Below are 57,671 nucleotides of genomic sequence, written 5' to 3' on the forward strand. Positions count from 1 at the left end.
GATTTCAGCAGGATGTGCCATTGGCCTTGGAAATGTCTGGCGTTTTCCTTATATTGTGGGCCAGTATGGAGGAGCAGCTTTTGTTTTGATTTACGCGGTGTTCCTGCTTATTTTGGGGCTGCCTATTGTGGTAATGGAATTTGCCGTGGGGCGTGCCAGCCAGAAGAGCATTGCATTGTCCTATGATGTACTGGAGCCTGAAGGAAGCAAATGGCATTATGCCAAATACCTGGGAATGGCGGGAAATTACATTTTAATGATGTTTTATACCACGGTTTCCGGCTGGATGGTCTTATATTTTTTAAAGATGGCAAAGGGAGATTTTGTGGGCCTTGATGCGGAAGGGGTAGCCGCAGAGTTTGGGAACATGCTGGCAAATCCTGTTCTCATGGGAATATTTATGATCATCATGGTCGTTGGCGGCTTTTCTATCTGTGCCAGAGGGCTCCAGGGAGGCGTAGAAAAGATCACAAAATTAATGATGGTATGTCTTTTGGTCTTAATGGCCATACTTGCTGTTCATTCAGTGTTCATGGAAAACAGCAGGGCAGGACTGGAATTTTATTTAAAGCCTGATTTCGGCAAGATCAGGGAAGCAGGGATAGGCGAAGTCATATTCGCTGCTATGGGACAGGCCTTCTTTACCTTAAGTATTGGAATCGGAGCTCTTGCCATCTTTGGAAGCTACATCGGCAAGGATCACAGGCTGACCGGAGAAGCCATCAGTGTGGCGGTTCTGGATACCTTTGTGGCCTTTATGGCGGGACTTATTATTTTCCCTGCCTGCTTTGCATTTCAGATTGAACCGGGCCAGGGGCCAAAGCTGGTTTTTGTGACTTTGCCCAACGTATTTAATAACATGGCAGGCGGAAGGCTGTTGGGAAGCCTGTTCTTCCTTTTTATGTCATTTGCTGCTATTTCCACGGTAATTGCGGTTTTCCAGAATATTGTTTCTTTTGCCACAGATTTGACCGGCTGCACCATAAAAAAGGCGGTATGGCTGAATGCGGCAGCTATTATTATATTATCCCTGCCCTGTGTGCTGGGATTTAATGTGTGGAGCGGTTTTATGCCTTTTGGCGAAGGAAGCAATGTTCTGGATCTGGAAGATTTTATTATCAGTAACAACCTGCTTCCTCTGGGAAGTCTGGTCTATCTTGCTTTCTGCACCAGCAGATACGGCTGGGGATTTGAGAATTTCATGAAAGAAGCCAATGAAGGAAAAGGAATCCGTTTTCCGAGATGGGCAAGGGCTTATATAACATTGGTTCTGCCGGTCATTGTTCTGGTGATCTTTATTCAGGGCTATGTGGCTAAATTCTTTTAAAGACTGATGAGATAGCTGCCTTGCAGCAGAATTATGTATCGTTAAGAAAAGAGGCCTGCAGGTCTGAACCTGCGGGCCTCTGTGTTGCTGTTTGCCTTTCTTATCCGGCTTTCCTATGCCTTGCAACCGTACCTGGCTGTAGGGAGCTGCTTTGCTTCAAGGGATCATTTCCGCTTATATAAAATGGCAGAACGGGAGAAATGGACTTGCAAAAACAGATAAGCTATATGTATGAAAACGAAAAGATGTTTTCATAATCGGCTGGACGGGGCGCAGAACGCCCCTTCTATCTTCACTTGTGTTGCAAGTGAAGATAAGCTATATTATGTTATATAATATAATATTTTCAAGTAAGAATGAAAGTTAAAAGATCGTTCGATAAATGGAATGATTGGAGGACAAGATCGATGGATAAGCAGGATTTAAATTATAACGAGTATGTAGAAATTGCTGAAAGAGTCTACTGGGTAGGATTTTTTTGACGAAAATGCAGGCCTCCACTGCAATCCCTATTTAATTGTAGATGGTGATGAGGCAGTGCTTATCGACAGCGGCAGCCGGGAGGATTTCAGCACGGTCATGCTGAAAGTCATGCGGACGGGGGTCAGCCCAGGCAGGATCAGCCGCCTGATATACCAGCATTATGATCCGGATCTATGCGGCAATATTCCCCATATAGAAACTCTCATTAACAGCAAAGATCTAAAAATCATTTCCCATCATGAAAATAATATTTTCATCAATTATTATTCTGTGAGTACGCCAAAACAGTGCATTGAACAATTGGGATTTCATTTTGAATTTGCAAGCGGCAGGCGCCTGGAATTTATCAGGACGCCTTATTCTCACTCACCGGGCAGCTTCGTCACTTATGATGTGAAGACAAAAATATTATTCAGCAGCGATATTTTCGGAAGCTATGATCACAACTGGAGCTTATATACGCTGATCGGTCATGAATGCCGGGACTGCACGCCCCGGAAAATCTGCCCAATCACCCAAAAGGTATGCCAGATAAAGGTATAATAAATTTTCATCAACGAAATATGCCATCAAAAAAAGCACTTGAGTATGCCCTAGAAAGGATAGAGAAGCTGGATATTTCCCTGATTGCACCTCAGCATGGAAGTATCCTGGATACTTTTGAGGCACAGGAAATCGTAATAAAACGGCTGAAGGAATTGACTAAGGTCGGGATCGATTATTTCCTGGAGGAGGAAGAACATTGAGGCGGACAGAAACGATCCTGATGGGAAAAAAAATCATTTTGGAAGGATCGGGCTCGGATGAATATGTGAAGGCAATGCTTGAGCATTTTGCAAAGCAGGTGGATAACCAGATTCATACCGAATTGGTCTCGGAGATCATGGAACGTTATGTAGTCGTGTCAAAACAGCTGGAAATAAAGAGCAGGGAATTGGAAAAAAAGCGATGCTTCCCGCCGGGAAGCCCAGGAAATCGCGCTGATCAGCAACTGGGAGCTGAATCTCTCCACAAAGCAGCTATGGTGGTCGGACACCATGAACAGGATATTGGAAACAGACCAGTCCGTTGAACCGGATCTGAAGTTTTATTTTCAAAAGGTTTATCCTGAAGATAAAGCACTGGTGAGCCAGATTTTTCATGATATGCAAAACGGCATGGTGCCTGCCGAATACCGGTACAGGCTGCTGATGGAAGGAAACCGGATCAAGTGGGTACATATCCGGTTTGTGGCATCAAAGGATTCAAGTGGAAGGCCCTCCAAAATCCATGGAACGATCCAGGACATCACCGGCATTAAGGTTGTTGAGGAGAAGCTGGAAGGATATAATCATCATCTGGAAGAACTGGTCAGGAAAAAGGTGGCGGAGGTATCTGCTTCCCAAATGGCTACCATCCATGCATTAGTGAAGCTTTCAGAGTCCAGGGATGATGAGACAGGAGAGCATATTGTCAGAACATCAAAGTATTGCCGCCTCTTGGCGGAAAAGCTGTGGGAGATGGGAGTGCATCGGAGAGAACTAGACCATGCATTTATTGACAGCATCACCCAGGCAAGCCCTTTGCACGACATTGGCAAGGTTGGGATTCCCGATGGAGTTCTCCTAAAGCCTGGCAAACTGACGCCGGAGGAATTTGAAATCATGAAAACCCATACAACCATTGGATATCAGACCCTGGCCAGCATCGAAAAAAAAGGATACTGGAAGCGCATTTGTCAAGGTTGGTATGGAAATTACCCTTTGCCATCATGAAAAATGGGATGGAAGCGGATACCAAAGGGACTGAAAGGGGAAGAGATTCCAATATCAGCGAGAATCATGGCTTTGGCAGATGTGTATGATGCGCTGCGGTCAAAGCGTGTGTATAAAGAGGGGTATACCCATGAGAAGAGTTTAGGGATAATCACCCAGGGAAGAGGCAGCCATTTTGATCCTCTTCTGGCAGATGTTTTCCTGGAAAACGATTCCGCTTTCCGGGATATATTTGATGGGGCTTCAAACGGAAAGGCATAATCAGTTTTAAAAAGTTCGTGTTTCTCCTTGACTTGGGAGCACACGAACTTTTTTGCACCATTGTTTAGATTTCGTAATAGCCTGCCTGGCCATCCAGCCTTTTTTTTGTTCTTCCACCAGATCTGCCAGAGTAATGTTGTCTACCACATCAGAGATTGCATGATCCAGTTTTTTTCCATACCATGAGAGTGGCACAATTCTGGGAACGGCTGCAGGGATTGATTTCATCCTCCAGACATGTTACAGGAACCAGACTTCCCTCTGCAAGGCGCAGAATCATGCCAACGGTATATTCCGAAGGTCCTTTGTCAGATAATAACCGCCCTGGGCGCCTCTTCTGCTTTTCACATACCCGGCCCTGCTTAAGATGGTAACAATCTGCTCTAAGTATTTATCGGATATTTCCTGGCGTTCCGCCACCTGATTGATCTTTGTGCATTCTCCCGGATGAAGCGCAAATTCAAGCATCATACGAAGGGCATAACGTCCCTTGGTAGAGAATTTCATGGTTAAAAATCTCCTTCCTAATTATTCTTATCTGTTTAGTAGGATATAAAAATATTGTACACGAAACCACTTGAAAAGTAAACCTTAAATTATCCTGCTTCCCAATTTATGGAAATGGATGTATACTAATACTCATTGGGGAATTGGAAATAGAAGCACAGTACAAACCTGATCATTGAACCTGTTCTTTCTGCGTATGATCTATATTAATCTGCCGGTGCCATTTTTCCCCAGTTTTGGAGCAGTCTTGTGGTGTTATCCTATAATATAGGTTATCAGAAAACGCTTTTCAGATTTCTGATAAAAGGCAGCGTCCTTTGCTTCCAATAATATGGATAACAACCATGACAATGGACTGCATTTACAGCTTAAAGGCAAAGTGGATACCAGAGGGTACCAATGAATCGATAGGAGATAAAAGAGATGAAACATGGATATATCCGGGTTGCCGCGGCAACCCCTGATGTAAAGGTAGCAGACCCGGAATTTAACAGAGAACGGATTTGTGAGCTGATTAAAGAGGGAATTGAAAGGCATGCAAAGCTCATGGTGTTTCCGGAGCTCTGCCTTACGGCTTATACCTGCGGCGATTTATTCGGGCAGGACGCCCTGTTAAAAAAAGGCCGGGCAGGAGCTTAAGGAGATTTTAAAGGCAACAGAAGGCCACGATCTTTTGTGCTTTATAGGTATGCCCTGGGAATGGGGCGGAAAGCTTTATAATACGGCTGTTGCCGTTCAAAACGGAAGGATTCTAGGAATCGTTCCCAAGACGAATTTGCCCAATTATTCAGAGTTTTATGAGCTGCGTTATTTCCAGCCGGGAAACGAAGTACCGGTGATGGTTAAATGGGAGGATGAGCTGATTCCCATGGGCACTAATATTCTTTTTGCATGTGAGGACATTCCCCAGCTTGTGGTGGCAGCAGAGATCTGTGAGGATGCATGGGTTCCCAATCCCCCATCCATCCGCCATGCCATGGCCGGAGCAACGGTGATTGTAAACTGTTCCGCCAGCGACGAGACAACGGGAAAGGATATTTACCGGAGAAGCCTTATCACGGGACATTCCGCCAGCCTGGTATGCGGCTTCATCTATGCCAATGCAGGAGAGGGAGAATCCACTCAGGATCTGGTGTTCGGCGGTCAGAACCTGATTGCGGAAGACGGATCTCTCCTTGCAGAATCCAAACGTTTTGGAAATGAGACCATATACGGGGATATGGACTTAGACAGACTGATTCATGAAAGACGCCGCATGACCACGTTTCCCCAGGCAGATCAGAAGGATTATACCCTGGTTCCCTTCAAAATGAAGCAGGAGGAACTGGACTTAAAGAGATTTATTGATCCAAGGCCCTTTGTCCCGGACAATGAGGAGGAGAGGAACAGAAGATGTGAGGAGATTCTTTCCATACAGGCCATGGGCTTAAAAAAAGAGGCTTGCCCACACCGGATGCAGGCATGGGGTTATAGGGATTTCTGGAGGCTTGGATTCGACCCTGGCCCTTCTTGTGACAGTCCGCGCCTTTGACATGCTGGAAATCCCCAGAAATCAGATCCATGCAGTGACCATGCCCTGCTTCGGAACAACGGACCGGACGTATCACAACGCCTGCACGCTGACCAATACCCTTGGAGCGGAGCTTACAGAGATAAACATCAGGGAAGCAGTAAGCCTTCATTTCCGGGATATTGGACAGAGGGAAGATGTCCACGATATAACCTATGAAAATTCCCAGGCAAGGGAGAGAACCCAGGTTCTGATGGATATGGCAAATAAATTAAACGGTATGGTCATTGGAACTGGGGACATGTCTGAACTGGCTCTTGGCTGGGCGACCTATAACGGCGACCATATGTCCATGTATGGGGTCAACGCTTCGGTGCCAAAGACCCTGGTACGCCATCTGGTCCGCTACTATGCGGACACCTGCGGGGAAGAGGCTTTAAGCGGTGTGCTTCTGGATGTTCTGGACACGCCTGTAAGCCCGGAGCTCCTTCCTCCCCAGAATGGGGAAATTGCCCAGAAAACAGAAGACCTGGTAGGCCCCTATGAGCTTCATGATTTCTTCCTGTACCAGATCTTAAGGTTTGGATGCCGGCCGGAGAAGGTCTACCGCATGGCGGTTTATGCGTTTTCAGGGCAATATGAGAAGGAAGTTATTTTAAAATGGTTGAAGGTATTTTACCGCAGATTTTTCAGTCAGCAGTTTAAGCGCTCCTGCATGCCTGACGGACCCAAGGTAGGGTCAGTAGCAGTATCCCCAAGAGGAGATTTGCGCATGCCAAGCGATGCCGTAAGCCGCCTGTGGCTGGATGAACTAGAAAATTTATAAAAGAGAGGTACATTATGATAACCAGCAGCGCCAATGCAAGGGTGAAACAGGTGATGAACCTATCAAAGAAGGCAAAAGCCAGAAATGCAAGCGGCCTCTTTGTAGCGGAAGGCCTTCGCATGTTTAAGGAAATTCCGGCGGACAGGATTGACAGCGTCTTTGTGTCAGAGAGCTTTTTAAAGTCTGAAGCCCATAAAAAGCTTTTGTCGGAAAAGAAATACGAGGTTGTTTCGGATGATGTGTTTAAGGCCATGTCAGATACCCAGACTCCTCAGGGGGTTTTAGCCCTTGCAAAGCAGTATGCCTATAGGGAAGCAGACTTGTTAGCTGCACCTGGCCCTTCCTTTCTGATGGTTCTGGAAAACATCCAGGACCCGGGGAATTTAGGAACCATTCTCAGGGCCGGAGAGGGAGCAGGCATCACCGGCGTGCTTATGAGCGATACCACGGCGGATATTTACAATCCAAAAGTAATCCGTTCTACCATGGGTCCATTTTTCGTGTTCCGTTTGTGTATACAGAAGACTTAACCGCCTCTTTAAAGGCTTTAAAAGCCGGCGGGGTCAGGCTTTATGCAGCACATTTAGATGGCAGGAATAATTATGAAAAAGAGGATTATACTGTTGATACAGGGTTTTTAGTGGGAAATGAAGCAAACGGCCTGACGGACGAAACTGCAGCGCTGGCAGATGCCTATGTAAAGATCCCCATGAAAGGAGAGGTGGAATCCTTAAACGCGGCGGTTGCGGCCTCTGTATTGATGTTTGAGGCGGCAAGGCAGCGTCGGATGTAGCCGTCAGAAAATCGTAAGGCTTTTTACAGGCAGAAATATTGAGAAATACTGGAATATATAGTATGATAGTTATAGTTCGTCATGCATATACATGTGCCTTTCAGAAATATGCTTTATATGCCGGATTATGAATGAAGTGGCCGAACTATATCGTATGTTAACAGATAGATTTGCCGGGCAGCTTTGCCTACAATGGCAGGGAAGGGGAATGATAAGATGGCAGCAGTCTATTGGCTTATTGCATTTGTAGTGCTTCTTGGAATTGAAGCAGTGACCATGGCCTTAACGACCGTGTGGTTTGCGGGAGGAGCATTGGTTGCATTTGTGCTGGCGTTGTTTGGAATTAATATCCAGGTGCAGCTGGCGCTGTTTGTAATTGTGTCTTTTATTCTTTTATTCTTTACAAGGCCTTTTGCCTTAAAATATGTAAACCGGAAAACGGTAAAGACCAATTTGGAAAGCCTCATTGGAAAAAGTGCCAGGGTTACGGTCACAATCAACAACACAGAGGGAAAAGGTGCGGCGATCCTAAACGGTCAGGAATGGACTGCAAGGGCACTGGAGGAAAACAGAATATACCCGGTAGGCGCTATGGTGGAAGTAAAAGAAATAAGAGGCGTAAAATTAATTGTGAGTATGAATCAGGAGGAATCATAGTATGGGAGTTGTTGGATTTACAGCAGTTATTATTATATTGATTGTTATTCTGGCGTTATTGTCATCCTGTATCAGGATCGTTCCCCAGGCACAGGCTCTGGTTGTAGAGCGCTTGGGAGCTTTCCTTGAGACATGGTCTGTAGGCGTTCATATTAAGATGCCTATTCTTGACCGGGTGGCTAAAAGGGTCAATTTAAAAGAGCAGGTGGCGGATTTCCCGCCTCAGCCGGTTATTACCAAGGATAACGTTACCATGAGGATTGATACGGTGGTATTTTTCCAGATCACAGACCCAAAGCTTTATGCTTACGGCGTTGAGAATCCAATCATGGCCATTGAGAATCTGACGGCTACGACTCTTCGTAACATCATCGGTGACTTGGAGCTGGATCAGACTCTTACCTCAAGAGAAACGATCAATGCAAAGATGAGGGAAACCCTTGATATTGCCACTGATCCATGGGGAATCAAGGTAAACCGTGTGGAGCTTAAGAATATTATGCCTCCGGCAGCGATTCAGGATGCCATGGAGAAGCAGATGAAGGCAGAGCGGGAACGCCGTGAGGCCATCTTAAGGGCAGAAGGAGAGAAGAAATCCACTGTTCTTGTAGCGGAAGGAAAGAAGGAATCTGCTATTCTTGATGCGGAAGCTGAGAAGCAGGCTGCAATCCTTCGTGCAGAAGCAGAAAAGGAAAAACGGATCCGTGAGGCGGAAGGCCAGGCGGAAGCCATCTTAAAGATCCAGCAGGCAAATGCCGATGGAATTCGTATGGTCAAGGACGCAGGTGCAGATCAGGCGGTCTTAGTTCTTAAGAGCCTGGAGGCATTTAAGGCTGCTGCAGACGGCAAGGCGACCAAAATCATTATTCCTTCTGAGATTCAGGGCCTGGCTGGGCTGGTTTCTTCCATTACGGAGATCCCTAAGAGTCTGGAGGAATGATTGAAACCTGAATTCAGGAAATCAGCAGTTTGGTGAGCCGGAGGTTCAGCCGGACTTCCATTTAAACATACCGCAGCAGGGGGCAGATGCCCTCTTGCTGCGTTTTTGGCATAATTTCTCTGATTCTTGCCCACGCTTTTTGGGCATAAAGGTATACCCCCAGGGTATTTCCTTAGATAGTCTTAAAGGAGGGCTTATGGAACTGAAACTGGATTTAAGCAGGGAGTATGGACTGGTGCTTGAAGCGGAGGGGCCAAGGGAGCTTACCAGATCGGTGCGTGGAAGGCTCTGCGGGAAGCCGGAGTAAAGATCAAGGGAGTCGCAGGTGTTTCTGTGGGCTCCTTAAACGGCGCTCTCATTTGCATGGATGATCTGGAACGTGCGGAAGAGATATGGAAGAACATTGAATACTCCCATGTCATGTCGGTAAACAATGATAACATAAAGGCCTTAAAGGAAAAGGATTTTAGGTCCTTAAATTTCCAGGAGCTGATAAGCAGCGGACTGCAGATCGTAAAGGACGGGGGATTTGATATCACTCCCCTGAAAAATCTCATTGAAGAAGTGGTGGGAGATGAGGAAAAGCTCAGAAACTCAGGCAAGGAGCTTTTTACCGTGACTTATTCGGTTTCGGACAGGAAGGAAGTGGCCGCAGATATCGTAAAAGGTGATGCAGGATCCATCAAGGATATGCTGTTAGCCAGCGCCTACTTCCTGGCTTTTAAAAATGAAAAGCTGGGCGGAAAAAGGTATATGGATGGCGGAGGAGTCAACAATGTCCCCATTAATGTCCTTCTTGATCACGGGTATGAAGATATCATTGTGATCCGCATCTATGGCCTGGGGTTTGACAAGGAACGGGTCACTGAGATCCCGGAGGAATCCGTGTGTACCACATTGCGCCCAGGCAGGATCTTGGGGGAATCCTGGAGTTTGATAAAAAACACACCAGAAAAAATATGACTTTGGGATATTTTGATGCAAAAAGGTTCTTATATGGCCTTTGCGGGCGTATTTATTATATTGATGCACCAAATACGGAACCTTATTATTTTGATAAGATGATGTCTGAAGTGGAATTATTTAAAATGTATATGCAGGATACCCTTAATGAAGAGGGAATGGCGGCCCTGACGGGATACCGTGCATTTACTGAAAGATTATTCCCTAAGCTGGCTGAGGAGTTTAAGCTGAAAGAGGACTGGGATTACAAGGATATGTACCTGGGCCTGCTGGAAGACCTGGCGAAACGCTTGAAAGTCAAACGGTTTCGGATCTACACAGTGGATCAGCTGATAGAGGAGATCAGAAAGAAGCTTCATATCCCATTAATGCATTAATATACAAAAATAAAAAAAGTATTGCATAACTATGCGTTCTACACTATAATGATGTATAAAAATACAAATAGAAAAGCGGAGGATGCAATATGAACTTAAAAGGAAGAAATTTTATCACATTAAAGGATTATTCACCGGAAGAGATTGGATACCTGCTGGACTTGGCCGCTGACTTAAAAGCCAGGAAAAAACAGGGGATCACGGGCAGCTCCTTAAAGGGAAAAAAACATTGCCCTTATTTTTGAAAAACCGTCAACCCGCACCAGATGCTCCTTTGTGGTAGCTGCGGTCGATGAAGGCGCACATCCGGAATATTTAGGGAAAGATGATATTCAGCTGGGACACAAGGAAAGTGTGGAAGATACGGCAAGAGTTTTGGGAAGGGTGTTTGACGGGATCGAATTCCGCGGATTTAAGCATAAGACCGTAGAAGATCTGGCAAAATATGCAGGCGTTCCGGTTTGGAACGGGCTGACCGATGACTATCATCCAACACAGATTCTGGCTGACCTTCTCACCATGAAAGAACATTTTGGATATCTGAAGGGCCTTCGTTTCGTATATGCGGGAGATGGGCGCAATAACATGGCTAACAGCCTGATGATCGGAATGAGCAAGATGGGCGTTCATTTTACCATCATGGCGCCAAAGAATCTTTGGCCGAAGGAGGAGCTGGTGGAATTATGCCAGGGCTATGCCAAGGAAAGCGGAAGTACCATCACTCTCACAGAGGACACAGCTGCGGTTAAAGATGCGGATACCATTTATACTGATGTGTGGTGTTCTATGGGAGAAGAGGACAAGGCTGCCCAGCGTATTGCACTTTTAAAGTCTTATCAGGTGAATAAGGAACTGATGGAGAAAACAGGGAAAGACACTACCATATTCATGCACTGCCTGCCGGCTGTCAAAGGAAATGAAGTGACAGAAGAGGTTTTTGAATCGGCTGCATCTGTGGTATTTGACGAAGCAGAAAATAGAATGCATACCATTAAGGCGGTAATGGTGGCAACATTAGGAGAGTAGAACATGTATATACAAGAACGAGGAAGAAGCTTGAGAAACGCTTCCATGATTGTGGATGTCCTTCATATTATAGTGGGAATTCTGATCGTAACATTGGCTGTCATATCGTTTTTAAATCCGGAAGATCATATGTTTTTGTTTCCGGTAATATTTTTTTCTGGCCGGCGCCTTAACCTGGTCAACGGGATTTATAAAATCAGACTTAGCGGCCGGGAGAAAAAGAAAAAAGCAGCAGGTATGGCTGTCCTTATGTTCGGAGTCCTTCTTATCGCTCTTACTGTGATCAGTGCGGTGAGCATCTGGTGGGGGTGATATCATTGAAAACAGAGATTCTTAAGCTGCTAAAGGAAAGTGACGGTTACTTATCCGGCCAAGAGCTGTGCGTCCGTTTTGGGGTTTCCAGGACGGCCATCTGGAAAGTCATCCGTCAGCTTGAAGAAGAAGGATATCAAATTGAGGCGGTTCGAAATAAAGGGTATCATTTCATCGGTTCTTGTGATATAATGACGAAAACGGAGATAAAAAGCTGCATCAAGGGGAATTTTGGCCGGGAGGTGGAATACCACGAGGTCATTGATTCTACCAATATAAGAGCCAGGCGTCTGGCAGAGGAAGGGGCCTCCTCCGGGACCTGGTTGTGTCCGACTGCCAGAGCGCAGGGCGGGGCAGAAGAGGGCGCGCCTGGGTGTCCCCTTCCGGGAAGAACATATTTATGAGCCTGATCTTAAGGCCGGATATTCTTCCTGCTTCCGCTTCCATGATAACGCTGGTGGCCGCCCTGGCGGTCTATGACGGGATAAAGAACGTAACAGGCCTTGCTGCCGGCATTAAGTGGCCAAATGATATTGTGGCAAATGGGAAAAAGCTGTGCGGCATTTTGACGGAAATGAGCGCCGAGCTGGAAGGAATCCATTATGTTGTTGTAGGGATCGGAATTAACGTCAATATGGAGGAATTTCCGGAAGAAGTAAGGCAGAGGGCAACCTCCCTGCTTCTGGAAACAGGAGAAAAAGTGAGAAGAAGCAGGCTGGTTGCCGCTATTATGGAGGCTTTTGAACAATATTATGAAGAATTTATCAGCCAGGGTGATTTATCCGGGCTGATAAGTGTCTATAATAAGCATATGGTCAATGCAGGAAAGGAAGTAAGAGTTCTGGACAGATCTGGTGATTATATTGGCAAGGCCCTGGGAATCAACGAAAAGGGCGAACTTCTTGTGGAAGTAAAACCAGGAGAGGTAAGACATGTGATTTCCGGAGAGGTATCTGTCCGGGGAATCTATGGATATGTGTAATGAAGAACCATTCGCTTTATGATAAATTACAGGTTTTAGAGCCTCAGGAAAAGGAACTGGACACAAGGGAGCGTTTAAAGGCTATGGAACGCCCGCTTTTGTCCTGGTACAGGGAACATGCCAGGGCCCTTCCATGGAGAGATAAGCCGGAGCCATACCGGGTATGGATATCGGAAATTATGCTTCAGCAGACCAGGGTGGAGGCAGTAAAGCCGTATTTTGAGCGCTTTATGGAGGCTTTGCCGGGAATCCATGATCTGGCGGCAGTGCCGGAAGACCGGTTGCTCAAACTCTGGGAAGGCCTTGGTTATTACAGCAGGGCAAAAAAATCTAAAGAAAACAGCAGAGCTTCTTGTAGAACAATACGACGGAGAGCTTCCGGCATCCTACGAGGAGCTTAAAAAGCTTCCGGGGATCGGGTCTTACACCGCAGGTGCTATTGCGTCCATAGCTTTTGGCATTCCGGTCCCGGCAGTTGACGGCAATGTTTTACGGGTGGTTTCCAGGGTAACAGGAAGCAGGGAAGATATTTTAAAGCAGTCAGTCAAACGCCATATGGAAGAGGAATTAAAGGCAGTAATGCCGGAACAGGCCTCCAGCTCTTATAATCAGGGACTCATTGAAATCGGTGCGATTGTCTGTGTGCCAAACGGTTCGCCCTTATGCGGCCAGTGTCCCCTGGCTTCAATCTGCGTTGCCAGGATCAAGGGCCTTACCGGTGAGATTCCGGTAAAAACGCCTAAAAAGGCCCGCAGGACGGAAGATAAGACGGTAATGCTTCTATGGCAGGATGGACGGGTTGCCATTCGTAAGCGGGAGGACACAGGGTTACTGGCTTCTCTTTACGAGTTCCCCAATGTGGAGGGACACTTGGAAGGGAAAGCCCTGCTTGACCAGCTGGGAGTGAAGGAGGCTGCAATTACTCCGCTTCCCCCTGCAAAGCATGTGTTCAGCCATGTGGAATGGCATATGATAGGATTTCGAATTGAACTTGGGGAACGGCCCGACGGAGATTTTTTGTGGGTCACTGCAGAAGACTTAAAAAAAACTTATTCTTTGCCAGGTGCATTTAAGACGTATACAAAGTTGATCAGGTGATATAATGAAAAAGATTCTTTTTATATTTAATCCGCGTTCCGGGAAAGCTCAGATCAGGAATAAGCTGATGGATATCCTGAATATTTTTACAAAAGCCGGTTATGAATTATTGGTTCATGTGACCCAGCGGAGCGGTGACGCAATGGAAGCTGCAGCAGCATACGGAGGCAGTGTTGACCTGGTTGTATGCAGCGGGGGAGACGGGACCTTGAATGAGACCATAAGCGGTCTTATGAAATTGGATGATTTTCCGGATCTGGGGTACATCCCTGCCGGTTCCACCAATGATTTCGCTACCAGCTTAAAGATTTCCAAAAATATGTTAAAAGCGGCTGAAGCGGCGGTTTTTGGGGAACCCTTTCCCATTGATATCGGCTGTTTCTGTGAGGACAGGCATTTTGTGTATATTGCGGCGTTTGGGGCATTTACTGAAGTGTCTTATCTGACTCCCCAGGATAAGAAGAATGTTCTGGGGCATCAGGCATATATGCTGGAAGGCGTGAAGAGCCTGGCTTCCATAAAGTCCTATAAGATGCGGATCGAGTGTGAGGAACGCTCCGGGGGCAGGAAAGAGGAAACGACTCTGGAAGGGGAGTTTATTTTCGGCATGATAACCAATACCATGAGCGTTGGGGGCTTTAAAGGGCTTGTGGCACAGGATGTAGCTCTTGACGACGGCGAGTTTGAAGTGCTGTTAATACGAACGCCCAAAACTGCTTTGGATTTGACCAATATCATTAATTACATGTTTCTGAAGGAAGAACCAAATGAATACGTCCACAAATTTCGGACAAGGTCTTTGAGAATTTTATCGGAAGAGCCTATTGACTGGGTGTTAGATGGGGAATTCGGCGGGACCAGGAGGGAAGTTAATATCATTAATTTAAGGAAGAGAATCCGAATTATGAGGAAATCGACGAAAAAGCAATAAAACTGCTTTTTTTAGCAGAAATATGTTGAAATATGGATTCCGGTAGTATATAATGAAAAGTTGTGTGGGCTTTATGTATACCTCTTAGCGAAAGGACGTTATTAAGTGGAAAAGGATAATTTTTTTAGATAAGCTTGGAAAACTTGTCGAACTTGCAAAAACGAAGCATAATGCGTTGGACGTAACAGAGATTAATAACTTCTTTATAGGGGAAGAACTGACAACAGAGCAGATGGATCAGATTTATACGTACCTGGAGAATCGCGGCGTAGACGTGATCCCGGTCATTGACGACTCCGTTTTAACTGATGATGTGCTCATGTCAGACGACCTGCTTATAGATGATGATCTTGACGACAGTTTTATAAAAGATATGGATGAGGAAGATATTGATCTTGACGCCATTGATTTACTGGATGGCATCGGAACAGAAGATCCTGTCCGCATGTACCTAAAGGAAATTGGCACGGTACCACTTTTGAATGCAGAGGAAGAACTGCGCCTTGCTAAGAGAAAAGCAGATGGCGATGATGATGCCAAAGAGCGTTTAATCGAGGCAAATCTGCGTCTTGTAGTCAGCATTGCAAAGCGTTATACAGGCCGGGGAATGAGCTTCCTTGATTTGGTTCAGGAAGGAAATTTAGGCCTTATTAAAGGCGTGGAAAAATTTGATTATACCAAAGGTTATAAATTAAGTACATATGCTACCTGGTGGATTCGGCAGTCTGTAACCAGAGCCCTTGCAGACCAGGCCAGAACGATCCGCGTACCTGTGCATATGGTAGAAACGATTAATAAAATGTCCAAGATGCAGAGAAAGCTGACTCTTGAACTTGGATATGAGCCGTCTGTGGCGGAGCTGGCAGAAGCCCTTGACATGTCAGAGGACAAGGTTATGGAGATCATGCAGATTGCCAGAGAGCCAGCATCCCTTGAAACACCCATTGGTGAGGAAGATGATTCCAATTTGGGGGATTTCGTGGCTGACAATAATGTTGTGACTCCGGAAGGCAACGTAGAATCCGTTATGCTGAGAGAGCACATTGATGCCCTTTTGGGAGATTTAAAGGAGAGGGAGCGCCAGGTGATCGTACTCAGATTTGGATTAGAGGATGGCCATCCCCGTACTTTGGAAGAAGTTGGAAAAGAATTTAATGTTACCAGGGAGCGCATCAGGCAGATAGAAGCAAAGGCCCTTAGAAAGCTTAGAAATCCTGTTCGAAGCAAACGGATCAGAGATTTCCTATAAGAAACAGGAGGCGTGGCAGGTTACTGCAGACGCCTTTTTGTGGTTTGGACGCAGCGGCCTGCGTTCATGTCCGGTGAAGCGGGGCATGCTGTGAGCAAGCAGGGCCGCGGATTACAAATGTCTACTTTTCAACAGCAGGGAAGGAGCTACCATGAACCAGAGGAATTATCAGAAGGAATTGGATCAGGTTATTGCAGGATTGGAGGAACAGGGAAAAGTCCCCAGGCTGCTTTTACACAGTTGCTGTGCGCCGTGCAGCAGCTATGTGCTGGAATATTTATCCCGCTATTTTGAAATAACTGTGTATTTCTATAATCCTAATATCTATCCACCGGAGGAATATGTAAGGCGGGTGAAAGAGCAGAAAAGGCTCATTGCCTCCATGAATTTTATTCATCCTGTGACTTTGGAAACAGGTGCTTATGAACCGGAAGAATTTTACCGGATTGTAAGAGGCCTTGAAAAGGAGCCGGAAGGCGGTGCCCGGTGCTTTAAATGCTATGAACTGCGCCTCCAGGAGGCGGCAAAGGTCGCGCAGGCAGGACGTTTTGATTATTTCACCACCACCTTGTCCATAAGCCCTTTAAAGAACGCGGAAAAGCTCAATGAAATTGGTGAGAAGCTGGCCAAGGAATACCGTGTCGCTTATCTGCCTCTGATTTCAAGAAAAAGAACGGATATAAGCGGTCCGTGGAGCTTTCTGGAGAATACGGTTTATACAGGCAGGACTACTGCGGCTGTATCTATTCCCAGAATGAAAGGCAGAAACTTTCTGAAATTTCTTAGACAGGAAATTGCTTTGTAAAATATGTAAAAGACATACTGGTTTGTCTTGACACAAATTGGATATTGTAATAGAATTAACTGCAAGGAGTATAAAAAAAATTGAGGATAAAGGAGAATATCTTATGTTATCAAAAACACTGACCGTAGTAAATCCATCCGGACTTCATTTAAGACCAGCAGGGGTTCTGTCTCAGACAGCTATGAAATTTAAATCTGATGTAATCATCGAATATGGAGAGAAGAGAATCGTTGCTAAAAGCGTGTTAAACGTTATGGCAGCCGGAATTAAGTGCGGAACAGAGATCAAATTGATCTGTGAAGGCGAAGATGAGGCAGCAGCAATGAAAACCATGACCGAAGCAATTGAAAGCGGCCTTGGAGAAATGTAATCCAGTTTTATTTTATGAAAAAAATATTGTATAAGCCCTGGGAAGATTCCCAGGGCTTTTTCTATGGAAAAAAAGGGTGGAATAAGGGAGTTAACAGCTAGGAAGCTTTAAAAATAAAAGGAAGACTTAACTATTGAAAGCCATAGCTTCAAGAAATTAGAAGTTTGTACCATAATCCTTAGAAAGGCACATAATTGTGCACTATAAGGTGAAAAAATGTTAATAATAAACATAATTATTAGATTATAATTTTTTAAAATATTAAAATGTCAAATTATCTGAAAATAACAAAATAAAATACGTTTACAAGAAGAAAAAAAATGTAGTATTATCAACTAAAAAATTTGTTGTTACATTTTCAGACCCAAAATCAGAGGAAAAGTCAGGAACGCTTCGGGCATACCATTATGTCCAGGAAACTGGGCTAGAAAGAAGAAAGGAAGAGATTATGGATAAAGGTTTACAATTCCCTAATAAAAAGACGTTGCCAGGCCTATATGATCCCCGATTTGAGCATGATAACTGCGGCATCGGAGCAGTTGCCAACATAAAGGGCATTAAGACTCACAAGACGGTGGATCAGGCTCTGCATATCGTAGAGAATCTGGAACACCGTGCAGGTAAGGATGCGGAAGGAAAGACAGGAGACGGAGTTGGAATCATGCTTCAGATTTCCCATAAGTTTTTCAAAAAGGTAACAAAGTCTTTAGGCATTGACCTTGGAGATGAAAGGGAATACGGAGTGGGAATGTTTTTCTTTCCCCAGGATGAGCTTGCCAGAAACCAGGCCAAAAAGATGTTTGAGATCATTGTAAAGAAAGAGGGGCTTGAATTTTCAGGCTGGAGGGATGTTCCCATTCATCCCGAGCTGATCGGTGCCAAGGCTGTGGACTGTATGCCCTGCATTGCCCAGGGTTTTGTAAAGAAACCGGCCGATACTGCCAAGGGGCTGGAATTTGACCGGAAGCTTTATGTATCAAGGCGGATTTTCGAACAGAGCAACGACAATACCTATGTGGTTTCCTTAAGCAGCAGAACCATTGTTTATAAGGGGATGTTCCTTGTGAAAGAACTGAGAAAGTTTTTTTACGGATCTTCAGGATAAGGATTATGAATCCGCCATCGCAGTGGTTCATTCCCGGTTCAGTACCAACACAAACCCCAGCTGGATGAGGGCTCATCCCAACCGGCTTATCGTACATAACGGCGAGATCAATACCATTCGCGGGAATGTGGATAAGATGATGGCAAGAGAAGAGAATATGGAGTCCGAGTATTTCCGGTATGACATGCATAAGGTCCTTCCTATTATTAATCAGGAAGGTTCTGACTCCGCCATGCTTGATAATGCCCTGGAATTTATGATGATGAGCGGAATGGATCTTCCGCTGTCTGTTATGGTGACCATTCCTGCACCGTGGGAGCATGACAAATCCATGCCTCAGGAAATTAAGGATTTTTACCGTTACTATGCGACCATGATGGAACCTGGGATGGCCCGGCTTCTATCGTGTTCAGTGACGGCGATCTGGTTGGAGCGGTTCTGGACCGCAATGGCCTTCGTCCATCCAGATACTACATTACTGATGATGATCAGATGATCCTGCTTCTGAGGTGGGGGCCATTGATATTGAACAGAGCCATGTGGTGAGAAAAGAACGCCTTCGTCCAGGAAAGATACTTCTCATTGATACGGTTAAAGGCTGTCTGGTCAGCGATGAAGAACTGAAAGAATATTATGCGGCCCGCCAGCCTTATGGGGAATGGTTGGATTCCAATCTGATTGAACTGAGAGAGCTGTCCATTCCCAATAAAGGGGTTCCTGCCATGAGCAGAGAGGAAAGGGCAAAGCTTCAGAAGACATATGGTTATACCTATGAGGAATATAAGACCATGCTTCTTCCCATGGCTTTAAACGGTTCGGAAGCAGTTTCCGCCATGGGCGCAGACAGTCCTCTGGCAGTACTGAGCAAAAACACCAGCCTCTTTTCAACTATTTCAAACAGCTCTTTGCCCAGGTCACCAACCCGCCCATTGACTCCATTCGTGAAGAAATCGTTACCTCTACCACGGTTTATGTGGGCGAGGAAGGGAACATCCTGGAGGAGACAGCAGAAAACTGTAAGATATTAAAAGTCAATAACCCCATCCTTACCTGCACGGACCTGTTGAAAATTAAAAATATGAAAAAGCCTGGCTTTAAGGTTGAAGTGATTCCCATTACCTACTATAAAAATACTTCCCTGGAAAAAGCGATTGACAGGCTGTTTCTGGAAGCAGACCGGGCGCACCGGGATGGGGCGAATATCATCATCTGTCTGACAGGGATATTGACGAAAATCATTTGCCTATTCCATCCCTGCTTGCCGTATCTGCCTTCAGCAGCATCTGGTCAAGACAAAGAAGAGGACTTCCGTGGCGCTTATACTGGAAAGCGGAGAGCCGAGAGAGGTACACCACTTTGCTACCCTGCTGGGATATGGAGCCTGTGCCATCAACCCCTATCTGGCCCAGGAATCCATCCGTTCTCTTATTGAAAACGGCATGCTGGACAAGGATTATTACGCAGCGGTGGAGGATTATAATGCAGCAGTTCTTCACGGCATCGTAAAGATCGCTTCCAAAATGGGAATTTCCACCATACAGTCCTACCAGGGAGCCCAGATTTTTGAGGCGATCGGCATTTCAAAGAACGTGATTGATAAATACTTCACGGATACAGTGAGCAGAGTGGGTGGGATCACCCTGGATGACATTGCAAATGATGTGGATGTCCTTCACTCAGCCGCTTTTGATCCCCTTGGCCTTGATGTGGATCTGACCCTGGACAGTGTGGGAAGCCATAAAGAGAGGGCAGGGCAGGAGGAACATTTATACAATCCTCTTACCATTCACCTTCTGCAGGAAGCGGCAAGAACAGGAAGCTATGAGGTTTTCAAAGAATATACCCATACCTTGACGGAAGAAGGGCAGACAGTTAATTTACGAAGCCTTTTGGACTTTGATTATTCCAAATCAAAGGAAATTCCTGTGGAAGAAGTGGAAAGTGAAGAATCCATTGTGAAACGGTTCAAAACGGGAGCCATGTCTTACGGCTCCATTTCCCAGGAGGCCCACGAAACCCTGGCGATTGCCATGAACCGGATTCGGGGCAAATCCAACAGTGGCGAAGGCGGTGAAAGCCTGGAGCGTCTGACCGTAGGGGCGGACGGTGTAAACCGCTGTTCAGCCATCAAGCAGGTGGCTTCCGGGCGTTTTGGAGTGACCTCAAGGTATCTGGTCAGTGCCAGGGAAATCCAGATTAAAATGGCCCAGGGTGCAAAGCCGGGAGAAGGAGGCCAGCTTCCGGGGAATAAGGTATATCCATGGGTTGCCAAAACCAGGCATTCAACCACCGGAGTAGGTCTTATTTCCCCGCCGCCTCACCATGATATTTATTCCATTGAGGATCTGGCCCAGCTGATTTATGATTTGAAAAATTCCAATACCGATGCCAGAATTTCTGTTAAACTGGTTTCTGAGGCAGGTGTTGGCACGGTAGCAGCAGGCGTTGCAAAGCCGGCGCCCAGGTAATCCTCATTTCCTCCTTTGATGGCGGGACCGGTGCAGCTCCGAGAAATTCCATTTATAATGCAGGGCTTCCCTGGGAGCTTGGCGTGGCGGAAGCCCATCAGACCCTGATCATGAATGGGCTGAGAGATAAGGTGATTCTGGAGACAGACGGTAAGCTGATGACGGGACGGGATGTTGCAATTGCCTGTGCCCTGGGAGCGGAAGAGTTCGGCTTTGCCACGGCTCCGCTTGTGACCATGGGCTGCGTCATAATGAGGGTCTGTAATCTGGATACATGTCCGGTGGGAATTGCTACCCAAAATCCGGAGCTTCGGAAGCGCTTTAAAGGAAAGCCGGAATATGTGATTAACTTCATGTATTTTATTGCCAAAGAATTACGGGAATATATGGCAAAACTTGGTATTCGCAGTGTGGATGAGCTGGTAGGAAGGACTGATCTGTTAAAGAAAAAGGATAATATTCCTTCTGAAAGAGCCGGAAAGGTTGATTTTTCCGCTATTCTTGGAAATTCATATACAGGTCAGAAGCTTGCTGGCTATGGTCAAAAGCAGGTTTACGATTTTGAGCTGGAGAAGACCATGGATGAAAAGATCCTCCTTAAAAAATTAAAGGAAGCTCTCCGGGCGGGCCAGAAAAAGAGCCTTCATATTGATGTTTCCAATACGGACCGGGCACTGGGAACCATATTTGGTTCGGAAATAACCAGGCTGTATCCGGAGGGATTGGCTGAGGATACCTTTACCGTCAATTGTACAGGCAGCGGCGGCCAGAGCTTTGGAGCCTTTATTCCCAGGGGTCTTACCCTGGAGCTGGTGGGCGACAGCAACGATTATTTCGGAAAGGGGCTTTCCGGCGGCAAGCTGGTGGTTTATCCCCCTCAGGGCGTGAAGTTTAAGGCTGAAGATAACATTGTAATCGGGAATGTGGCCTTATACGGCGCTACCAGCGGAAAGGCATTTATCTGCGGGATTGCAGGCGAACGTTTCTGTGTCCGGAACTCTGGTGCAACCGCTGTTGTGGAAGGCGTAGGAGACCATGGCTGCGAATATATGACAGGTGGACGCGTGGTGGTACTGGGGCCTACCGGCAAAAATTTTGCGGCAGGAATGAGCGGCGGCATCGCTTATGTGCTGGATGAAAAAAGAGATTTATATAAGAGGCTCAATAAGGAGATGGTCTCCTTTGAAGAGGTTTCCAATAAATATGATGTTCTTGAATTAAAAGAAATGATTAAGGAGCATGTAGCTTATACCAATTCCGCAAAAGGAAAAGAGATCCTTGATAACTTTGGAGAGTATCTTCCTAAGTTTAAGAAAATCATGCCTCATGATTACAGACGCATGCTGAATACCATCGTTCAGATGGAGGAAAAAGGGTTAAGCAGCGAACAGGCACAGATTGAAGCATTTTATGCCAACACAAAGAAGTAAGGAGGAGCAGAAATGGGAAAACCAACAGGATTTTTAGAATATAGCAGAAAAACAGGAAAAACGGTAGATCCCAAGGCTCGTATTAAGAATTATAACGAGTTTCACCTGCCTCTTTCCGAAAAAGAACAAAAGTGTCAGGGTGCGCGCTGCATGGATTGCGGTGTCCCCTTCTGCCAGTCCGGCGTGATCTTAAAGGGCATGGTTTCCGGCTGCCCCTTAAATAACCTGATCCCGGAATGGAATGAGCTTGTATACACGGGCACATGGCAGCAGGCCTATAACAGGCTTAAAAAGACCAACAGCTTTCCGGAATTCACCGCCAGGGTGTGCCCGGCTCCCTGTGAAGCCGCATGCACCTGCGGATTAAACGGAGATCCGGTGAGCATTAAAGAAAATGAGCGTGCAATCATTGAACGCGCTTATGAAAGCGGCATAGCAGGCCCCGTACCACCGAAGATCCGCACCGGTAAAAAGGTAGCAGTCATCGGTTCCGGCCCTGCAGGTTTGTCTGCAGCGGACCAGTTGAATAAGCGGGGGCACAGCGTCACCGTATTGGAAAGAGAAGACCGTATAGGCGGCCTTCTCATGTATGGAATTCCCAATATGAAGCTGGAAAAGCATGTCATAGACCGGAAAGTAGAGATCATGAAGCAGGAAGGAGTGACGTTCCTGACAGGTGCTGACATAGGAAAAAACCAGAAGGCAAAAGATCTGTTAAAGGAATATGACCGCATCATCCTGGCCTGCGGTGCCTCCAATCCAAGAGATTTAAAGGTCCCGGGAAGAGATGCCGAGGGAATTTATTTTGCAGTGGATTTCTTAAAGTCCACTACAAAAAGTCTGCTGAATTCAAACTTACAGGATAATAACCATATTTCAACAAAAGGCAGGCATGTCATCGTTATTGGCGGCGGCGACACAGGAAACGACTGCGTGGGAACGGCCATACGCCAAGGCTGCGCTTCTGTCACTCAGCTTGAGATGATGCCAAAGCTCCCTGAAAAGAGAACCCCTGACAATAGCTGGCCTGAATGGCCGAAGGTATTGAAAACCGATTATGGCCAGGAAGAATCCATTGCCGTATTCGGCAAGGATCCCAGGGTATATCAGACTACGGTAAAGGAGTTTGTCAAGGATAAGTCCGGCAAGGTAGTGAAAGCAGTGCTCATGGGGCTGGAACCTAAAAAGGATGAAAAGACCGGCCGCATGAACATGGAACCAGTGGCCGGCAGTGAAAGAGAAGTTCCAGCCGATATGGTTTTAATCGCGGCAGGGTTTCTGGGGGCCCAGACTTATGTTGCTGACGCTTTTGGCGTGAAATTAAACGGCAGGACCAATGTAGAAACCGTAGATAGGAAATATAAGACAAACGTGGATAAGGTGTTTGCAGCCGGAGATATGCGCCGGGGGCAATCCCTGGTAGTTTGGGCGATCAGAGAAGGCCGGGAAGTGGCCAAAGAAGTAGATATCAGTTTAATGGGGTATTCCAACCTGGCATAGCTGGAAGGGACAGACGAATAAAGAATAATGAGGCTTTTGCATAATAGTTGAGGGATCAGCTATAGGCAAAAGCCTCTTATCCTTTATAGAAATTTCCATTAATATGATCTGATCATAAGATCTGGAAAAATTGCTATTGAGTATTCTATCCAGGATATGATGTACCATCAATGATAATTACAAGTTATAAAGAAATAGCGTTCCTTATTATAGTGTTAGTAGAAGATATTAATGGTTTTTTCTGAGTATACGGAAGGAATGAGGGAAATAAGTAATAAACAGGGTATCAGGCGGCTTTGTATTCGCAAGCTTTCTTGTATGGTTTATTCATTTGATATGTCTGAACACGATTCCAGCTTATGAAGTTCCAACAAATTATTATGATTTTTCAAAGAGATTAATTGCAGTTTTGCAAAATAGTAGATGTACAAAAAGTAAATCTCCCTTATAATAATAAGAAGATACTAAGTATTATTATTTGACAAAGGATAAAAATATTCATACTCAAATAATAAATAAAATTGTGCAGTTATAAAAATTATATTAAGTAGAAGTTGGATGATGAAGAAGGTGGGCTTATGCTGAAAATTGCAATTTGTGATGATGAGCAAATAGTTTGTGCAGATATAGAAAAAAATTATTTTAGATTTCCAAAAGGAATCTGGTATCCATTTAGAGGTTGAAGTTTTCTATTCCGGGATTGATTTATATAAATTTATAGAAAATGAATATGCATTTGATTTAATATTTTTAGACATAGAAATGAAGGGTTTAAATGGTATTCAAATTGGGAGTAAGATACGAAACGAGCTGGAAAATTACATTACAAAAATAGTGTACATATCATCAAAGGATAACTATGATCGGCAACTGTTTGAAGTGCAGCCCATGCACTTTTTGCCCAAACCAGTAGAGAAAGAAAAAGTAATTGTTGATATCAAATTAGCATTAAAAATTCTAGGGAAGCGCAGCAATGTATTTTCTTACAAAATAGGGCACAGCGTACATAAGGTTCCAATAAAGGATATATTGTATTTTGAAAGTTTGGACAGGGAAATAAAATTAGTTACAATAAAAGGTACGGTTTGTTTTTATAGCACAATGGAAGCTGTTTTATCACAGGTTTCCAGCCATCAATTTATTCAAATTCATAGATCTTACATCATAAACTATGCTTATGTGTCTAAGTTTAGATATGAGGAAGTACTCATGCTGAATGGAGAACATTTACTCATCAGCCAACGCAGAAGGAGAGATGTCCGCGACTTGCTTATATCTTATGAGAAGGAGGAAGACTAGTGCAATTAAGCATGTATGATATTATTTATATTATCTCTAATCTTTTTCGAACATACATAATTTATAAATTTATGATGGTGTTATTTGACCGCAGCCAGTTGCAGGTAAAGGAAAAATGGGAGATCGCATCATATGCATCCTGCTTTGTATTCATTTCAGTTCTTTACTTATTGACAAAGATTCCTGTAGTAATGCTGATTTCCAATATCTGTTTCTTTTTTTCTCCTGACATTTAATTATAAAGGGGAATTTAGAAAACGGGTATTTTCAGTTATGGCAATTTATCTGACCCTTATGTGTACAGAGGTGTCGCTGATTCTTTTCATAGGGTATTTTAAGCTTCCTTTACTAAAACAAAATGATTTTGACTCCATTTTCGGCGTTGTTGCAATGCAGATTATTTCTTATGCAGTGGTTTTGATTTTATCTAAATGTAAGCATATTAAAAAGGGGATAAGTATCCCATCAACTTATTGGATTTGCATTTCAGTTGTTCCTTTCGCATCAATGTATTTAATGTTGTTGTTACTTTCACCTGACAATTTGAAGAATTCATATGTTGTTATTGGCATAATATTAATTCTGGTAACTAACTTTTCAGTATTTTATCTTTATGATAAGATATCTGAGATGTTTTTAGAACAAAGTCAAAAACTTTTATTTGCAGAGCAAAATAAATATTATGAAAAGCAATTGGATATTATGAAATCTTCTTTGGAAGCAACTCTGTCAATCAAACATGATATGAAAAACCATTTGTTAGCATTACAATCTCTCGCACAAAACCATTGCCATGATGAGCTGATGCAATGCTTAAATGACATTATTACTGCTTGTGAATATCAAACAGCATTTTCAAATTCAGGTAATGTTGTTGTAGACAGCATACTAAACTTTAAATTACAGGAAGCTTCCAAACTTAATGCAGAAATTTTCCTTGATATTAATTTGCCAAAGGATTTACAATTACCGGCTTTTGATATGGCAACGATCTTGGGAAATTTACTTGATAACGCCATTGATGCACTTATGACTATTGAAAATAGACGTATGATTTCAGTAAAAATCAAGTATGGCAAAGGGCAATTCATAATTAAAATTTCAAATACTTTTAATGGAATTGTTATAGAACGAACAAATACTTTATTTACAAAGAAGGATGGCGGCAATCATGGATTAGGCATCAAAAATATTAAAAGGATTCTGGAAAAATATGATGGTTCTATGGATATTGAATATGATGCTACAACGTTCACTTCTATTTTATTGATGTATGTTGATTAAGAGCAGGAGAATTTTTTTTCCTGCTCCTGCTCTTTCTTAATACATATATTCTTTCATTACAAAAACATATGTCGTTCACAGCAAAAACCCGCATAATAAAATATTAATGATATACTAAATGAAATACAAAGGAGGTAATGACTTATGAAGAAACTAATTATGAAATTTAGTGGTGTGATTGCCACCCTGGCTCTTATGGTGACAACTTTAAATGTAAACGCTGCTTGTACTTTTTACGCGTACCAACCCGAACTTCCGGATGGTGCTGAGAAGCTTCGTAAATTCTAACAATGACTGCTTTTACGGAACGAGTGGTTGCCATATTGCAGGGAAACGGAAGCATCAAAGAAGAGGATAGAGCGCTATATATTTATGGTTTGCAGCAAGGTTTATTCATCATATTGAACGTACTGACTACTGTAACCATTGGTATTATCTTTGACCAGATTTGGGAAAGCATTTTGTTTATGTTTGCCTATTTTCCTCTTAGGTCCTGTGCCGGAGGATACCATGCAAAGAGCCCCCTAAGATGTTACCTATTTTCAGTCATAATGATAATAGCAGTACTTGCATCAATGAGATTACCGGTATGGAATAATGTCAATAGTTCTATTTCGGTGATAGTATCCAGCATAGTAATTTTGTTTTTGGCACCCGTGGAAGATGGTAATAAACCATTGGATGCAAAGGAAATTATTGTTTTCAAAAAGCGAACAAAAGTCGTATTATGCGTTTTAGTTGGCATGGTGTTGATTTTTCAAATGGCAGGATTGATTGAAGCTTCACATTGTATAATGCTGGTATTAATTATGTTATCTATTATGCTTGTACTGGGTAAAATCAAAAATTTGAGTAATAGAAAGATACATGTTTAGAGTAATATTTAACAACAAAAGGTATATATACGAGACGGCATTAATTGATAATATGAGAAAGGAAAGTATAAGTATTTTTGGGGGGATATTATACAAGGAAATGAGTTATGTTCAATTATAAAAGGATCTTACCATTTATGATGGTAGCCACCATGGCAATGAGCATGAATGTAACAAATGCTTTTGCTGAAACAAATCTGGTAACAAAAGCGGCTTTTACTGAAAAGCTTAGCGGCGCTGATAATGCTGTACCCATAGCTAAGAATAAGCCTTACGATTATGGTGTGACCTGGGTCAATGGAAGCAAGGAACACCTCAATGGTGAGGGCGAATGGTTTCGATATACGGCTGATGGGGATACATATATTTTTGCTTCAGCAATACGTGTCAGTGATTTGATAATTACTGTATATGATGCGAATACAGGATTAGACGTTGGCAAAACGGATGCAGGTGATATAGAAATTGACAAAGTATCATCAACATTATATATTGGAAATGTGCAGAAGCTATTTAAATTACAACCAGGACACGATTATTTGATTCAGGTTAAGGCTGCTTCTTATGTTTCTGCTAATCCTGGTGATACTTATAATATCTCAGTTGGTTTACCTTCTGTTAGTAGCGGACAAGTAAATTATGTTTCAGGCAGTAGTTATTCAATACCTGCAAATATATCAAAAACATTTACGTTCAAGATTAGTGGTCAGCCAAATTCAACGCGTCTTGCCCAAAGTGGTTGGATGAGTTCAGGCCTTCAAGTGTACTGACAAAATATCCATCACATCTTGCCAGATAGTAGCACCAAATGGTAAGATTCTCAATGCTACGTATGGCGAATATGACAATAATCAACCCGTTAACTTCGAAAACTACTTAACCAGTTTTAGCAATATACCGATAAACGGCACCTGGAAAGTAACCATCAGGTCCTCTAAGGCCCTCAGTGGATTGAAATTTAAAATTTCTGGCAATACTCATCATATTGTAGGAAAAGATGGCAATTAAGATGGAATGATTTGAAGCTTAAGTTAATGGACACCACCAGGGCACAATTGATAGGTTTATGTAGTAAAAGTACAAAAGGGTGTAATGTAACAAATCAAACGAATAAGCCTGATGGTGCACAAATTCATTAAGTTTATGCGTTATTGATATGTTGTCTGATTAGATGTTTTTAATGAGATTATGACAATTATTATAATTCGCCCTTTGACAATAGCTGGGGTGGGATTCGTCTGAATCCCACCCCATTCTTGTATTTTGAACTGTTTTTGGGCATACAAAATAATCTTTCGCATCACCAGCCATTTTTCTCTAAGACTGGAATGCTCTGGCGTATTTCTCGAATTCTGTGATACCGCAATCCCTGACATCAACAATCCAATTATCAAATGGCTGCTAAAAAGGCACTAAACTTATACTGGAAATTTCGAATTAATAAATCAGGTTTCATTTCGCTCCAATCGTTATTACAAGAGTTTTCTTCGAAAAATTACATATAAACCGTTAATAATTACATGATAGTGGGACCTTTTCGAAAAGTATAGTATATTAAAAAAAGTAAGGGGAGGCAGCCGGAACTCTATGTAGATCATTATGATTTACAGGCAAGCTTAGAAAATGTCCGTGCATATGTCTTTATGCATCAGGAATTCAATCTACCTGCTGTAAATGATTTTTCAAGAGGCTTAAATATCCAAAGCAGAAAAGAAGAAATTATGCGGGATACTGTAAAGCAATATGCTGCCGTTTGTATTACAAATGAAGGGTATTTCAAAAATTCCACTTTATTGGAAGATGAAGATATTTCTGATGAAAATATTTCTTCAAAACTAAAAGAACTGTTGAAACAACTGGATTTGAGTTCCATGAAAATCCTGGGGTATATCCCCTCTGAGGCACTCTCAGAGGAATATGGTTCCAATGGCAGACTGGATATCAAAGCCCAGCAGGCCAAGGTATGCAGTGCAGACAACATGGAAAGCTGCGTTGCCATCTTTGAATTAGAGGGGAATAAGTATTGTTTCTGTTTTGATGCAGTACAATACAAGGACAAATGGTATATCAGGCAGCTTGGCGGCAGCATTTCCACATTGTTGGATATACCCTGCAATTTTGCAGGAATCACGCCGATTAATGCATTGGAAAAGCCTGAGGCTGAGAAATTGATTATCCCTATTACGTGATGGAAAATCATATGGGAACATAGGACTATATCATTTTTAAAGAAAATTTAAATAATGGGTCGGTAGATTTTTAATCCGATGAAACTGCAAATAAAATTTAAGAATTTATTATCAAAAAAATTATCATGATATTAAACTTTCTGGGCTGTCGGAAGACAGCTCTTTTTGACATACCGGAATCTGCTGCATAATGCAAGTAAAGGGTGATGACCGAAAGACGATCTCACCCATGGAAACTAATTGCATATCTTATGCCAGTTTTTGGCGTTTACAAAGTCTTTGATGCAGTTTCATTAAGCAGTATCATCTGCAGATCAAATCGCTGGCGTGTCGTTGCCCGGTAATCATTTCTTCATGGATCCAAGTCTTCGATCAGAAAAAATCACATTTGGAGGCTATATAACGAAAATATGGTGTACCATTAACGATAATTACAACCTATAAAAAGATAGCGTTCCTTATTATAGTATTGGTAGATGGTATCAAATGTTTTCTACTGAAAATGGGAGGGAATGAGAAAAATATGAGTAAAAAAACTTTTTGAAAGGTGTTACCGGAATTACGTTACCAGCTTCAGAATCAAAACAGCTCTTTTTATATCGGTTCTTATCGTATACATCATAGCCAGATTGCTTTAAATCAGGAACGCCAAAACTAAGGCGTGTGTTATAAAACACTGCTTGATGCAATAAGTAAGCGGGATATTTACAGGAATTACCTAATGCTGGAGGGAAGCTTCTTCGTTAAGATATTTTTTTGCTAGAGGAATGAGGCTTCCCCCTGCTAAATTTCCCGCAGAAATAACCAGGATATACAGAAATGCTTTTGCATTCCAGGCATTTCCCATGGTAAAATAAAACATATCTGCTATGCTGTGTTCATAACCGGAAAGGATAAATACCATGATCGGCATGATCAAAGATAAATATTTTCCAATACCGTCTTTGACGGTTTGATAGCCAATGACAGCGATGCACATCATAATACCGCACATAACAGCCATGATAAAAGTACTGAACAGAGTATCCGACAGTTTCATATTCACAAGTTCACTTGTATGATCCACTAGCCTTACCAGTTTGGTATGTCTGAATATAATCCCTGCCCCCACCGTTCCGGCAAAATTCCCTATGTATACAATAAGTATTGTTTTTAAATAAGAGGGTTTTTCGTTAACAATATAACATACCTTTCCTGTATACAGATTAAATCCAAAGGTATATATGGTAAATAATCCGATCGAAAATAAAAAAAGACCCGGCTATATGATTCTCAAGCGTTAAATAAATCACTCCGCCTATACTGATGGCAATTCCGGCTATAATCGCGTTAATAAATGTTTTCATTGGTAAATTACTCCCTTTTCTTTTTTTAACTTTTGCCTTGGCTGCAAAAAGGCTTTTTGCACGGCCACGTCATATTATAGCATAAGAAAAGGGGTTTACAAGATCAATTTCCTTATTGACACAATTTATCAGCCACCAATGCCCCTGGATTAACGGATAAGGGGGAAAGACATAAAAGAAGGCCAGTGCCTTCCGGCACTGACCAGTATGTTCCGGCCTTTCAATAAATGGCCGCGAGTCAAGTGGATATTTGCAATGACCAATGGGTCAGCCCCTTCGCGATCCTGCTTGATTCGGTTAAATCTTTCTATACATTAAAACGGAACAGGACCACATCGCCATCCTTCACCACGTATTCCTTGCCTTCCAGGCGAACCAAGCCTTTTTCCTTAGCTGCATTGTAGCTTTTGCAATCCAGAAGATCCTGGTAATTTACAACCTCTGCGCGGATAAAGCCCCGCTCAAAATCGGAATGGATCTTACCGGCAGCCTGTGGTGCCTTGGTACCTTCCTTAATGGTCCATGCTCTTGTTTCTGTAGGACCGGCAGTTAAGTAGCTGATGAGCCCCAGTAAATGATAGCTGGCTGCGATCAGTTTTTCCAGACCGGATTCTGTAAGCCCCAGATCTTCTAAGAACATCTTTTTTTTCATCTTCTTCCAGTTCTGCGATTTCCTGTTCGATCTGCGCACAGATCACAAAAACTTCACTGTTGTTTTCTTCTGCGAATTTACGTACCTTTCCCACATAATCATTGGAAGCTCCGTCATCAGCCAAATCGTCCTCGCAGACATTGGCAGCGAAGATCACAGGTTTAAAGGTGAGAAGATTAAGGGTGGAAATAAATTCTCTTTCATCCTCATCCTCAATTTCCATACTTCTTGCCAGATTTCCATCCTCTAAGTGGGCTTTGATCCTCTTTAAAATTCCCAGCTCCTTTGCAAGAGACTTATCATTCATGGCGCCCTTGGTGGACTTGGAGATACGGCGGTCTAAGATTTCCAAATCGGAAAAGATCAGTTCCAAATCTATTGTTTCAATATCACGCAGCGGATCCACGCTTCCATCCACATGGATTACATTGGGATCCTCAAAGCAGCGGACAACGTGTACGATGGAATCCACTTCACGGATGTTGGAAAGAAACTGGTTGCCCAGGCCTTCCCCCTTGGAAGCTCCTTTTACAAGTCCTGCAATATCGACAAATTCGATTACGGCAGGGGTGATTTTTGCGGAATCATAAAGGGCGGCCAGCTGGCCTAAGCGTGCATCCGGAACGGGAACAACTCCTACATTGGGATCAATGGTACAAAAAGGATAGTTCGCAGATTCCGCACCAGCCTTTGTAAGAGAATTGAACAGGGTACTTTTCCCTACGTTTGGCAATCCGACAATACCTAATTTCATAGCAATTACCTTCCTAATATTGTTTATATTCATGGTTGATTTTTATCTGCAACTAATATAGAATAGCATATTATCCGCAAAAATAAAAGAGAAAAACGCAAGAATCAAAGCTTTGTCGAATTATAGTCGAATATGTCGGGCGAATATGTTTGATTTTTGTGTTTTCACGGGGTAAAATAAAGAAAACATCGAAAGGAGAAGACGAATGGCAAATACGGCAGATATTAGTTTTGTTCATTTGGGTATTACAATCGACCATTTGCAAAACAGTATCTCAATATTTGGATTCCGCATTGCATTTTACGGGATTATCATAGGGGTTGGAATATTGGCAGGTCTCTGGGTTGCAACAAGGGATGCAAAACGCAGGGAGCAGGACCCGGATATTTATCTGGATTTTGTTCTGTATGCAATCATAATTTCTATTATGGGAGCCCGAATCTATTACGTAATATTTGATTGGGACAATTATAAAGATGATCTGCTTCAAATTTTAAATCTCAGGGCAGGAGGACTGGCCATCTATGGAGGTGTCATAGGGGCAGCCATAACTCTAATTGTTTATACCAGGGTGAAGAAACTTTCCTTCTTTTCCTTGGCCGACACTGGATGCCTAGGATTGATAACCGGGCAAATTATAGGAAGATGGGGAAACTTCTTTAATTGCGAGGCGTTTGGCGGATATACCGACAGCTGTTTGCTATGAGAATCAGAAGAGCGCTAGTTAACGAGAATATGATATCAAGGGAGCTTTTGAACCATTTGATCGTAAGAGACGGAGTGGAGTATATACAGGTGCATCCTACCTTCCTTTATGAGTCAGTCTGGAATCTCTGCGTACTGGCATTTATGCTTTGGTACAGAAAACGTAAGAGATTTGATGGGGAGATGCTTTTTATTTACCTGCTTGGCTATGGTTTGGGACGAGTGTGGATTGAAGGACTTCGCACGGACCAGCTAATATTCTTTAGTACTGGCATTCCGGTGTCTCAGGCACTGTCATTAATTTTGGTAGTGATATCTACTCTTGTGCTCTTCTGCAAACACAGACAGATACGAAAAAAGAGCAAAGGAGAAGTAATGAAATGATGATGTCAAAAGAAGAGTTAATACGAGATATTGAAGAAGCAAGGGAAAGATTAAATAAAAGCATTGAGCATGATGATGAAGATATTATTTATCACAGAAGTGTAGAACTGGATAAATTGATTGAACAATATATTGCCCGCAGGCTACTGATACCGTAAGCCTGTGATGCATTTTATGCAAGTTTAAGATAAACACGGAAGGAGATGGAGCTCTTTCCGTGTTTTTTTGTCCTTTTTTGCCGATATTATCATAATTAAAACACTATTATATGGCTATAAAAGAAGTGTGAGACACGATTGCGGCAAAAGCAATTTGACACAATTCACATAGGGATGTAATATTTATCTAGGAATTGTCGAAAACTGTTACAAAGATGGTAACATGTGTCCGGAGGTGGGAAAATGAAGCATTTGTCGTTCCGAATGAAATTGACTCTGGTGTTTATTATAGCAGCCATGATCGAAGGGGCTATTATAGGGAGTCTCTCCTTTTCCCATAGCAGGGCCATTGTCGTTAAAAATAAAAAGCAGGAAATGTCGGATACCATTAACCGCATTGATATCAATATCAATGTAAAGGTCCGTTATATCATGGAAATCCTTGACAATGCGGTTGCCAGCCAGCTTGTCCGTGATGCATGCACCCCCGGCTGGGATGATGGGGATAAAGTGGTCAGCCGTACCTATCTTGATGATTACTGCAGAAGCCTCATCAAATCGGTTGGGGAACAGATGGATATTTCCATCATCAATGCCTCCCAGGTGATGTATACAACGGTCAATACCAACGGGTTCGGCTCTGAGGATATTTCGGAAGAAATATTTAAAAGCTATGATGATGCCGTGGGCGGCAGGAATAATAAGGCTGTCTGGACAGGCATCATGCCAAAGCTTTTTTCTGATCCAGGGGAAGATCGTCAGGCAGTTACTGTGGTCAGGGCCATTCGGGACAGTGATGAAGAAAAGAATCTGGGGATCATGGTGATTGAGCTGGATCCGGACATGTTCAGCAATCTGCTTTTAGGAAATCAGGGGTTGTTTCAGTACCAGTACTTATTTATCTTAGACCAGAAGGGACAGGTGATCTGCAGCAATCCCAAGATAAACAACGGGTGGCAGGAAGAAATTAATGACCGGTTCGAGCGGGGGATCCGGCGCTCCACGCTGGTGTGGAACGGTAAGGAATATTATGTCTGCGGGCAATATAATGGGATCACGGGATGGAGATCCTATTCCGCCATACCCATTGAAGGGCTGTTTCCCCAGGCAGGGGATTTATACAAAGCCATTTGGCTGGTGGGAGTGGTAAGCACCCTTGGAATTGCGGGGGTCATTGTTCTTCTGGTTTATACCATGGCAAGGCCGATCAAGCGTCTTTCGATGGCAATGGGACAGGTGCAGAAAGGGGATTTTACTGTCCGGGTTCCGGGTAAGAGAAAGGATGAAATCGGTGAACTGACAGAATCCTTCAATTACATGCTGGAAGAGATCAACACCCTGATCAGGCAGGTCTATCAGGAGAAAATCGCCCAGAAGAATGCGGAGGTGCAGGCGCTCCAGGCACAGATCAATCCTCATTTTCTCTACAACACCCTGGATTCCATCAACTGGATGCTCATTGACCGGGGGGAATATGATATTAGCGATATCATCCTTTCCCTTGCAGGTCTTATGCGCTACAGCATAGAAGATGAAAATGCTTTTGTGCCCCTTGAAAAGGAAATCGGATATGTGCTGTGTTATTTAAAAATCCAAAAGAACCGTCTGGAAGAGCGGCTGGAATATTCTGTGGAAGCAGAGGAAAGCCTGGCGGCTGAGCAGGTTCCAAAGCTTATCCTGCAGCCCATTGTGGAAAATGCCATCACCCATGGAATTGAGCCGAGGAAAGGGAATGGGAATATCCGCATTATCATAAAAGACTTTGGAGATGAAATGCTTATTTCGGTTGAAGACAATGGAATCGGCATGACCCCTGAACAGCTTAACCACCTGACAGATAAAGTGCCTGTTATAGAAAAGGAAGGGCATACCGGAATCGGGGTCAGGAACGTGGACCGGCGTATCCGGCTCCATTACGGAGAATCCTATGGGATTTCCATAAAAAGCACCTATGGAAAAGGAACCATTGTAAGCCTTCGCATCCCAAAAGGCCATGTAACTCTGACGGAAGCCGGAGGAAAGAAAGGAGAAAGCGATGGACATGAAGCTGATCATCGTGGATGACGAACCTAAAATCAGAAAAGGGCTTTTTAAGCTGCTGGATGCCCAGGAAGGCTTTCAGGTAACAGGGGTATTTGAAGACGTCCGGACGGCTCTCAAGGCCCTGTATGAATTGGAAGCCGACGTGATTATTACGGATATAAAAATGCCGGAAGTATCAGGTCTTGAGCTGATCCGCCAGATACGGGAAAGAAATTTAAATATCCGCATCATCATTTTAAGCGGGTACAGCAATTTTTCCTATGCCCAGAAAGCCATTGAACTGGGAGTGACCAGGTATTTGTTAAAACCCACGGACCCGAGAGAGCTTCTTTCTGTGTTAAGAGAAGTAGAACGGGAGCTTTTTCCGGAAACTTCTGAAAAAGAAGGAGAGCAGGTCTGCCGGCAGGAGGGAGAAAATGAGGTTGGAAATTTATTGGTTTTAAAAGCCATCCAGTATATTGAGGTTCACTACGGAGGCAGAATTACGTTAAAAGATATGGCAGGGGAACTTCATCTGTCCCCCAATTACCTGTGTGAGCTTTTTAAGCGTCATACGGGAAAAAACCTCATGGAATACGTAACCGAATACCGGATGCAAAAGGCAAAGTCATACTTAAACCATGTGGAATATAAGGTGGCAGATGTGGCTGAAATGGTAGGCTACAAAGAGGCGAAATATTTTAGCAGTGCTTTTAAAAAAACATATGGGATCACACCGCTGGAGTACCGGAACAGGCGGCAGAACCATTTGATATAGTTTTAACCGAATCAAGCAGGGGTGGATTGTAAACATCCGCTTGATAAAAGACGGGAAAATGACTAAAAAGTCTCTCCTGTCTTTATTTTATTTGGTCATAATAACAAAAAACATAATATTTTGGTATAAATAGTAATCTGATAGAATTGCGATACCAGTCAGAAAATGATAATCTATTATCACAAACAATTCACAAACATCTGTGAATAATACAAGTAACGGATAAGTGTCAGACATTATCGCGGACGTATGCAAAAAAAGGAGGAACTTAGTATGAAGAAAAGATTTGGCGCATTGCTCATGGCAGCAGTAACGGCAGCAGCACTTGTACTCAGCGGCTGCAGTACTGGCGGTAAAACAGATGGTGCAGCGGAAACAAAGGCTCAGTCAGGAGGGAAAAGTGCGGCAGATTATAAAATTGTCCTCATCCTTCCAGGACCCATCAATGACCAGAGCTGGAATGCCACAAACTATGCCGGTTTAACAGCCTGTAATGAAAAGCTGGGCACTAAAATGGAATACGTAGAGAACGTTCAGGCATCTGATTATGAGTCAACCTTCCGTGAATATGCGGAACGAGGCTATGACCTCATTATGGCGGCTGGTTCCCAGTTTGATGAAGCAGTAGCAGCAGTAGCCCCCAATTATAAGAACACCACGTTCTGTGCGGTAAACGGCTCCAAATGTGACGGAGACAACGTTGCCCCGATTTTTCCCAAGGAATATGAAGCCAGCTATATTGCTTCCATTCTCGCAGGAAATGTAACAAAGAACGGAAACTTCGCAACCATCGGAGGCTTCCCCAATGAGCCGATGGAGCATTTAATGGATGTATATGAAAAGAATTCTGTTAAGATCGCAGAAAGCCGCGGCATTACCGGTGCAAAGGCTACAAGAGCCTATGCCAACAGCTGGAACGACGTAGCCCTTGGCAAACAGATGGCAGAGCAGATGATCGATAACGGAGCAGACACCATGTTTGTATACGCCAACGAAGTAGGCCTTGGAAGCATTGAAGCGGCTAAGGCAAAAGGCGCTAAATTTATTGGCTTTTCCAGTGACCAGACCACCATTGATCCCAATACCGTCGTAGCATCTGTAAATTTCGATTTTAAGAATTTCTATATCTGGCTCTGGGCCTTTATATGGATGGCAAGCTTTCCGGAAATATGGTTCATGAAGCAGGTATTAATGAAGATATTTTTGTACCGGTATATACCGATAATATTTCCCAGGAAGTAAAGGATGCGGTAGACCAGGGAATCAAGGATTTCAAGGATGGCAAGGTAGATTTACAGGCAATGTTTGAGAAGTAAGACATAACCGGAGCTGATGCAGGAGAAAAACAGGATTGTTTGAACTGCGTAGCCTCATCGTTTGCGCGGGCAATGAGCCGGACGAGTATGCTTGCATATTTATTTGGCGAATGCCGCATCAACTAAGAAAAACCCGCAAAGCGTGTTTTCTTAGTATGAAGAGGAGGAGCTTCGTGAATACACCATTTTTCGAATTAAAGAATGTATCAAAATATTTTGCCAGAGTCGTGGCAAACAAGGATATTTCTTTTTCTGTAAACAGGGGAGAGGTACTGGCGCTATTGGGAGAAAACGGGGCAGGAAAAAGCACGGTTATGAAGATCCTCTATGGCCTTTACCGGGCAGATGAGGGGCAGATCCTGATGGATGGAAAGGAACAGAGGATCACCTCCCCGAAAGATGCCATGGCTTTGGGAATTTCCATGATCCAGCAGCATTTTTCCCTGGTATCCGCCCATACGGTTACGGAAAATATTATTCTGGGCAATGTGAATGGAGTCATTGATTACGAAAAATGCAAAAAGGAAGTAGAAGAACTGTCGGCCCAGTACGGGTTTCAAATTCCTGTGGATGCAAAGGTGGAGGAGCTTGCAGTGGGAGTGCAGCAGAAGGTGGAAATCCTTAAGGCCCTCTATTTAAAGACAAGCCTGCTGATCATGGATGAGCCTACAGCAGTGCTGACGCCCCAGGAGGCTGAGACACTGATGGAGTTTGTAAAAGAGTATACGTCCAGGGGAAATTCTGTTATTTTTATCACCCACAAGATGAAAGAGGTCATGGAGGTGGCGGACAGGATCATTGTTATGCGGAATGGAAGGCTTACAGGAGACCTTTCTGCAAAGGAGACCAATGAGGTGGAGCTGACCAGGCTGATGATGGGAAAAGAAATGGTGCCTCCAAAGCGGGAGCAGACAGAAGAGCAGAAAGAAAAAAAAGGTCTGTCTGGAGTTGTCTTCCGTCACCGTGCAGCGTAAGGGAGAGCCACCTCTTTTAAGTGATCTGTCGTTTCAGATCATGGAAGGTGAGGTCTTCGGAGTGGCAGGAGTGAGCGGAAACGGACAGGAGGAGCTGTGCGAGGTGGTCTGCGGCGCCCTGCCTGTGACCTCGGGAAAAGTACTTTTAAATGGTACGGATATTACCCAGGCTTCTATAAGGGAACGCATTGACCTGGGAATCGGATACGTTCCGGTAGACCGTTACCGGGATGCATGGTGGGAGAGATGACCCTGGCTGAAAATATGATGCTAAAAACAAGCTTTGATAAGAAATGGATTTCACACGGCTTTTTAAATAAGAAGAAACTTCAAAATGACACACAAAAAGCCATCAGTGAATTTGATATCAAGGCGCCGGGACCTGATGCCCAGATCAAGGGGTTATCCGGAGGAAACCAGCAGAAGGTCATCCTTGCCAGGGAAGTAGGGAACGCAGGAAAAGTGCTGATCATGGACCAGCCCACCAGGGGACTGGATCTGGGAGCCATCAATAACATTCATAACAACATTCTGGCGGAGAGGAAGAATGGAAAGGGAATTCTTCTGGTATCCACGGAATTGTCGGAGATTTTCCAGCTTTGCGACAGGATTGCTGTTATTTACAAGGGCTCATTTATGGGAATCTATGACCATGACCAGCTTAATACAGAACGAATCGGTCTTTTAATGGCCGGCTACAAAGAGGAGAAGGAGGCGTAAAGCATGAATACAAAAATCAGGGACATGATTGTGACAAATGCTGCTGCCATCATTGCCGGCCTGCTCTTAAGCGGCCTCATGCTTTTGCTGCTGCATATCAACCCGGTCGAAGTATTTGTATATTCCATCCATACCATGTTTACGGACAAATATACCATGGGGGAAGTGTTTTTAAAGGCAACCCCCCTTATATTCACCGCACTTGCCTTTGCGTTTACGTTTAAGGCGAATCTGTTTAATATCGGCGCCAGGGACAGTTTTATATGGGCTCCATTGCAGCCATTGCCCTGTCTCTGCGGCTTGACGGAAAGGTACCAACAGCGTCCTTTTGATCCTTGTGTGCCTGACAGCGGCACTTTCAGGAGGGATTATGGGGGCTTTGATCGGATTTTTAAAGGCGCGCTATAAAGCCAATGAATTCCTGGTCAGCATGATGTCTACCTACGTTGCTCTGGCTGTCATGAATTATCTGCTGCGCACATTTTTAAAAGAATCCAAGGGGGAGTATCCACAGACAGACGCTTTAACAAGGGAGGCATGGCTTCCCGTTATCGTAAAAGGGACCAGGCTGCATATCGGATTTGTGCTGGCGGTTCTGGCTGCCATTGGTATCTGGATTCTGCTTTATAAAACACCCCTGGGATACAGGATCCGGGCAGTGGGAAGCAATGCTTCTGCAGCCAGGATGTCAGGAATTGCTTCAAACAAAATCTTTGTGACTGCATTTTTTATCAGCGGCGCTCTGGCAGGAGCTGCCGGATTTACGGAAGTAAACGGCGTTCAGCATATGTTGATCCAGGACTTTAACAGCGGGGTCGGCTCCGCCGGTCTGGGTATCGCAATACTTGCAAATGCCAATCCCATTGGAATTATTTTTGCCTCCATTCTGTTCGGCGCCCTGGGAGTCATGGGAAATTTAATGGGGCGTATGCCGGGAGTCAATGTTCCTGCAAGCATTGTTGATCTGATGCAGGGATTCGTCATGCTGTTTGTTATCATATCCTATTTCTTCCGGCATTATCTGGAAAACAGGAGAGAAAAGCGCAGACTGCAGAAAGGAGCGTGAAACAGGTTATGATCATAAGCTTATTAAAACGTGCACTGATGATGAGTACGCCCCTGTTGTTTGGTTCCATTGCGGAAGTCATAGCGGAGCGTTCAGGCATGATGGTTACCGCCATCGAAGGGATCTTCCTTATGGGAGCCTGGGGTGGATTTGTGGGAACCTATCTGACTGGCAGTGCATTCATCGGAATTCTTGCCGCTATCCTTTCAGGACTTGTTGCGGCAGCTGTATATGGCGTGGTTTGTATTTATCTAAAGCAGCACCAGGTTGTAACAGGTACGGCCATTAATGTGCTGGCAGCCGGAATTTGTACCTACTTACAGAGAGTATTGTTCGGCGTCCCCACCGCGCCCCTTAAAATCAGCCCATTGCCTGAGATCGCCATTCCCCTTCTCAGTAAAATCCCTGTTATGGGCCGGTGTTTTTCCAGCAGAATATATTGACTTATGTGGTATATCTGCTCATCCCGGCAGCTTACTTCCTTTTGTTTAAGACTTCCTTTGGCTTGACCATCCGTTCTACCGGGGAAAATCCGGAGGCAGTGGATGTGGCCGGCATCAATGTAAATGCGGTACGGTTCTTTACCGTCCTGCTGGCAGGAGTTATGGGAGGAATTGCAGGCGCATTTTACTCCGTAGGATATTTGGGAATGTTCACCACAAATATCATTGGCGGCCGCGGCTGGATCGCATTTGCCATATGCTTTTTGGGCAACTGGAATCCCAAAGGAGCGGTTGCAGGAACCGTGGTGTTCGGACTTACGGAGCCATCGCCATTTATATGCAGTCAATGGGGGGAGGAAGCTACTTCCCCAATGAATTATTCATTGCCATGCCCTATCTGCTGACCATTATACTGACTGTTTCAAGAAGGAACTTTAATGTACCGGCTAAGCTGGGAGTTGCATACAGCAAAGAAAATTAATAGTGAAAAACAGGCATCCCCTGATCAGTGTATTACCGCTCACTGCCTCAGAGGATGCTTTTTTTCCATTATATGGAAATCCTGAAAAAAACAGCCGTCCACAGTTACATGAAAGCCAAATCAAATTAAAAATTCTTCGAAATTGTTCTTGCTATTTCACTGTAAATGTACTAGAATTAAACCATAAGTGGAGGAAAGTGGTGTAAAGTGGTAGAAAATGGTGGGATAGTGGTCCAAAACCATACCGCTGTACAAGCAGGTGATTGGTATGTTCATGGGTGAATACAATCATACAGTCGATGCAAAGGGGCGTCTCATTGTCCCGTCGAAGTTCAGAGAGCAGCTTGGAGAAGAATTCGTTGTGACGAAGGGTCTGGATGGCTGTTTATTTGTGTATGATAATGAAGAATGGACTGCCCTTGAAAATAAATTGAAAAGCCTGCCGCTGACCAACACCAATGCCAGAAAGTTTTCCAGATTCTTTCTGGCCGGAGCCAGCTCCTGTGAAGTGGATAAGCAGGGAAGGATCCTGCTGCCGGCAGTATTAAGGGAACATGCGGGGATTGAAAAGGACGCGGTTCTTGTAGGAGTGGGAAGCCGGATCGAAATCTGGAGCAAGGATGCATGGATGGCAGCCAATACCTATGAAGATATGGAAGAAATCGCGGAAGCTATGGAAGGACTTGGTATATGATGTTTGAACACAAGTCAGTGCTGCTTTATGAGACCATTGACAGCCTGAATGTTAAACCAGACGGAATCTATGTAGATGGAACGCTGGGAGGAGGCGGACACGCTTTGGAAGTGTGTAAGCGCCTTGGAACTTACGGAAGATTAATCGGAATTGATCAGGATGAGGCTGCGATTCATGCAGCTACAGAACGGCTGAAGGCTTATGAAGATAAGGTGACGGTCGTAAGAAGCAATTACGAAAATATACAGACAGTATTAAAGGATTTAGGAATCGAAAGAGTGGACGGAATTTACCTGGACCTGGGGGTATCCTCTTACCAGCTTGACATGCCGGAAAGAGGATTTACCTACAGGGAAGATGACGCGCCTTTGGACATGCGTATGGATCAGAGGAACGAACAGACGGCAGCCGATATCATCAATACCTACAGTGAATTTGACTTATACCGGATCATAAGAGATTACGGAGAAGATAAGTTTGCCAAGAATATTGCAAAGCACATTGTAAGGGAAAGGCAGATAAAGCCTATTGGGACAACAGGGGAGCTTACGGAGATCATTAAAGGAGCGATCCCTGCAAAGGTGAGGGCTGTGGGGGACATCCTTCCAAACGGACATTTCAGGCTATACGGATCGAACTGAATAAGGAACTGGAAGTTTTAATGAAGTCCCTTGATACCATGATCGATCTGTTAAATCCGGGAGGACGGCTGTCCATTATCACCTTTCATTCCCTGGAAGACAGGATCGTGAAAACAAGATTTAAGACCAATGAGAATCCATGCACTTGTCCCTCGGATTTTCCGGTCTGCGTCTGCGGAAAAAAGAGCAAGGGTAAAGTGATTACAAGAAAACCCATTGTACCATCGGAAGAAGAGATTGAAAAAAATAAACGTTCAAAGAGTTCAAAACTTCGGGTATTTGAACGAATTTAAAAAGGGAGGAAGAGAGAGTGGCTGCAAGAAAGAATGTGCGTTCCTATGGGAGCTCCACTTACGTACAGGGTAATACTGTCCGTAAAGCCATGCCGGCACCAGTGCCGGTCCGTACACCAGAAGAAAAACGTCGTCCATCAGTAAACCATCAAGTCAGAAGAAACCGTGAAAAAGCCTTGCAGATGGATCTGCCTTATGTGATCATGCTGACCATTGCCGCAGTCTGCACCCTCTGCCTGTGTGTGAATTATCTGCATTTGCAGTCCTCTATTACCGCCAGTATTCATGGCGTTGAGCTTTTAGAAGCAGAACTGGAACATTTGAAAACTGAAAATGATGCATTGGAAATGAACATCAATACTTCCGTCGATTTGGATCATGTGTATAAAGTGGCTACTGAGGAACTTGGTATGGTCTATGCGAATAAGGACCAGATCCTTCACTATGATAAGACGGAAAGTGAGTATGTAAGACAGAATGAGGATATCCCGAAGCACTAAAAAAAACAGGAGTAAAAAGAGTAAGGTGTTTCCCCGTTATATGCAGGAAAAGCTGGCGATTACTGTTCTGGTAATTACGCTGGCTTTGTTTGCATTAGTTATGACGCTTTATAATCTGATGACAAACAAAAAGGAAGATTACAACCAGATTGTGCTGTCCCAGCAAGAATATGACAGCCGCACCATTCCTTTTAAGCGCGGAGACATCATGGATCGTAATGGAACCTATCTGGCTACCAGTGAAAAGGTGTATAACTTGATCCTGGATCCCAAGCAGATCATGTCGGATCAGGATTCCTATCTGGAACCGACCGTAACGGCCCTGGCGGAATGCTTTGGCTATGACCGGACGGAAATCATGAATCTGATACAGGAAAAGAAAGATAAGCAGTATGTGCGCTATGCAAAGCAGCTGGCTTATGACGATAAACAAAAAATATGAAAAGTACAAGGCAGAGCAATCGGATGCACTGAAAAAAAAGCGGGAAGTCCATTAAGGGAATCTGGTTTGAGGATGAGTATAAAAGGGTGTATCCCTATAATTCCATGGGCTGCAACGTTATTGGCTTTGCCAACGGTGACGGCATGGACGGGACAGGAGGGATCGAGCAGTTTTATAATACGACCCTTATGGGAATCAACGGAAGGGAATACGGATACTTAAATGACGACTCCAATTTAGAAAGAGTCATAAAGCCGGCTTCTAACGGCAATACCGTGGTTTCCACCATAGATGTCAACATACAGAAAATCGTTGAAAAATATATTAATGAGTGGGAACAGACTACTGGAAGCAAACGGGTAGGCGTAATCGTTATGGATCCCAATAACGGTGAGGTCCTGGCCATGGCAAATGACAAGGCATTTGATTTAAACAATCCAAGAACCTTAAGGTCTGAGTACACCGATGATGTGCTGCGCCAGCTTGGGATCAAGGAAGCCATGGACGATTACAAGAGAAAGAATAAGAATGCCCAGCCTCTAACGGAAGCAAACGTTTCAGAGCACTATACAAACGAAGAGATCATGTCCCTGGGTACCCAGGTGGCATGGAACCAGACCTGGCGTAATTTTTGCATAAGCGATGGCTTTGAGCCGGGGTCAACAGAAAAGATCTTTACCATATCTGCCGCCATGGAAGAAGGGGCCATTACCGGAAATGAAACCTATGAGTGCAATAAGTTCCTTGAGGTGGGAGGACATAAGATCAACTGCGTCAGCAGGTATGGACATGGCCTTATCACGGTTGAGGAAGGCCTGATGAAATCCTGCAACGTGGTCATGATGCGGATTGCCCAGCAGATGGGAAAAGAAAAGTTTTATAAGTATCAGCAGATTTTCGGCTTCGGTTCCAAAACCGGGATCGATCTGCCTGGTGAAGCAGATAACAAGACTCTTGTCTACACCCAGGATACGGCTGGACCTACGGATCTTGCAACCAACTCCTTTGGACAAAACTTCAGCACCACCATGATCCAGATGGCTGCCGCCTATTGCTCTGTAATCAACGGAGGCTCCTATTATGAGCCTCATGTAGTGAAGCAGATCCTTAACGAGCAGGGTTCTGTCATTAAAAAAGGCAGAGCCGGTCCTTGTCAGGGAAACGGTATCGGAATCAACCACCAAATTCATCAATGAAGCCTTGTTTAAGACTGTTAATGCACAGGGCGGAACAGGTGGGGCAGCAAAGGTGGCGGGATATAAAGTTGCCGGTAAAACCGGTACTGCGGAGAAGATCCCCCGTGATAAGACCAATTACGTGGTATCCTTCTGCGGCTATGCTCCAGCGGACAATCCTCAGGTTTTAGTTTACGTTGTGGTTGATGAGCCTCATGTGGAGGATCAGCTCACAGTACCTATGCCAGCCAGATTTTCCAGAAGATTATGAATGAGATTCTTCCTTATATAAATGTGTTTCCGGATGCCGATGCAGGGGACTCACCATCGCCGGAGGAGGCGGCAAAGCTTCCTGAGCAGGAAGGCATAACAAGTGAAACAGAAAGCTCTTCCCAGGGAGAAGCCGGTTCAGAAGAAACAGGCACAGAGGAAACCACAGGGCAGGCCCCTACCATGGAGGATGGAAAGCCGATTCCCGATGAGTATTTGAACCCTTCTGAAGAGTACGTCAACAGGGAAGAAGGGGATGAGGGCTCCAATCTGCCGGCCGCACTTCCCACCGAAGAAACCACGGCCCAATAAGGAACTTTTTTTTAAAGAACTCATAAAAAGTCCTGAAATTCATATACTGTAGAAATAATGGTGATGGAGCAGTGCATGAGTTCAAATAAGACACATCACAGAGAAAAAAATAGCCATCCTGTTTTTCCTGTTATTTCTTGCCATGACAGGACTTATGGGGCGGCTTATTTTTCTAATGATCTTTCGTTCTGAACATTACAGTGCCATGGCATTGGACCTTCATGAACGGGAAAGGACCATAAAAGCTGCCAGGGGAAATATCGTTGATGCCAATGGAACCGTCATTGCCACCAACCGGACGGTTTGCACCATATCGGTCATACATAACCAGATCAGAAAAGCGGATGAGGTTGTGGCAGTCCTTTCCAAGGAGCTGGGTATTCCGGAGGAGGAAGTTCGGAAAAAGGTAGAAAAGTACAGTTCAAGGGAAATTATTAAGACCAATGTAGACAAGGCTATGGGAGATTTGATCCGGTCCTACCATCTGGAAGGTGTAAAGGTGGATGAGGATTACAAGCGTTATTATCCCTATGACACCCTTGCTTCCACGGTTCTTGGTTTTACGGGCGGAGATAATCAGGGAATCATTGGCCTGGAGGTAAAATACGAACAATATTTAAAGGGCCTTAACGGAAAAATCCTGACCATGTCCGACGCAGCCGGGATTGAAATTGAAAATGCGGCAGAAGACAGGATTGAGCCAGTGGCAGGGCAGGATTTATATATCAGCCTGGATGTCAATATCCAGCGGTATTGCGAGCAGGCCGCTTATCAGGTTCTAGAGAAAAAAAGGCGCAAAAAGAGTGTCGATTATTGTTATGAATCCTCAAAATGGGGAGATTATGGCAATGGTCAATGCGCCTGAATTTAATTTAAATGATCCGTTTACACTAAGTGCAGACGCGGAGTCCCGGCATCTGACAAAGAAAAGCAGGATATGCTAAACAAGATGTGGAGAAATCCCTGTATTAACGACACCTATGAACCAGGCTCCACCTTTAAAATTGTTACCGCGGCCGCAGGGCTGGAATCCGGAGTGGTGAAGCTTGAAGATCATTTTTCATGTCCGGGCTTCCGGGTCGTAGAGGACCGTAAAATCAGGTGTCACAAAGTGGGAGGCCATGGCTCGGAAACCTTTCTCCAGGGCATGATGAATTCCTGCAACCCTGTTTTGATTGACGTAGGACAGCGTCTTGGCGTGGATAATTATTATAAATATTTTGAACAGTTTGGCTTAAAGGGAAAAACCGGGATCGACCTTCCAGGTGAAGCGTCCACTATCATGCATAAAAAAGATGATATGGGGCTTGTGGAGCTGGCAACCGTTTCTTTTGGCCAGTCCTTTCAGATCACTCCCATGCAGCTGATCACAACCGCTTCTGCCATAATAAACGGCGGAAACCGTGTCACACCCCATTTTGGAGTGAAGTCAGTAAGCACCGATGGAGCTTCGGTCCATAACTTTACCTATCCGGTAAAAGAAGGGATCCTGTCTGCGGAAACCAGCGAAACCATGCGCTACATCCTGGAACAGGTCGTGGCAGAGGGAAGCGGAAAAAAAGGCCCAGGTCGACGGCTATCGGGTGGGAGGAAAAACAGCGACCTCCGAAAAACTTCCAAGAAGCCTGAAAAAGTACATTTCATCCTTTATAGGCTTTGCGCCAGCGGATAATCCTCAGGTGATTGCCCTCATTACCATAGATGAACCTCAGGGGATTTATTACGGCGGAACCATCGCAGCACCGGTGATTGCGACATTTTTAAGAATATTCTTCCATACCTGGGAATAGAGCCAACCGAGGAAAAAAACTGCTTCTGCGTTTCGAATCTATGGTTGATTATTCAGGCAAAAAGACGTATACTACTTACTGTGTACTTTTGAAATACAAATACATAAAATATTGAGGTGTGACATGATTAACGAAACGATTCTGGCAATCATCATAGCATTTGCCATCAGCGCCATGCTGTGTCCCATTGTAATACCATTTCTTCACAGGTTAAAATTTGGTCAGGAGGTCCGCAAAGAAGGGCCTGAAAGCCATTTGAAAAAGCAGGGTACTCCCACTATGGGAGGGCTTATCATATTGACCAGCATTATCATTACGTCGCTGTTCTATGTGAGGGAATATCCGAAGATCATTCCTGTGCTTTTTGTGACAGTTGGATTTGGTATTGTTGGGTTCCTTGATGATTACATTAAGATCGTGATGAAGCGGTCAGAGGGGCTTACGCCTGTTCAAAAGATGGCAGGGCAGTTAATCATTACAGGCATCTTTGCCTATTATCTGCTTCATTCAAAGGACGTGGGAACGGGAATGCTGATTCCCTTTACCGGAGGTTTTGAAAAAGGGCTGTATCTGAAATTGGGAATACTCTTTGTACCGGCGGTATTCTTTCTGGTAATAGGGACTGATAATGGTGTGAATTTTACCGATGGCTTGATGGACTTTGCACCAGCGTGACCATTCTGGTGGCGACCTTCCTGACTGTGGTTTCTATCGGGGAAAATACCGGTATCAGTCCTATTACCGGTGCGGTTGTGGGAAGTCTTTTGGGATTTCTGCTGTTTAACGTTTATCCTGCCAAAGTATTCATGGGGGACACCGGTTCCCTTGGGCTTGGTGGATTCGTTGCTTCCAGCGCCTTTATGATGCAGATACCGATCTTCCTTGCCATTATTGGTTTTATTTATATGATGGAAGTATTATCCGTCATCATTCAGGTGACTTACTTTAAGAGAACAGGCGGAAAGAGGTTTTTTTAAGATGGCCCCCATCCACCACCACTTTGAGCTTAGCGGCTGGTCGGAAACACGGGTAGTAGCTGTGTTTGCAATCGTGACTGCAGTTCTTTGCATGCTTGCATACCTTGGATTATAGGAGAGAAACCATATGAATCAGAAAATATTAGTTGCCGGCAGCGGAAAAAGCGGCATCGCCGCTTCCAGGCTGATTCTTAAAACAGGCGATGAAGTAATTCTTTATGACAGCAATGCTGCCCTTAAAAAGGATGAGCTGCTCCATCAGTTTGATGAAGGAAGGATTTCAGTTTTATTGGGGGAACTTAAAAAGGAGGACCTTTCAGGCATAAGCTTATGCATCATAAGCCCTGGCATTTCCTTAGATGCCCCCTTTGTGGCTGTCCTTAAGGAAGCGGATATCCCGATCTGGAGTGAGATTCAGCTGGCTTACCACCATGCCAGAGGAAAGCTGGCAGCAATCACGGGAACCAATGGTAAGACAACCACTACAGCCCTTACAGGGGAAATCATGAAGGCATTCTATGAACATGTATTTGTGGTAGGCAACATTGGAGTTCCATATACAGAGGAAGCACGAAAGACAGCGGATAATTCGGTAACGGTTGCAGAGGTCAGCAGCTTTCAGCTGGAGACGATCACAGACTTCCGGCCGGATGTGAGCGCGATTCTTAACATAACGCCGGACCACTTAGACCGTCATAAAACCATGGAATGTTACATAAAAGTAAAAGAAAGCATTACATCAAATCAGAGTCCCCGGGATTTTTGTATATTAAATTATGACGATCCTGTTTTGCGTGAGTTTGGAAAAACAATCAAACCCAAGGTAATCTATTTCAGCAGCCGCCAGATATTAGAAGAGGGCTACTGCATGGATGGGGACAGGATTATCCGAAACCATGAGGGCGAGAGGACAGAGATCGCAAACATTCATGAAATACAGCTCCTGGGCCGCCATAACCATGAGAACATCATGGCTGCAGCCGCCATATCTGCTGAAATGGGAGTACCCATGGAGATCATCAGCCAGGCAATCCGGGAATTCAAGGCAGTGGAGCATCGCATTGAATTTGTTGCGGAAAAGGCCGGAGTGAAATATTATAATGATTCCAAGGGAACCAATCCCGATGCGGCGATCCAGGCAATAAAAGCCATGCCAGGGCCTACGCTGCTCATTGCAGGGGGCTACGATAAGAGCTCCCAGTATGATGAGTGGATCGAGTCCTTTGACGGCAAGGTGAAGTATATGGTGCTTCTGGGGCAGACCAGGGAAAAGATCGCCGAGTGTGCGGCCAGACATGGTTTTACCAATGTGATGTATGCGGAGGATATGCAGGAGGCGGTAAAGGTCTGCGCTTCTTACGCCAACAGAGGTGATCATGTACTCCTGTCACCGGCCTGTGCCAGCTGGGGGATGTTTAAGTGCTATGAAGAGCGCGGCGAAATCTTTAAGGAGTGTGTCCGAGGCTTGTAAAAGCAATGAGCCATGCAGAAACATACGTGAAATTTATCCGTGGGAGCTTGCTCACAAAGCAAAAATTATATGTATGATTCTATAGGGCGAATGCCCGTCATGAATGATTTGGCAGCGCTTTTCCCTCAAATTATGAGTGGCATGGCGGATGATATGAATGAAATAGCAGTTGGCGAGGAGGAATGATATGGCAGAAAAAAAGGCCAGTGAGGAAAAAAAATAAACCGCGCCGTTTTTATGATTACAGTCTTTTGTTTACTGTAATATTTCTGTCTGTTTTTGGTTTGGTCATGATTTACAGCGCCAGCTCTTACGCAGCCCAGCTTAAATTCGATGACGCCGCTTTTTTCATGATGAGGCAGGCCAAGATAGCCCTGGCAGGCTTTGTTATCATGATTGTGATATCCAAACTGGATTACCATTGGTACGCCAGGTTCGCTGTATTTGCTTACGCTCTTTCTTATGTTCTTATGATTGCCGTATCCCTGTTTGGGCGTAAGGTAAACGGGAAGAGAAGATGGCTGGGAGTGGGAAGTCTTTCTTTCCAGCCTACGGAATTTGTAAAAATTGCTCTTATTGTCATGCTGGCGGTTTTAATCGTCCAGATGGGAAGGAATATTAACACGAGAAACGGCGTAATTCTGGTGATTGTGACGACTCTTCCCATAGCGGGAATTGTAGCGGCAAATAACCTAAGTTCCGGAATCATTATCGTGGGAATCGCTTTTGTCATGCTGTTTGTGGCATGCAAAAAGAAATGGCCGTTTTTTGCCTGCGGTTTTGCATGCATAGGCCTGCTTGTTTTTGCCGGGCCAATGGCTACTGTGCTGGAAAAGCTTAATATCCTTCATGATTACCAGCTGGGCCGTATCCTGGTATGGCTGGAGCCGGAGGCTTATCCCTCCACCGGAGGCTATCAGGTGCTTCAGGGACTTTATGCCATAGGCTCCGGCGGCCTGGTGGGCAGGGGCCTGGGAGAGAGCATACAAAAGATGGGGTTTGTGCCGGAGGCACAGAACGACATGATTTTTTCCATTATCTGTGAAGAGCTTGGCCTTTTTGGAGCGGTTTCCGTGATCCTGATATTCCTCTTCATGATTTACCGTTTCATGCTCATTGCGGATAATGCGCCGGATCTGTTTGGAGCTTTGCTGGTTGTAGGCGTCATGGGACATATTGCCATACAGGTTATCTTAAATATTGCGGTTGTAACCAATACCATACCAAATACCGGTATTACCCTTCCGTTTATCAGCTATGGAGGTACCTCCGTTCTTTTCCTGATGATGGAGATGGCATAGTCTTAAGTGTTTCTAACCAGATAAAGCTGGAAAAATAATGGGATGTGAAAACATTCTCTCACTTTTAACATAGGATAGTATATAAGAAGCCATGGGAGGTACCGGATTGTCAGTCATACAGGTCCAGGGGTTACGATCCTTAAAAGGTGAGATAAAAATTCAGGGTTCCAAAAATGCTGTTCTGCCCATGATGGCAGCAGCGGTTCTCCATAAAGGTACAACAGTGATTCATAACGTCCCCAGGATACAGGATGTGTTCTGTATGCTGGGGATACTTGAGCATATTGGTTGTATATGCAGCTTTGACGGCCATTCTTTGACAATTGACGCGAGGGATTTGACACAAGCGGAAATACCGGAGGAGTATATAAAAAGCATGCGTTCCTCTATCATGCTCTCTGGTCCGTTGCTTGGAAGAACCGGCAATGCGGTCACCAGCTTTCCTGGCGGGTGTTCCATAGGAGAGCGCCCCATTGACTTACACTTGTCTGCCTTTCGAAAACTTGGTGCAAGCATCGAGGAGGAGGGCGATAAGCTCCTGGCGTCCGCAAATCGGTTGATGGGCGCCGATATTTATTTTCCCTTCCCAAGCGTGGGAGCTACGGAAAATGCTCTGATGGCGGCTGTGTACGCCCATGGGGTGACCGTCATCCATGGGGCGGCAAAGGAGCCGGAGATCATCACTCTGTGTGAATTTTTAAACAACATGGGGGCTAAAATACATGGAACCGGTACTTCCAGGCTGGCAGTCACAGGCGTAAGAGAGCTTTGTGATTCGGAATTTACTGTGGCAGGAGACCGGATTGTTGCAGGAACTTATTTAATGGCGGTCATGGCAGCGGAGGGAAATATTGTAATACAGGGGATCCAGCCCGGTCATTTGACATCTGCCTTCTCTCTTGCCGAAAAAATGGGCGGGTCGCTGAAACGGTATGATAACATGGTTGAGGTATCCATGATCGGCCGTCCCGACTGCGTGGATGTTATGACAGAACCTTATCCGGGATTTCCTACGGACCTCCAATCCCAGTTAATGGCAGTCATGGCATCGTCAAAAGGTGCCGGCAGGATAAAAGAAACTATCTTTGAGGGCCGGTTTGGGACTGCAAAGGAGTTGCATAGCTTGGCGCTGATATTATAATAGAAGGAAAGCGGGCCGACATACATGGGCTTTATCCTCTGAAGGGAAACCGGGTTACGGCTACGGACTTGCGGGGAGGCGCGGCCCTGGTGGTTGCGGGGCTTGCATGTGAGGGTTTGACTGAGATTCATGAGTGCCATCATATTGAACGGGGATATGAAGACATTTGCCGTGACTTGAGCAGTCTAGGCGCAGCGATCAGAGGGATGGAATGAAAGATTTAAAAAAAAGCAGAAGAAAAATTAAATTTGGAATCGCAGCCGCCGTGATTTTTCTTGGAATTGTCATTTTTTTGTCGCTGCAGATCAGGGATATTACGGTGTCCGGTAATAAAAAATACACATCGGAACAAATCGTTAATATTTTATTCAAGGACGGATGGGACCGGAATGCGGTTTTTTTGTCTCTACAAGGATCGTTTTAAGAAGCATGAACAGATTCCCTTTGTGGAAGATTATAAAATCGTATTCCAGAGTCCGGTGAAAGTTGAGGTGATCGTCTATGAGAAATCCGTGGTAGGGTATGTTTCCTATATGGGCAGCTATATGTATTTTGACAAGGACGGAATTATTGTGGAGAGCTCCAGCGGAAAGCTTGACGGAGTTCCGTGGATTACGGGTCTGCGGTTCGGGCATATAGCCCTGCACCAGCCCTGCCGGTGGAAAAGGAAAAGATTTTTAGTGAAATACTGAACCTGACCGACGTTTTGTCAACAAAAGAAATTATTGTTGACGAGATCCGGTATGATTCCCGGGGAGATGCCACTCTCGTAATGGGAGATATCCGGGTTTTCCTTGGAAGTAATAACCAGATGAATGAAAAAATCTCTGAATTGAAGGACCAGCTTCCTGTTTTGGGAGGTTTATCTGGAACCCTTTATCTGGATACTTATGATGAGGCGGAAACAGTCACATCCTATCGATTTGTGAAAGATTAATGAATTTACATAATTTGCTTGGAATTTTGTTTAAAAAGTGGTTGATATTTTCGGCGAAATCAAATATTATATTAATTAGGTTTATAGAGTAAGCTGTTTATGGTTAAAGGAGGATATAATCTTGTTAGAGATTAAGATAAATGAGGCGGATAATGCCGCAAGAATTCTGGTAATCGGTGTAGGCGGTGCCGGAAATAATGCGGTTAACCGCATGATTGATGAGAATATAGCTGGTGTGGAATTTCTGGGAATCAACACAGACAAGCAGGCCCTGCAGTTTTGTAAGGCTCCTACAGCCATGCAGATCGGAGAGAAGCTGACAAAAGGTCTTGGTGCAGGTGCCAAGCCAGAGATCGGTGAAAAAGCGGCAGAAGAGAATGCGGACGAGCTTGCTCAGACCATGAAGGGTGCGGATATGGTATTCGTTACCTGCGGAATGGGAGGCGGTACCGGTACCGGAGCTGCTCCTGTTGTAGCTAAGATCGCAAAAGATATGGGAATTCTCACTGTGGGTGTTGTAACAAAGCCTTTCCGCTTTGAAGCAAGAACCCGTATGAGCAATGCCGTTGCAGGCATTGAGCGTTTAAAAGAAAGCGTAGATACATTAATCGTAATCCCGAATGACCGTCTTCTGGAAATCGTGGACAGACGTACTACCATGCCGGATGCCTTAAAGAAGGCAGATGAAGTCCTTCAGCAGGCCGTACAGGGAATCACAGATCTGATTAATGTTCCTGGACTTATTAATCTGGACTTTGCCGATGTTCAGACAGTTATGACGGATAAGGGCATCGCCCATATCGGTATCGGCAAGGCAAAGGGTGATGAGAAGGCTTTGGAGGCTGTGAAGCAGGCGGTTTCCAGTCCATTGCTTGAGACTACCATTGAGGGTGCTACTCACGTCATCATTAACATTTCCGGTGATATCAGCCTGGTTGAGGCCAATGAAGCGGCCAGCTACGTTCAGGAGATGGCAGGAGATGAAGCCAATATCATCTTTGGTGCAATGTATGATGAGAATGCTCATGATGAAGCCAGCATTACCGTGATCGCCACCGGTCTGGACATGCAGTCTGAGACTCCGGTATCCAAGGTTATGACGAATTTTTCCAATCCTAACTTTAAACAGCCCAAAGCAGCACCTCAGACCCAGGCCGTGAATCAGGAGGCAGCCGCAACTGCAGCAACTCCTGGATATAACCAGAATTATAATCCTAATTACGGGAATGCAAACTATTCCAATCCAGCTTACAACAATCAGAATTATCCAAATAATAACAGCGGCTATAATAACCAGAACTACGGAGCAGGAAACTATACGAAGCCAAATTATGCGGGACAGAATAATGGTCAGGGGGCTTCCCAGGGAGGCGGACAGCCTTATCGTCCAACTGTGAATAAGGAAGTTCAGATCAATATTCCGGATTTTTTTAAGAAATAAAAGATAAAACTTATCAGATTACATAATCAGGCAGGTTCCGATGAACCTGCCTATTTTTGAAACACTATACGGTATACCTTTACACCCGGTAAAGCGGGGTGGGCCCTGCCCAGAGAGCATGGGCAGGAAAGAGGAAAGGAGTGGCAGAATGTCAGAGAAAGAACTGGATTGGGAGATATCGGAGGATTATTATAACAGCGGGGAAAATGAAAGAAACTTGTCTTTGGAAGACTTTATTACAGAATCAGACAGTCAGGCATCCGGCCTCAAGCCTTCCGGTCAATCCGATGAATTGTTAAAAAAAGACAATCGCAGATGTTCATCAGGTGCTGGCACTTGCGCAGGAAGGAAAAAAAACATTACTGAAATTGCTTTCATTACCGGCCTTCAGGAGAAATATGTTTATGATATACAGGTTTGTGCCCAGGGATTCAGAGAGGATGATGAGATTGCAGTGGCTCATCTGGTACTGGGATAAAAGGAGGAATTTGGGATGATGAAAAAGATTTGTCCGGTTTGTGATCTTCCGGTGAATGAGATGAATTACTGTCCACGGTGCAGGAAGGTGATCCGCCAGCCCCTTTTGTGGAACTCAGATTATTATTTGAATGAGAGACGCCCGTCTTATGAAAACAGCCGTAATGTTCCCAAACCGGCTGGACCGGGAAACCAGCAGAGCGGGAATGTACCGGGAAACCAACAGAACGGGAATGTACCGGGAAATCAGCAAAAAGGGAATGCGCGGGGCCCGGCCAGACAGATGAATGTGCCTCAGAGACCGGCAGCCCCCATGGGTCAGGAGGGGAGAAAAACCGCCCCGCCAGCCGCGGGCCATAATCCTTCCAGGCCTTCCCAGCCAGGCCAGGCAAAAAGGAGGAGGAATCCCCTGGCACCCCTGGCGGGGTTCATTACACTGATGGTTGTTTTAAATGGCATACCAAGGACCATTGGAAGCCTGTCCCGGTTAGTGGAGGAAAAGAGCAATTACAGTAATTATGAGACTGCGGTCCCATACGATGATTCCGGTTTCACTGAGCTTGAAGAAGAGGAAGTAAAGGCTTCCGGAGAGCCTTGTAACGGCTATGTCCATTTTCCGGTTGACGGAAGGCAGGTCGCGGCTTCTATGGAACAGTTTTTTTAATGAAACAAACTATGGCTATGAGATAGAAGAGGGAGCTGTTTATTCTGACAATTACATGTTTGAAGAAGAGGACGGCCCTATATCCTATTATGAGACCGTAGAAAGCTTCTCTTTTGAGGATGAAGTAACCAGCCAGCTGGATACAGGCGATGAAAATTACGTATACCAGTATGTGGATGTCAATTATGACACTGCTACCGGAGAACTTCATGATTATATCTCTTCCCTGAAAGACCGGGAAAAATCCCTTGTGTTTTTAGAAGAGTTCTTAAGGCTTGTGGAAACAGGGGCAGGAATTCCTCAGGAGGAAAGCAGCATTCCGGCTATTATGGAGCAGGCCGGGACAGGGGAATGGCAGGAAGATGGAGCATTCATTACGGAAGGGCTGTTTGATATCAATCTTTATCTTACCAAGGATGGGGTCAGGATTTATGTTTCTTACAGTAATCCTCAGGTAATGGAAAGCCAGGAAACGTAACAGGGCTGGTTGCGGGAAACAGTTTTTTGTGGTAAAGTGTTAAATAAAAAAAGAGATACCCTTCGGGTATCCCTTTATGCTCAAAGTACGCAGGCAGCAGGAATGAAACGAAAGATAGGAGACAGACCGCATGAAAATAAAAGATATATTGGGCCAGGGAAAGCCAACCCTATCCTTTGAAGTGTTTCCTCCTAAAACAGAGGATAAGTATGAGTCAGTGGAACAGGCTGCGGCAGAGATCGCAAAGCTGAAGCCGGCCTTTATGAGCGTCACTTACGGGGCGGGCGGGGGAAGCAGCCAGTATACCGTTGATATTGCTTCTAACCTGCATCACCGGCATCATGTGACGGCCCTGGCTCATCTGACCTGTGTATCCTCCACCAAAGAAAAGGTACACCAGGTCCTTGGAGAGCTGAAAGCGGCTGGAATTGAAAATGTGCTGGCTCTTCGGGGAGATATGCCTACCGATGCTCCTGCTAAAAGAGAATACCATTATGCCTCTGAGCTGATCAGGGAGATAAAGGAGGCAGGAGATTTCTGCATTGGCGCAGCCTGCTATCCGGAAGGCCATGTGGAATCTGCCAGCAAGACCATTGATATGGATTACTTAAAGCAAAAGGTGGAAGCAGGATGTGATTTCGTCACCACCCAGATGTTTTTTGATAATAACATTTTATATAATTACCTGTACCGCATCCGGGAAAAGGGAATTACGGTTCCGGTGGTTGCAGGAATCATGCCAGTTACCAATGTAAGGCAGATCATCCGAAGCTGCCAGCTTTCAGGCACCTATCTGCTTCCCGTTTCAAGGCCATTGTTGACAGGTTCGGAGATAATCCGGCAGCTATGAAGCAGGCGGGAATCGCCTATGCCACAGAACAGATCATTGACCTTATCGCCAACGGAGTGAATGCCATCCATGTTTATTCCATGAATAAGCCGGATGTGGCCTTAACAATCAAGGAGAACCTTTCTGAGATATTGTGATTCCTTTTAACCAGGGTCCGCTCCTTTTAAAAGGAACGGACCCATTTAAAATAAGAAAATGGAGGAACAGCAATGGAAATCAGCCGAAGGGAGATCCGGAGATATCTGGGATACGGGAAAAATGAAGGAGATGAAGCCGTAAATGCTCTGATCGAGGAATGTATCAGGGAGCTTACGGCTGCAGCATCCCCAAAAAGCATTAGCCGGGTATATCCCCTTAAGCTGCTTTCTGATGACTGGATCGATTTTACCGTATTTAAGACAAGAAGCCGGAACTTAAGCCGGAATTTACAGGATTGTGAACAGGTGATCTTATTTGCCGCCACTTTAGGCGCAGGGGTGGATGTGCTTTTGCATAAGTATACAAAGCTGCAGATGAGCAAGGCGGTCACCATGCAGGCGGCAGCCACTGCCATGATCGAGGAATATTGTGATGAAGAAAACCGGAAGTTTAAGGAGGAATATGAGGACAGGAAGCTGTACTTAAGGCCCAGATTCAGCCCGGGCTATGGAGATTTTCCCTTAGAGTGCCAGAAGGATATTACAGCAGTTTTGGAAAC

Annotated in this window: 50 protein-coding genes and 15 pseudogenes (2 of these 65 cut by a window edge); 62 read left to right on the forward strand and 3 right to left on the reverse strand. The window is 44.5% G+C overall.

What is annotated here, in order from left to right:
• The 5 genes and pseudogenes from JCM10519_RS08220 to JCM10519_RS08235 all read left to right on the forward strand — a co-directional run.
• A protein-coding gene (locus JCM10519_RS08220) for a sodium-dependent transporter (RefSeq protein WP_054738553.1) crosses the window boundary here: on the forward strand, positions 1–1,327 show its 3' portion. It extends 41 nt beyond the left edge of the window; the window shows 1,327 of its 1,368 coding nt (coding positions 42–1,368); its start codon lies beyond the left edge, outside the window; its stop codon occupies positions 1,325–1,327.
• A 507-nt stretch (positions 1,328–1,834) separates the two neighbouring features.
• Positions 1,835–2,353, forward strand: a pseudogene (locus tag JCM10519_RS27830) (MBL fold metallo-hydrolase); the annotation flags it as partial.
• Positions 2,354–2,373: 20 nt separating this feature from the next.
• Positions 2,374–2,556, forward strand: a complete 183-nt coding sequence (locus JCM10519_RS27835; protein WP_347843556.1) for a hypothetical protein — start codon at positions 2,374–2,376, stop codon at positions 2,554–2,556.
• On the forward strand, positions 2,553–2,882 hold the full coding sequence (locus JCM10519_RS08230) for a hypothetical protein (protein WP_054738555.1): 330 nt from the start codon (positions 2,553–2,555) through the stop codon (positions 2,880–2,882). Before JCM10519_RS27835 ends, JCM10519_RS08230 begins: the two co-directional genes overlap by 4 nt.
• Positions 2,848–3,825, forward strand: a pseudogene (locus JCM10519_RS08235) (HD domain-containing phosphohydrolase). Before JCM10519_RS08230 ends, JCM10519_RS08235 begins: the two are co-directional and overlap by 35 nt.
• Before the next feature lie 276 nt (positions 3,826–4,101).
• Here JCM10519_RS08235 and JCM10519_RS27840 read toward each other — a convergent pair.
• A complete protein-coding gene (locus tag JCM10519_RS27840; protein WP_347843557.1) occupies positions 4,102–4,332 on the reverse strand; it encodes an Rrf2 family transcriptional regulator in 231 nt (76 codons plus the stop codon).
• A 423-nt stretch (positions 4,333–4,755) separates the two neighbouring features.
• On the opposite strand from JCM10519_RS27840, the pseudogene JCM10519_RS08250 reads away from it, so the two are divergent.
• The 24 genes and pseudogenes from JCM10519_RS08250 to JCM10519_RS08355 all read left to right on the forward strand — a co-directional run bounded on the left by JCM10519_RS08250 (position 4,756) and on the right by JCM10519_RS08355 (position 29,321).
• A pseudogene (locus JCM10519_RS08250) lies at positions 4,756–6,668 on the forward strand (NAD(+) synthase).
• A gap of 14 nt (positions 6,669–6,682) precedes the next feature.
• Positions 6,683–7,461 (forward strand): annotated as a pseudogene (locus JCM10519_RS08255) (RNA methyltransferase).
• Positions 7,462–7,677: 216 nt separating this feature from the next.
• Positions 7,678–8,118, forward strand: coding sequence for an NfeD family protein (locus tag JCM10519_RS08260; RefSeq protein ID WP_054738803.1), 441 nt, complete (start codon positions 7,678–7,680; stop codon positions 8,116–8,118).
• A gap of 1 nt (position 8,119) precedes the next feature.
• Positions 8,120–9,058: an SPFH domain-containing protein gene (locus JCM10519_RS08265; RefSeq protein ID WP_054738560.1), complete on the forward strand. Its 939-nt coding sequence runs from the start codon at positions 8,120–8,122 to the stop codon at positions 9,056–9,058.
• 288 nt (positions 9,059–9,346) lie between these two features.
• Positions 9,347–10,021, forward strand: a complete 675-nt coding sequence (locus JCM10519_RS27845; protein ID WP_347843688.1) for a patatin-like phospholipase family protein — start codon at positions 9,347–9,349, stop codon at positions 10,019–10,021.
• On the forward strand, positions 9,946–10,398 hold the full coding sequence (locus JCM10519_RS27850) for a hypothetical protein (protein ID WP_347843558.1): 453 nt from the start codon (positions 9,946–9,948) through the stop codon (positions 10,396–10,398). Before JCM10519_RS27845 ends, JCM10519_RS27850 begins: the two co-directional genes overlap by 76 nt.
• A gap of 89 nt (positions 10,399–10,487) precedes the next feature.
• A pseudogene (gene argF, locus JCM10519_RS08275) lies at positions 10,488–11,424 on the forward strand (ornithine carbamoyltransferase).
• Positions 11,425–11,427: 3 nt separating this feature from the next.
• A complete protein-coding gene (locus JCM10519_RS08280; RefSeq protein WP_054738562.1) occupies positions 11,428–11,736 on the forward strand; it encodes a DUF6637 family protein in 309 nt (102 codons plus the stop codon).
• 5 nt (positions 11,737–11,741) lie between these two features.
• Complete coding sequence (locus JCM10519_RS27855) at positions 11,742–12,140, forward strand: HTH domain-containing protein (protein ID WP_347843559.1); 399 nt, start codon at positions 11,742–11,744, stop codon at positions 12,138–12,140.
• Entirely contained in the window at positions 12,110–12,718 is a 609-nt protein-coding gene (locus JCM10519_RS27860; RefSeq protein ID WP_347843560.1) for a biotin--[acetyl-CoA-carboxylase] ligase, read from the forward strand. Before JCM10519_RS27855 ends, JCM10519_RS27860 begins: the two co-directional genes overlap by 31 nt.
• Positions 12,718–13,119 carry a hypothetical protein gene (locus tag JCM10519_RS27865; RefSeq protein ID WP_347843561.1) on the forward strand — a complete coding sequence of 134 codons (402 nt, stop codon included), beginning with the start codon at positions 12,718–12,720 and terminating at the stop codon, positions 13,117–13,119. Before JCM10519_RS27860 ends, JCM10519_RS27865 begins: the two co-directional genes overlap by 1 nt.
• Positions 13,022–13,816, forward strand: coding sequence for an NUDIX domain-containing protein (locus JCM10519_RS08290; protein ID WP_347843562.1), 795 nt, complete (start codon positions 13,022–13,024; stop codon positions 13,814–13,816). Before JCM10519_RS27865 ends, JCM10519_RS08290 begins: the two co-directional genes overlap by 98 nt.
• Before the next feature lie 4 nt (positions 13,817–13,820).
• The gene (locus JCM10519_RS08295; RefSeq protein ID WP_054738564.1) at positions 13,821–14,747 is read left to right on the forward strand and encodes a YegS/Rv2252/BmrU family lipid kinase; all 927 of its coding nucleotides are present in this window, start codon (positions 13,821–13,823) and stop codon (positions 14,745–14,747) included.
• Positions 14,748–14,847: 100 nt separating this feature from the next.
• Positions 14,848–15,996: an RNA polymerase sigma factor RpoD gene (gene rpoD / locus JCM10519_RS08300; protein ID WP_054738566.1), complete on the forward strand. Its 1,149-nt coding sequence runs from the start codon at positions 14,848–14,850 to the stop codon at positions 15,994–15,996.
• 151 nt (positions 15,997–16,147) lie between these two features.
• Positions 16,148–16,782 (forward strand): annotated as a pseudogene (locus JCM10519_RS08305) (epoxyqueuosine reductase QueH).
• 122 nt (positions 16,783–16,904) lie between these two features.
• Positions 16,905–17,171, forward strand: coding sequence for an HPr family phosphocarrier protein (locus tag JCM10519_RS08310; RefSeq protein ID WP_025233660.1), 267 nt, complete (start codon positions 16,905–16,907; stop codon positions 17,169–17,171).
• A gap of 448 nt (positions 17,172–17,619) precedes the next feature.
• Positions 17,620–22,174 (forward strand): annotated as a pseudogene (gene gltB / locus JCM10519_RS08315) (glutamate synthase large subunit).
• Positions 22,175–22,186: 12 nt separating this feature from the next.
• Positions 22,187–23,674 carry a glutamate synthase small subunit gene (locus JCM10519_RS08320; RefSeq protein WP_054738568.1) on the forward strand — a complete coding sequence of 496 codons (1,488 nt, stop codon included), beginning with the start codon at positions 22,187–22,189 and terminating at the stop codon, positions 23,672–23,674.
• 717 nt (positions 23,675–24,391) lie between these two features.
• A complete protein-coding gene (locus tag JCM10519_RS08325) occupies positions 24,392–24,973 on the forward strand; it encodes a LytTR family DNA-binding domain-containing protein (protein ID WP_347843689.1) in 582 nt (193 codons plus the stop codon).
• Between the two features lie 273 nt (positions 24,974–25,246).
• The gene (locus JCM10519_RS08335) at positions 25,247–26,257 is read left to right on the forward strand and encodes a GHKL domain-containing protein (RefSeq protein ID WP_054738572.1); all 1,011 of its coding nucleotides are present in this window, start codon (positions 25,247–25,249) and stop codon (positions 26,255–26,257) included.
• 144 nt (positions 26,258–26,401) lie between these two features.
• Positions 26,402–26,545 (forward strand): cyclic lactone autoinducer peptide, encoded by a 144-nt coding sequence (locus tag JCM10519_RS27870; protein ID WP_347843563.1) that lies wholly within the window; start codon positions 26,402–26,404, stop codon positions 26,543–26,545.
• A 23-nt stretch (positions 26,546–26,568) separates the two neighbouring features.
• Positions 26,569–27,132, forward strand: a complete 564-nt coding sequence (locus JCM10519_RS08340) for an accessory gene regulator B family protein (RefSeq protein ID WP_347843564.1) — start codon at positions 26,569–26,571, stop codon at positions 27,130–27,132.
• A gap of 137 nt (positions 27,133–27,269) precedes the next feature.
• Complete coding sequence (locus tag JCM10519_RS08345) at positions 27,270–27,902, forward strand: hypothetical protein (RefSeq protein WP_347843565.1); 633 nt, start codon at positions 27,270–27,272, stop codon at positions 27,900–27,902.
• Positions 27,903–28,853: 951 nt separating this feature from the next.
• On the forward strand, positions 28,854–29,321 hold the full coding sequence (locus JCM10519_RS08355) for a hypothetical protein (protein ID WP_347843566.1): 468 nt from the start codon (positions 28,854–28,856) through the stop codon (positions 29,319–29,321).
• Between the two features lie 718 nt (positions 29,322–30,039).
• Here the strand turns inward: JCM10519_RS08355 and JCM10519_RS08360 are convergent.
• Positions 30,040–30,561 (reverse strand): formate/nitrite transporter family protein, encoded by a 522-nt coding sequence (locus JCM10519_RS08360; RefSeq protein ID WP_347843690.1) that lies wholly within the window; start codon positions 30,559–30,561, stop codon positions 30,040–30,042.
• Positions 30,562–30,974: 413 nt separating this feature from the next.
• Positions 30,975–32,073, reverse strand: a pseudogene (gene ychF / locus JCM10519_RS08365) (redox-regulated ATPase YchF).
• Between the two features lie 205 nt (positions 32,074–32,278).
• Between ychF and lgt the strand changes: the two are divergent.
• The 33 genes and pseudogenes from lgt to JCM10519_RS08480 form a co-directional block, all read left to right on the forward strand.
• Positions 32,279–33,162: pseudogene (gene lgt / locus JCM10519_RS08370) on the forward strand (prolipoprotein diacylglyceryl transferase).
• Positions 33,159–33,320: a Spo0E family sporulation regulatory protein-aspartic acid phosphatase gene (locus JCM10519_RS27875; protein WP_347843567.1), complete on the forward strand. Its 162-nt coding sequence runs from the start codon at positions 33,159–33,161 to the stop codon at positions 33,318–33,320. Before lgt ends, JCM10519_RS27875 begins: the two are co-directional and overlap by 4 nt.
• Positions 33,321–33,563: 243 nt before the next feature.
• Positions 33,564–35,384 carry a histidine kinase gene (locus JCM10519_RS08375; protein ID WP_054738583.1) on the forward strand — a complete coding sequence of 607 codons (1,821 nt, stop codon included), beginning with the start codon at positions 33,564–33,566 and terminating at the stop codon, positions 35,382–35,384.
• Positions 35,356–36,120, forward strand: coding sequence for a response regulator (locus tag JCM10519_RS08380; RefSeq protein WP_347843568.1), 765 nt, complete (start codon positions 35,356–35,358; stop codon positions 36,118–36,120). The genes JCM10519_RS08375 and JCM10519_RS08380 overlap by 29 nt, the downstream gene beginning before the upstream one ends.
• Before the next feature lie 273 nt (positions 36,121–36,393).
• The gene (locus tag JCM10519_RS08385; protein ID WP_347843569.1) at positions 36,394–37,362 is read left to right on the forward strand and encodes a BMP family protein; all 969 of its coding nucleotides are present in this window, start codon (positions 36,394–36,396) and stop codon (positions 37,360–37,362) included.
• 247 nt (positions 37,363–37,609) lie between these two features.
• Positions 37,610–38,410, forward strand: coding sequence for an ATP-binding cassette domain-containing protein (locus JCM10519_RS27880; protein WP_347843570.1), 801 nt, complete (start codon positions 37,610–37,612; stop codon positions 38,408–38,410).
• A complete protein-coding gene (locus tag JCM10519_RS27885; protein WP_347843571.1) occupies positions 38,400–38,660 on the forward strand; it encodes an ATP-binding cassette domain-containing protein in 261 nt (86 codons plus the stop codon). Before JCM10519_RS27880 ends, JCM10519_RS27885 begins: the two co-directional genes overlap by 11 nt.
• The gene (locus tag JCM10519_RS27890) at positions 38,645–39,130 is read left to right on the forward strand and encodes an ATP-binding cassette domain-containing protein (protein WP_347843572.1); all 486 of its coding nucleotides are present in this window, start codon (positions 38,645–38,647) and stop codon (positions 39,128–39,130) included. Before JCM10519_RS27885 ends, JCM10519_RS27890 begins: the two co-directional genes overlap by 16 nt.
• A 3-nt stretch (positions 39,131–39,133) precedes the next feature.
• Entirely contained in the window at positions 39,134–39,538 is a 405-nt protein-coding gene (locus JCM10519_RS27895) for a hypothetical protein (protein ID WP_347843573.1), read from the forward strand.
• On the forward strand, positions 39,501–40,196 hold the full coding sequence (locus tag JCM10519_RS08395) for an ABC transporter permease (RefSeq protein WP_347843574.1): 696 nt from the start codon (positions 39,501–39,503) through the stop codon (positions 40,194–40,196). Before JCM10519_RS27895 ends, JCM10519_RS08395 begins: the two co-directional genes overlap by 38 nt.
• Complete coding sequence (locus tag JCM10519_RS27900) at positions 40,193–40,639, forward strand: hypothetical protein (protein ID WP_347843575.1); 447 nt, start codon at positions 40,193–40,195, stop codon at positions 40,637–40,639. Before JCM10519_RS08395 ends, JCM10519_RS27900 begins: the two co-directional genes overlap by 4 nt.
• Before the next feature lie 5 nt (positions 40,640–40,644).
• Positions 40,645–41,043 (forward strand): hypothetical protein, encoded by a 399-nt coding sequence (locus JCM10519_RS27905; RefSeq protein ID WP_347843691.1) that lies wholly within the window; start codon positions 40,645–40,647, stop codon positions 41,041–41,043.
• 345 nt (positions 41,044–41,388) lie between these two features.
• Entirely contained in the window at positions 41,389–41,814 is a 426-nt protein-coding gene (gene mraZ, locus JCM10519_RS08405) for a division/cell wall cluster transcriptional repressor MraZ (RefSeq protein ID WP_054738585.1), read from the forward strand.
• A pseudogene (gene rsmH / locus JCM10519_RS08410) lies at positions 41,811–42,748 on the forward strand (16S rRNA (cytosine(1402)-N(4))-methyltransferase RsmH). The gene mraZ and the pseudogene rsmH overlap by 4 nt, the downstream one beginning before the upstream one ends.
• A 17-nt stretch (positions 42,749–42,765) precedes the next feature.
• Complete coding sequence (locus JCM10519_RS08415; RefSeq protein WP_054738587.1) at positions 42,766–43,248, forward strand: hypothetical protein; 483 nt, start codon at positions 42,766–42,768, stop codon at positions 43,246–43,248.
• Positions 43,249–43,273: 25 nt separating this feature from the next.
• Positions 43,274–43,690 (forward strand): hypothetical protein, encoded by a 417-nt coding sequence (locus JCM10519_RS27910; RefSeq protein WP_347843576.1) that lies wholly within the window; start codon positions 43,274–43,276, stop codon positions 43,688–43,690.
• An 86-nt stretch (positions 43,691–43,776) separates the two neighbouring features.
• A complete protein-coding gene (locus JCM10519_RS27915) occupies positions 43,777–44,886 on the forward strand; it encodes a penicillin-binding transpeptidase domain-containing protein (protein ID WP_347843577.1) in 1,110 nt (369 codons plus the stop codon).
• On the forward strand, positions 44,813–45,136 hold the full coding sequence (locus JCM10519_RS27920; protein WP_347843692.1) for a penicillin-binding transpeptidase domain-containing protein: 324 nt from the start codon (positions 44,813–44,815) through the stop codon (positions 45,134–45,136). The genes JCM10519_RS27915 and JCM10519_RS27920 overlap by 74 nt, the downstream gene beginning before the upstream one ends.
• Complete coding sequence (locus JCM10519_RS27925; RefSeq protein WP_347843578.1) at positions 45,133–45,447, forward strand: hypothetical protein; 315 nt, start codon at positions 45,133–45,135, stop codon at positions 45,445–45,447. Before JCM10519_RS27920 ends, JCM10519_RS27925 begins: the two co-directional genes overlap by 4 nt.
• A gap of 75 nt (positions 45,448–45,522) precedes the next feature.
• Positions 45,523–47,285: pseudogene (locus JCM10519_RS08425) on the forward strand (penicillin-binding transpeptidase domain-containing protein).
• 75 nt (positions 47,286–47,360) lie between these two features.
• Positions 47,361–48,329, forward strand: a pseudogene (gene mraY / locus JCM10519_RS08430) (phospho-N-acetylmuramoyl-pentapeptide-transferase).
• Between the two features lie 12 nt (positions 48,330–48,341).
• A complete protein-coding gene (gene murD / locus JCM10519_RS08435) occupies positions 48,342–49,685 on the forward strand; it encodes a UDP-N-acetylmuramoyl-L-alanine--D-glutamate ligase (RefSeq protein ID WP_054738589.1) in 1,344 nt (447 codons plus the stop codon).
• 182 nt (positions 49,686–49,867) lie between these two features.
• Positions 49,868–51,024: pseudogene (locus JCM10519_RS08440) on the forward strand (FtsW/RodA/SpoVE family cell cycle protein).
• 53 nt (positions 51,025–51,077) lie between these two features.
• A pseudogene (murA, locus tag JCM10519_RS08445) lies at positions 51,078–52,342 on the forward strand (UDP-N-acetylglucosamine 1-carboxyvinyltransferase).
• Entirely contained in the window at positions 52,339–52,551 is a 213-nt protein-coding gene (locus tag JCM10519_RS27930; protein ID WP_347843579.1) for a sporulation protein YqfD, read from the forward strand. The pseudogene murA and the gene JCM10519_RS27930 overlap by 4 nt, the downstream one beginning before the upstream one ends.
• Positions 52,517–52,819, forward strand: coding sequence for a hypothetical protein (locus tag JCM10519_RS27935; RefSeq protein WP_347843580.1), 303 nt, complete (start codon positions 52,517–52,519; stop codon positions 52,817–52,819). The genes JCM10519_RS27930 and JCM10519_RS27935 overlap by 35 nt, the downstream gene beginning before the upstream one ends.
• Entirely contained in the window at positions 52,786–53,064 is a 279-nt protein-coding gene (locus JCM10519_RS27940; RefSeq protein WP_347843581.1) for a hypothetical protein, read from the forward strand. The genes JCM10519_RS27935 and JCM10519_RS27940 overlap by 34 nt, the downstream gene beginning before the upstream one ends.
• Before the next feature lie 121 nt (positions 53,065–53,185).
• Positions 53,186–54,505 carry a cell division protein FtsZ gene (gene ftsZ, locus JCM10519_RS08455; protein WP_054738590.1) on the forward strand — a complete coding sequence of 440 codons (1,320 nt, stop codon included), beginning with the start codon at positions 53,186–53,188 and terminating at the stop codon, positions 54,503–54,505.
• Between the two features lie 148 nt (positions 54,506–54,653).
• Positions 54,654–54,983 (forward strand): hypothetical protein, encoded by a 330-nt coding sequence (locus JCM10519_RS08460; protein WP_347843582.1) that lies wholly within the window; start codon positions 54,654–54,656, stop codon positions 54,981–54,983.
• Positions 54,984–54,998: 15 nt separating this feature from the next.
• Complete coding sequence (locus JCM10519_RS08465) at positions 54,999–55,646, forward strand: hypothetical protein (protein ID WP_054738593.1); 648 nt, start codon at positions 54,999–55,001, stop codon at positions 55,644–55,646.
• A complete protein-coding gene (locus JCM10519_RS08470) occupies positions 55,588–56,124 on the forward strand; it encodes a hypothetical protein (RefSeq protein ID WP_347843583.1) in 537 nt (178 codons plus the stop codon). Before JCM10519_RS08465 ends, JCM10519_RS08470 begins: the two co-directional genes overlap by 59 nt.
• A gap of 130 nt (positions 56,125–56,254) precedes the next feature.
• Positions 56,255–57,111, forward strand: a pseudogene (gene metF, locus JCM10519_RS08475) (methylenetetrahydrofolate reductase [NAD(P)H]).
• A gap of 72 nt (positions 57,112–57,183) precedes the next feature.
• Positions 57,184–57,671, forward strand: partial view of a vitamin B12 dependent-methionine synthase activation domain-containing protein gene (locus JCM10519_RS08480; protein WP_054738596.1) — the 5' portion only. 157 nt of this gene lie beyond the right edge of the window; the window shows 488 of its 645 coding nt (coding positions 1–488); it begins with the start codon at positions 57,184–57,186; its stop codon lies off the right edge, out of view.

The sequence above is a fragment of the Clostridium sp. NkU-1 genome (assembly GCA_001312405.1).

Excerpts from the sequence above, each read along its gene's own strand:
- JCM10519_RS08320 (WP_054738568.1), top strand. The coding sequence starts at position 22,187 with ATGGGAAAACCAACAGGATTTTTAGAATATAGCAGAAAAACAGGAAAA.
- JCM10519_RS27870 (WP_347843563.1), top strand. The coding sequence starts at position 26,402 with ATGAAGAAACTAATTATGAAATTTAGTGGTGTGATTGCCACCCTGGCT.
- JCM10519_RS27835 (WP_347843556.1), top strand. The coding sequence starts at position 2,374 with ATGCCATCAAAAAAAGCACTTGAGTATGCCCTAGAAAGGATAGAGAAG.
- murD (WP_054738589.1), top strand. The coding sequence starts at position 48,342 with ATGAATCAGAAAATATTAGTTGCCGGCAGCGGAAAAAGCGGCATCGCC.
- JCM10519_RS08395 (WP_347843574.1), top strand. The coding sequence starts at position 39,501 with ATGGGGGCTTTGATCGGATTTTTAAAGGCGCGCTATAAAGCCAATGAA.
- JCM10519_RS08380 (WP_347843568.1), top strand. The coding sequence starts at position 35,356 with ATGGACATGAAGCTGATCATCGTGGATGACGAACCTAAAATCAGAAAA.
- JCM10519_RS08280 (WP_054738562.1), top strand. The coding sequence starts at position 11,428 with ATGTATATACAAGAACGAGGAAGAAGCTTGAGAAACGCTTCCATGATT.
- JCM10519_RS08460 (WP_347843582.1), top strand. The coding sequence starts at position 54,654 with ATGTCAGAGAAAGAACTGGATTGGGAGATATCGGAGGATTATTATAAC.
- JCM10519_RS27895 (WP_347843573.1), top strand. The coding sequence starts at position 39,134 with ATGAATACAAAAATCAGGGACATGATTGTGACAAATGCTGCTGCCATC.
- JCM10519_RS27865 (WP_347843561.1), top strand. The coding sequence starts at position 12,718 with ATGAAGAACCATTCGCTTTATGATAAATTACAGGTTTTAGAGCCTCAG.
- JCM10519_RS27925 (WP_347843578.1), top strand. The coding sequence starts at position 45,133 with ATGAATGAGATTCTTCCTTATATAAATGTGTTTCCGGATGCCGATGCA.
- JCM10519_RS08385 (WP_347843569.1), top strand. The coding sequence starts at position 36,394 with ATGAAGAAAAGATTTGGCGCATTGCTCATGGCAGCAGTAACGGCAGCA.
- JCM10519_RS08470 (WP_347843583.1), top strand. The coding sequence starts at position 55,588 with ATGTCCATTTTCCGGTTGACGGAAGGCAGGTCGCGGCTTCTATGGAAC.
- JCM10519_RS27930 (WP_347843579.1), top strand. The coding sequence starts at position 52,339 with ATGAAAGATTTAAAAAAAAGCAGAAGAAAAATTAAATTTGGAATCGCA.
- JCM10519_RS27840 (WP_347843557.1), bottom strand. The coding sequence starts at position 4,332 with ATGAAATTCTCTACCAAGGGACGTTATGCCCTTCGTATGATGCTTGAA.
- JCM10519_RS08310 (WP_025233660.1), top strand. The coding sequence starts at position 16,905 with ATGTTATCAAAAACACTGACCGTAGTAAATCCATCCGGACTTCATTTA.
- JCM10519_RS08355 (WP_347843566.1), top strand. The coding sequence starts at position 28,854 with ATGCGGGATACTGTAAAGCAATATGCTGCCGTTTGTATTACAAATGAA.
- mraZ (WP_054738585.1), top strand. The coding sequence starts at position 41,389 with ATGTTCATGGGTGAATACAATCATACAGTCGATGCAAAGGGGCGTCTC.
- JCM10519_RS08465 (WP_054738593.1), top strand. The coding sequence starts at position 54,999 with ATGATGAAAAAGATTTGTCCGGTTTGTGATCTTCCGGTGAATGAGATG.
- JCM10519_RS27935 (WP_347843580.1), top strand. The coding sequence starts at position 52,517 with ATGCGGTTTTTTTGTCTCTACAAGGATCGTTTTAAGAAGCATGAACAG.
- JCM10519_RS08345 (WP_347843565.1), top strand. The coding sequence starts at position 27,270 with ATGATGGTAGCCACCATGGCAATGAGCATGAATGTAACAAATGCTTTT.
- JCM10519_RS08260 (WP_054738803.1), top strand. The coding sequence starts at position 7,678 with ATGGCAGCAGTCTATTGGCTTATTGCATTTGTAGTGCTTCTTGGAATT.
- JCM10519_RS08335 (WP_054738572.1), top strand. The coding sequence starts at position 25,247 with ATGGCAATTTATCTGACCCTTATGTGTACAGAGGTGTCGCTGATTCTT.
- JCM10519_RS08295 (WP_054738564.1), top strand. The coding sequence starts at position 13,821 with ATGAAAAAGATTCTTTTTATATTTAATCCGCGTTCCGGGAAAGCTCAG.
- JCM10519_RS27890 (WP_347843572.1), top strand. The coding sequence starts at position 38,645 with ATGGTGGGAGAGATGACCCTGGCTGAAAATATGATGCTAAAAACAAGC.
- JCM10519_RS08375 (WP_054738583.1), top strand. The coding sequence starts at position 33,564 with ATGAAGCATTTGTCGTTCCGAATGAAATTGACTCTGGTGTTTATTATA.
- JCM10519_RS08265 (WP_054738560.1), top strand. The coding sequence starts at position 8,120 with ATGGGAGTTGTTGGATTTACAGCAGTTATTATTATATTGATTGTTATT.
- JCM10519_RS27875 (WP_347843567.1), top strand. The coding sequence starts at position 33,159 with ATGATGATGTCAAAAGAAGAGTTAATACGAGATATTGAAGAAGCAAGG.